The organism is Acetobacterium tundrae, assembly GCF_008086615.1.
Lineage (GTDB): Bacteria > Bacillota > Clostridia > Eubacteriales > Eubacteriaceae > Acetobacterium > Acetobacterium tundrae.
In genome coordinates this window covers 57,672-115,342 of sequence record NZ_RXYB01000003.1, presented here as the reverse complement: position 1 = coordinate 115,342, position 57,671 = coordinate 57,672, and the positions used below count along the sequence as shown (strand labels likewise).

59 protein-coding genes and 1 other annotated feature (2 of these 60 cut by a window edge) are annotated in these 57,671 nt (G+C 39.7%); of the genes, 54 read left to right on the top strand and 5 right to left on the bottom strand.

Annotated features, from left to right (window positions below; genetic code table 11):
* Together FZC40_RS03435 and FZC40_RS03430 are read right to left on the bottom strand one after the other, a co-directional pair.
* On the bottom strand, positions 1 to 1,075 hold the 5' portion of the coding sequence (locus FZC40_RS03435) for a PFL family protein (RefSeq protein WP_148602531.1). 284 nt of this gene lie to the left of the window's left edge; 1,075 of the gene's 1,359 nt are visible here — the first part of the coding sequence; it begins with the start codon at positions 1,073 to 1,075; the stop codon falls past the left edge of the window.
* A gap of 9 nt (positions 1,076 to 1,084) precedes the next feature.
* Positions 1,085 to 1,354 carry an ACT domain-containing protein gene (locus FZC40_RS03430; protein WP_148565556.1) on the bottom strand — a complete coding sequence of 90 codons (270 nt, stop codon included), beginning with the start codon at positions 1,352 to 1,354 and terminating at the stop codon, positions 1,085 to 1,087.
* A gap of 443 nt (positions 1,355 to 1,797) precedes the next feature.
* Between FZC40_RS03430 and mraZ the strand changes: the two genes are divergently transcribed.
* The 48 genes from mraZ (at position 1,798) to FZC40_RS03195 (ending at position 47,338) form a co-directional block, all read left to right on the top strand.
* The gene (gene mraZ, locus FZC40_RS03425) at positions 1,798 to 2,229 is read left to right on the top strand and encodes a division/cell wall cluster transcriptional repressor MraZ (protein ID WP_148602530.1); all 432 of its coding nucleotides are present in this window, start codon (positions 1,798 to 1,800) and stop codon (positions 2,227 to 2,229) included.
* Positions 2,229 to 3,185: a 16S rRNA (cytosine(1402)-N(4))-methyltransferase RsmH gene (gene rsmH, locus FZC40_RS03420; RefSeq protein ID WP_148602529.1), complete on the top strand. Its 957-nt coding sequence runs from the start codon at positions 2,229 to 2,231 to the stop codon at positions 3,183 to 3,185. The genes mraZ and rsmH overlap by 1 nt, the downstream gene beginning before the upstream one ends.
* 20 nt (positions 3,186 to 3,205) lie before the next feature.
* On the top strand, positions 3,206 to 3,655 hold the full coding sequence (locus tag FZC40_RS03415; RefSeq protein ID WP_148565559.1) for a hypothetical protein: 450 nt from the start codon (positions 3,206 to 3,208) through the stop codon (positions 3,653 to 3,655).
* A gap of 68 nt (positions 3,656 to 3,723) precedes the next feature.
* A complete protein-coding gene (locus FZC40_RS03410; RefSeq protein ID WP_148602528.1) occupies positions 3,724 to 6,132 on the top strand; it encodes a peptidoglycan D,D-transpeptidase FtsI family protein in 2,409 nt (802 codons plus the stop codon).
* A 123-nt stretch (positions 6,133 to 6,255) separates the two neighbouring features.
* Positions 6,256 to 7,632 (top strand): UDP-N-acetylmuramoyl-tripeptide--D-alanyl-D-alanine ligase, encoded by a 1,377-nt coding sequence (locus tag FZC40_RS03405; protein WP_148602527.1) that lies wholly within the window; start codon positions 6,256 to 6,258, stop codon positions 7,630 to 7,632.
* A complete protein-coding gene (mraY, locus tag FZC40_RS03400) occupies positions 7,632 to 8,606 on the top strand; it encodes a phospho-N-acetylmuramoyl-pentapeptide-transferase (RefSeq protein WP_148602526.1) in 975 nt (324 codons plus the stop codon). The genes FZC40_RS03405 and mraY overlap by 1 nt, the downstream gene beginning before the upstream one ends.
* A gap of 12 nt (positions 8,607 to 8,618) precedes the next feature.
* On the top strand, positions 8,619 to 9,980 hold the full coding sequence (gene murD / locus FZC40_RS03395) for a UDP-N-acetylmuramoyl-L-alanine--D-glutamate ligase (protein WP_148602525.1): 1,362 nt from the start codon (positions 8,619 to 8,621) through the stop codon (positions 9,978 to 9,980).
* A gap of 18 nt (positions 9,981 to 9,998) precedes the next feature.
* Entirely contained in the window at positions 9,999 to 11,096 is a 1,098-nt protein-coding gene (gene ftsW, locus FZC40_RS03390) for a putative lipid II flippase FtsW (RefSeq protein ID WP_148602524.1), read from the top strand.
* 8 nt (positions 11,097 to 11,104) lie between these two features.
* On the top strand, positions 11,105 to 12,211 hold the full coding sequence (gene murG / locus FZC40_RS03385; protein WP_148602523.1) for an undecaprenyldiphospho-muramoylpentapeptide beta-N-acetylglucosaminyltransferase: 1,107 nt from the start codon (positions 11,105 to 11,107) through the stop codon (positions 12,209 to 12,211).
* Positions 12,208 to 13,041, top strand: a complete 834-nt coding sequence (locus FZC40_RS03380) for a cell division protein FtsQ/DivIB (protein WP_148602522.1) — start codon at positions 12,208 to 12,210, stop codon at positions 13,039 to 13,041. The genes murG and FZC40_RS03380 overlap by 4 nt, the downstream gene beginning before the upstream one ends.
* Positions 13,042 to 13,323: 282 nt before the next feature.
* Positions 13,324 to 14,382, top strand: a complete 1,059-nt coding sequence (ftsZ, locus tag FZC40_RS03375) for a cell division protein FtsZ (RefSeq protein ID WP_148602521.1) — start codon at positions 13,324 to 13,326, stop codon at positions 14,380 to 14,382.
* A gap of 6 nt (positions 14,383 to 14,388) precedes the next feature.
* Positions 14,389 to 14,862, top strand: a complete 474-nt coding sequence (gene nrdR, locus FZC40_RS03370; protein WP_148602520.1) for a transcriptional regulator NrdR — start codon at positions 14,389 to 14,391, stop codon at positions 14,860 to 14,862.
* Positions 14,859 to 15,410, top strand: coding sequence for an NUDIX hydrolase (locus FZC40_RS03365; RefSeq protein WP_148602519.1), 552 nt, complete (start codon positions 14,859 to 14,861; stop codon positions 15,408 to 15,410). The genes nrdR and FZC40_RS03365 overlap by 4 nt, the downstream gene beginning before the upstream one ends.
* A gap of 97 nt (positions 15,411 to 15,507) precedes the next feature.
* A complete protein-coding gene (locus FZC40_RS03360; RefSeq protein ID WP_148602518.1) occupies positions 15,508 to 15,738 on the top strand; it encodes a hypothetical protein in 231 nt (76 codons plus the stop codon).
* On the top strand, positions 15,738 to 16,379 hold the full coding sequence (locus FZC40_RS03355) for a site-2 protease family protein (protein WP_148602517.1): 642 nt from the start codon (positions 15,738 to 15,740) through the stop codon (positions 16,377 to 16,379). The genes FZC40_RS03360 and FZC40_RS03355 overlap by 1 nt, the downstream gene beginning before the upstream one ends.
* A gap of 2 nt (positions 16,380 to 16,381) precedes the next feature.
* Complete coding sequence (locus FZC40_RS03350; protein WP_148602516.1) at positions 16,382 to 17,116, top strand: segregation and condensation protein A; 735 nt, start codon at positions 16,382 to 16,384, stop codon at positions 17,114 to 17,116.
* On the top strand, positions 17,109 to 17,756 hold the full coding sequence (scpB, locus tag FZC40_RS03345; protein ID WP_148602515.1) for an SMC-Scp complex subunit ScpB: 648 nt from the start codon (positions 17,109 to 17,111) through the stop codon (positions 17,754 to 17,756). Before FZC40_RS03350 ends, scpB begins: the two co-directional genes overlap by 8 nt.
* Positions 17,753 to 18,463, top strand: coding sequence for a pseudouridine synthase (locus FZC40_RS03340; protein WP_148602514.1), 711 nt, complete (start codon positions 17,753 to 17,755; stop codon positions 18,461 to 18,463). Before scpB ends, FZC40_RS03340 begins: the two co-directional genes overlap by 4 nt.
* Positions 18,460 to 18,858: a hypothetical protein gene (locus FZC40_RS03335; RefSeq protein WP_148602513.1), complete on the top strand. Its 399-nt coding sequence runs from the start codon at positions 18,460 to 18,462 to the stop codon at positions 18,856 to 18,858. Before FZC40_RS03340 ends, FZC40_RS03335 begins: the two co-directional genes overlap by 4 nt.
* A gap of 56 nt (positions 18,859 to 18,914) precedes the next feature.
* A complete protein-coding gene (locus tag FZC40_RS03330) occupies positions 18,915 to 19,850 on the top strand; it encodes a MurR/RpiR family transcriptional regulator (RefSeq protein WP_148602512.1) in 936 nt (311 codons plus the stop codon).
* Positions 19,843 to 21,078 (top strand): BaiN/RdsA family NAD(P)/FAD-dependent oxidoreductase, encoded by a 1,236-nt coding sequence (locus FZC40_RS03325; RefSeq protein WP_148602511.1) that lies wholly within the window; start codon positions 19,843 to 19,845, stop codon positions 21,076 to 21,078. The genes FZC40_RS03330 and FZC40_RS03325 overlap by 8 nt, the downstream gene beginning before the upstream one ends.
* A gap of 12 nt (positions 21,079 to 21,090) precedes the next feature.
* Complete coding sequence (cmk, locus tag FZC40_RS03320; RefSeq protein ID WP_243135735.1) at positions 21,091 to 21,756, top strand: (d)CMP kinase; 666 nt, start codon at positions 21,091 to 21,093, stop codon at positions 21,754 to 21,756.
* On the top strand, positions 21,753 to 22,328 hold the full coding sequence (locus FZC40_RS03315) for a lysophospholipid acyltransferase family protein (RefSeq protein WP_148565578.1): 576 nt from the start codon (positions 21,753 to 21,755) through the stop codon (positions 22,326 to 22,328). Before cmk ends, FZC40_RS03315 begins: the two co-directional genes overlap by 4 nt.
* A 13-nt stretch (positions 22,329 to 22,341) precedes the next feature.
* Positions 22,342 to 24,633, top strand: coding sequence for a bifunctional 4-hydroxy-3-methylbut-2-enyl diphosphate reductase/30S ribosomal protein S1 (locus FZC40_RS03310; RefSeq protein ID WP_148602510.1), 2,292 nt, complete (start codon positions 22,342 to 22,344; stop codon positions 24,631 to 24,633).
* A gap of 171 nt (positions 24,634 to 24,804) precedes the next feature.
* Positions 24,805 to 25,212 carry an RrF2 family transcriptional regulator gene (locus FZC40_RS03305; RefSeq protein WP_148602509.1) on the top strand — a complete coding sequence of 136 codons (408 nt, stop codon included), beginning with the start codon at positions 24,805 to 24,807 and terminating at the stop codon, positions 25,210 to 25,212.
* A gap of 21 nt (positions 25,213 to 25,233) precedes the next feature.
* A complete protein-coding gene (gene nifS, locus FZC40_RS03300; protein WP_148602508.1) occupies positions 25,234 to 26,442 on the top strand; it encodes a cysteine desulfurase NifS in 1,209 nt (402 codons plus the stop codon).
* A 19-nt stretch (positions 26,443 to 26,461) separates the two neighbouring features.
* On the top strand, positions 26,462 to 26,836 hold the full coding sequence (locus tag FZC40_RS03295) for an iron-sulfur cluster assembly scaffold protein (RefSeq protein ID WP_148602507.1): 375 nt from the start codon (positions 26,462 to 26,464) through the stop codon (positions 26,834 to 26,836).
* 132 nt (positions 26,837 to 26,968) lie between these two features.
* Positions 26,969 to 27,496, top strand: coding sequence for a PRC-barrel domain-containing protein (locus FZC40_RS03290; protein ID WP_148602506.1), 528 nt, complete (start codon positions 26,969 to 26,971; stop codon positions 27,494 to 27,496).
* Positions 27,497 to 28,570, top strand: a complete 1,074-nt coding sequence (locus FZC40_RS03285; RefSeq protein WP_243135734.1) for an AI-2E family transporter — start codon at positions 27,497 to 27,499, stop codon at positions 28,568 to 28,570. It abuts the gene before it with no gap.
* A 44-nt stretch (positions 28,571 to 28,614) separates the two neighbouring features.
* Positions 28,615 to 28,841: a binding site (T-box leader), on the top strand.
* A gap of 74 nt (positions 28,842 to 28,915) precedes the next feature.
* Complete coding sequence (alaS, locus tag FZC40_RS03280) at positions 28,916 to 31,555, top strand: alanine--tRNA ligase (RefSeq protein ID WP_148602505.1); 2,640 nt, start codon at positions 28,916 to 28,918, stop codon at positions 31,553 to 31,555.
* 98 nt (positions 31,556 to 31,653) lie between these two features.
* On the top strand, positions 31,654 to 31,920 hold the full coding sequence (locus tag FZC40_RS03275; protein WP_475638839.1) for an IreB family regulatory phosphoprotein: 267 nt from the start codon (positions 31,654 to 31,656) through the stop codon (positions 31,918 to 31,920).
* A gap of 142 nt (positions 31,921 to 32,062) precedes the next feature.
* Positions 32,063 to 33,007 (top strand): aldo/keto reductase, encoded by a 945-nt coding sequence (locus FZC40_RS03270; protein ID WP_148602504.1) that lies wholly within the window; start codon positions 32,063 to 32,065, stop codon positions 33,005 to 33,007.
* A 30-nt stretch (positions 33,008 to 33,037) separates the two neighbouring features.
* Positions 33,038 to 33,454 carry a Holliday junction resolvase RuvX gene (gene ruvX, locus FZC40_RS03265; protein WP_148565586.1) on the top strand — a complete coding sequence of 139 codons (417 nt, stop codon included), beginning with the start codon at positions 33,038 to 33,040 and terminating at the stop codon, positions 33,452 to 33,454.
* 85 nt (positions 33,455 to 33,539) lie between these two features.
* Positions 33,540 to 34,019: a DUF1292 domain-containing protein gene (locus FZC40_RS03260; RefSeq protein ID WP_148602503.1), complete on the top strand. Its 480-nt coding sequence runs from the start codon at positions 33,540 to 33,542 to the stop codon at positions 34,017 to 34,019.
* A complete protein-coding gene (locus FZC40_RS03255; protein ID WP_243135733.1) occupies positions 34,016 to 34,321 on the top strand; it encodes a DUF1292 domain-containing protein in 306 nt (101 codons plus the stop codon). Before FZC40_RS03260 ends, FZC40_RS03255 begins: the two co-directional genes overlap by 4 nt.
* A gap of 59 nt (positions 34,322 to 34,380) precedes the next feature.
* A complete protein-coding gene (locus tag FZC40_RS03250) occupies positions 34,381 to 34,560 on the top strand; it encodes a PDDEXK family nuclease (protein ID WP_148565587.1) in 180 nt (59 codons plus the stop codon).
* Entirely contained in the window at positions 34,533 to 34,721 is a 189-nt protein-coding gene (locus tag FZC40_RS17020) for a PDDEXK family nuclease (protein ID WP_186843639.1), read from the top strand. The genes FZC40_RS03250 and FZC40_RS17020 overlap by 28 nt, the downstream gene beginning before the upstream one ends.
* Positions 34,722 to 34,726: 5 nt before the next feature.
* Entirely contained in the window at positions 34,727 to 35,185 is a 459-nt protein-coding gene (locus tag FZC40_RS03245) for a Fur family transcriptional regulator (protein ID WP_148565589.1), read from the top strand.
* A gap of 13 nt (positions 35,186 to 35,198) precedes the next feature.
* Complete coding sequence (locus FZC40_RS03240; protein ID WP_279233306.1) at positions 35,199 to 36,917, top strand: ribonuclease J; 1,719 nt, start codon at positions 35,199 to 35,201, stop codon at positions 36,915 to 36,917.
* Positions 36,918 to 36,941: 24 nt separating this feature from the next.
* Complete coding sequence (locus FZC40_RS03235) at positions 36,942 to 37,301, top strand: YlbF/YmcA family competence regulator (protein WP_148602501.1); 360 nt, start codon at positions 36,942 to 36,944, stop codon at positions 37,299 to 37,301.
* A gap of 114 nt (positions 37,302 to 37,415) precedes the next feature.
* On the top strand, positions 37,416 to 38,516 hold the full coding sequence (gene mltG / locus FZC40_RS03230; protein ID WP_148602500.1) for an endolytic transglycosylase MltG: 1,101 nt from the start codon (positions 37,416 to 37,418) through the stop codon (positions 38,514 to 38,516).
* 21 nt (positions 38,517 to 38,537) lie between these two features.
* A complete protein-coding gene (locus tag FZC40_RS03225) occupies positions 38,538 to 39,212 on the top strand; it encodes an O-methyltransferase (RefSeq protein WP_148602499.1) in 675 nt (224 codons plus the stop codon).
* Complete coding sequence (locus FZC40_RS03220) at positions 39,209 to 40,435, top strand: peptidase U32 family protein (RefSeq protein ID WP_148602498.1); 1,227 nt, start codon at positions 39,209 to 39,211, stop codon at positions 40,433 to 40,435. The genes FZC40_RS03225 and FZC40_RS03220 overlap by 4 nt, the downstream gene beginning before the upstream one ends.
* A 145-nt stretch (positions 40,436 to 40,580) precedes the next feature.
* Positions 40,581 to 41,309: a purine-nucleoside phosphorylase gene (gene deoD / locus FZC40_RS03215; protein WP_148602497.1), complete on the top strand. Its 729-nt coding sequence runs from the start codon at positions 40,581 to 40,583 to the stop codon at positions 41,307 to 41,309.
* Positions 41,310 to 41,358: 49 nt separating this feature from the next.
* Positions 41,359 to 41,760 (top strand): TIR domain-containing protein, encoded by a 402-nt coding sequence (locus FZC40_RS03210; RefSeq protein ID WP_148602496.1) that lies wholly within the window; start codon positions 41,359 to 41,361, stop codon positions 41,758 to 41,760.
* Positions 41,761 to 41,898: 138 nt separating this feature from the next.
* A complete protein-coding gene (locus FZC40_RS03205; protein ID WP_148602495.1) occupies positions 41,899 to 43,119 on the top strand; it encodes an exonuclease SbcCD subunit D in 1,221 nt (406 codons plus the stop codon).
* Positions 43,116 to 46,634: an AAA family ATPase gene (locus tag FZC40_RS03200; RefSeq protein ID WP_148602494.1), complete on the top strand. Its 3,519-nt coding sequence runs from the start codon at positions 43,116 to 43,118 to the stop codon at positions 46,632 to 46,634. Before FZC40_RS03205 ends, FZC40_RS03200 begins: the two co-directional genes overlap by 4 nt.
* Positions 46,635 to 46,657: 23 nt before the next feature.
* Entirely contained in the window at positions 46,658 to 47,338 is a 681-nt protein-coding gene (locus FZC40_RS03195; RefSeq protein WP_148602493.1) for a M48 family metallopeptidase, read from the top strand.
* Between the two features lie 67 nt (positions 47,339 to 47,405).
* On the opposite strand, the gene FZC40_RS03190 is transcribed toward FZC40_RS03195, so the two are convergent.
* The 3 genes from FZC40_RS03190 to FZC40_RS03180 all read right to left on the bottom strand — a co-directional run bounded on the left by FZC40_RS03190 (position 47,406) and on the right by FZC40_RS03180 (position 50,952).
* The gene (locus tag FZC40_RS03190) at positions 47,406 to 48,788 is read right to left on the bottom strand and encodes a glutamate-cysteine ligase family protein (RefSeq protein WP_148602492.1); all 1,383 of its coding nucleotides are present in this window, start codon (positions 48,786 to 48,788) and stop codon (positions 47,406 to 47,408) included.
* A gap of 48 nt (positions 48,789 to 48,836) precedes the next feature.
* Positions 48,837 to 50,039, bottom strand: coding sequence for a M20 metallopeptidase family protein (locus FZC40_RS03185; protein WP_148602491.1), 1,203 nt, complete (start codon positions 50,037 to 50,039; stop codon positions 48,837 to 48,839).
* Between the two features lie 133 nt (positions 50,040 to 50,172).
* On the bottom strand, positions 50,173 to 50,952 hold the full coding sequence (locus FZC40_RS03180; protein WP_186843638.1) for a MerR family DNA-binding transcriptional regulator: 780 nt from the start codon (positions 50,950 to 50,952) through the stop codon (positions 50,173 to 50,175).
* A 144-nt stretch (positions 50,953 to 51,096) separates the two neighbouring features.
* Between FZC40_RS03180 and FZC40_RS03175 the strand changes: the two genes are divergently transcribed.
* The 6 genes from FZC40_RS03175 to FZC40_RS03150 all read left to right on the top strand — a co-directional run.
* A complete protein-coding gene (locus tag FZC40_RS03175) occupies positions 51,097 to 52,533 on the top strand; it encodes an MATE family efflux transporter (RefSeq protein WP_148602489.1) in 1,437 nt (478 codons plus the stop codon).
* Between the two features lie 301 nt (positions 52,534 to 52,834).
* A complete protein-coding gene (locus FZC40_RS03170; protein WP_148602675.1) occupies positions 52,835 to 53,215 on the top strand; it encodes a GntR family transcriptional regulator in 381 nt (126 codons plus the stop codon).
* Positions 53,212 to 54,069 (top strand): ABC transporter ATP-binding protein, encoded by an 858-nt coding sequence (locus FZC40_RS03165; protein ID WP_148602488.1) that lies wholly within the window; start codon positions 53,212 to 53,214, stop codon positions 54,067 to 54,069. The genes FZC40_RS03170 and FZC40_RS03165 overlap by 4 nt, the downstream gene beginning before the upstream one ends.
* Entirely contained in the window at positions 54,069 to 54,704 is a 636-nt protein-coding gene (locus FZC40_RS03160; RefSeq protein ID WP_148602487.1) for an ABC-2 transporter permease, read from the top strand. Before FZC40_RS03165 ends, FZC40_RS03160 begins: the two co-directional genes overlap by 1 nt.
* Positions 54,705 to 55,042: 338 nt before the next feature.
* Positions 55,043 to 55,327: an ArsR/SmtB family transcription factor gene (locus FZC40_RS03155; protein ID WP_148602486.1), complete on the top strand. Its 285-nt coding sequence runs from the start codon at positions 55,043 to 55,045 to the stop codon at positions 55,325 to 55,327.
* 103 nt (positions 55,328 to 55,430) lie between these two features.
* A protein-coding gene (locus FZC40_RS03150) for a DsrE/DsrF/DrsH-like family protein (RefSeq protein WP_148602485.1) crosses the window boundary here: on the top strand, positions 55,431 to 57,671 show its 5' portion. Its footprint extends 249 nt past the window's final position; only the first 2,241 of its 2,490 coding nucleotides appear in the window; it begins with the start codon at positions 55,431 to 55,433; its stop codon lies off the right edge, out of view.

The following is a 57,671-nucleotide window of genomic DNA, read 5'->3' as shown; positions in this document are numbered from 1 at the left end:
TCATGGCTTCTAATTTATCAAAGGTGAGGGCACCACATTCTACGGCTTCAATCATACCTTCATCTTCACTGACAGGAATAAAAGCACCGCTGAAACCACCGACTGAAGTTGAGGCCATAATTCCGCCTTTTTTAACCGCGTCATTTAGCATCGCCAATGCGGCGGTAGTACCATGCGTACCACAATGCTCAAGCCCCATTTCTTCTAAAATACGGGCAACACTATCACCGACTTCCGGAGTTGGTGCTAAGGACAAATCCAAAATACCAAAAGGAACATTAAGTCGTTCAGCGACAGTTGTTCCCACCAGGTGTCCGGCACGGGTGATTTTAAAAGCGGCTTTCTTAATGATTTCCGCCATTTCGCCAAACGATGCATCCTGCGATCTTTCAAGAGCCCGTTTGACAACGCCAGGACCGCTGACCCCCACATTAAGAACCGATTCAGCTTCACCGATACCATGGAAAGCACCGGCCATAAAGGGATTATCTTCGACAGCATTGGCGAATGCCACAAATTTTGCACAACCGATGGAATCGGCGTCTCGGGTGAGATAAGCGGTTTCTTTAATGATTTCACCGATGCGTTTCACGGCGTCCATATTAATACCGGATTTTGATGAGCCAAGGTTTACACAGGAACAGACATTATTGGTAGTCGCTAAAGCTTCGGGAATGGAATCAATCAGAATACGGTCGCCCTTAGTAAAGCCTTTAGGCACGAGCGCTGAAAAACCGCCAATAAAGTTTACCCCGACCGTTGCGGCGGCGGCATCAAGAATTTTGGCATACTCTACATAATTGAGGTCGCTGCTGCTGCCGGCAATCAGTGAAATAGGGGTGACTGAGATCCGCTTATGAACAATCGGAATACCCAATTCGGTCTCAATGCGTTCCCCTTCTTTTACCAGATTTTCGGCCAAATGAGTAATCTTATCATAAATTCGCTGTCGGCTTTTTTCTCCGGAGGAATCGATACAGTCAAGCAACGAAATTCCCATCGTAATTGTGCGGATATCCAAGCGTTCTTTTTCAATCATGCTTACCGTCTCTAGGACGTCTTTAAACATTGTCATAATCCTGCCTCAAATGGTGTGCATCGCATTGAAAAGATCTTCATGCTGAATGCGGATGGACATGCCGATGGTTTCGGCTATTTTTTCCAGTTCGTTTTTTAGTACATTAAAATCAATGGACATATTATCTAAGTTGACCAACATGATCATCGTAAAAAAATCATCCATAATTGTTTGACTGATATCTTCAATATTGACATTATTTTCTGCTAATATTTTTGATACATTGTATATTATTCCGGTGCGGTCTTTTCCAATAACCGTTACTACTGCTCTCATATTTCATACTCCTTAAGTTTCATTATTTTAACAGTTTAAACCAAAATAGTTTTAATCACAAGTTATAATGTGGAATTTAAGAGGAAACAAATATAAAATATTTTAAGGAGAACGTGAAAAAGTGCAAAAGTAAGGACTGCAGATAACAGGAATATTAGTTATCTGGATCATAGTGAACAGGCGGTAGCCCGAAAAATCTTTATAATGAAGACAACGATTTATCATGGCCTTATCGGATGAGTTTATGGGAAATTGGCTTTAATAATATTTTTTTAAGCTTTTTAAGTATAATGATATAAAATCGATACAAATGTTGTGAAATTTTAACAAAATTTAACCCTGTTTTTTGCTTAATAAGCGTCTGTGCAACTTGTGAAGGGTGGTGGAGTGTGGTATAATGTGGAACGTAATGGAAGAACAAAGTAAGAAGGAGGGGAACCTGAATGTTTTTTGGAGAGTATGAACATAATATAGACGATAAGGGAAGATTAATCATTCCTTCAAAATTCAGAGAATCTCTTGGCGGTCAATTCGTTTTAACAAAAGGATTGGACTGTTGCTTATTTATTTTTTCCATGGAAGAATGGGAGAATTTTGAAAGTAAATTAAAAACCTTGCCAATATCTGATAAAGACGCAAGGGCGTTTACCCGATTTTTCTTTGCCGGAGCGGCAGACTGTGAATTGGATCGACAAGGTCGCGCCAGCATTCCGATTTCGCTTCGAAAATATGCAAAAATCACTAAAGAGGTAACCATCATCGGCGTTTCAAATCGATTGGAGATATGGGATAGTCAATTATGGTCAAGCTATAATGATAATGAGGATTTAAACTATGAGGACATTGCCAATAATATGGCAATGCTGGGAATTTAATGAAACCAAACACATTTTCTCATACATCTGTTTTATTGCGAGAATCAATAGAAGGCCTTTGCATTCGTTCGGAAGGTGTCTATGTTGATTGCACATTAGGCGGTGGCGGTCATTCCCAATGGATCTGTGAAGCTTTGGGAGAAAGTGGAATTTTAGTAGGCATTGACCAGGACGACTTTGCCTTGGAATATGCCAAAAAACGTTTGGAAGCTTATGTTTGCCAACGTTTTTTTATAAAAAGTAATTTTGCCAGTTTAACCAAGGTTCTAGAGAGCCTCCATCTCTTTGGAATCGATGGTATTCTATATGACCTCGGGGTTTCATCATTTCAACTGGACGATGATACCCGAGGCTTTTCATATCATCACGATGGCCCCTTGGATATGAGAATGAACCAGTCTGCGAATTTAACAGCGGAAATGGTGGTCAATGACTATTCACCAGGAGATTTAAAGAAAATTTTATTTCTTTATGGGGAAGAGAAATTTGCCGGTCAAATTGTAAAATCCATCGTGAAAGCCAGAGAAATAAAACGCATTACAACAACCTTGGAGTTAAGTGAGATCATTAAAAGAGCTTACCCTCCCCAGGACCGTCATAAAGAAAAACATCCTTCCAGAAAAACATTCCAGGCCATTCGCCTGGAGGTTAATGGGGAATTAAAAATATTAGAAGATGCTTTGTCTCAAGGGCTTGAGGCGCTTAAACCGGGAGGACGAATGTGTGTCATTACATTTCATTCTTTGGAAGATCGCGTTGTTAAGCACTTTTTTAAAGGAAGAGCAAATCCATGTACCTGCCCGCCAGATTTTCCCCAGTGTATGTGTGGAAAAAAGCCGGAATTAAAAATAATTTCAAGAAAACCTATTGTACCGGGAATAGACGAACAAGAAGAAAATCGACGTTCCCGAAGTGCAAAACTTCGGATCATTGAAAAGCTAGGAACAGGAAGCTGAGTTAATTAAAGGAGAGTTCCATGGCGACTGCAAGGAAAAGAAAGCAAAGTTCCAATCTGGAAACACAAAATGAAGTCAGACAAGAAGTAGTTACTACTGAAAGACAAAAGCGAAGATCCAAACAAAAGAAAAAAATATTAACGCCTTCTTCGTATATTGCAATGACGGCGCTGGTCGTATTTGCCGTGATGGCAGGACTTTTATTTCAGCATTCTATGATCACAGAGAAAAATACTGAAATCTTAAGTCTTCAAAAGACACTTAATGAAGCCATTCAGGCGAATGACAGTAAAGAGGGACAGTTAGTTACAAATATGAACTTGCAATCCATTGAAGCACAAGCAAGGAGTTACGGTATGACGGAACCAACTCAGGCCCAATATCGGAAAGAAGTGGTTTCAGAACAGAAAAAGACCGCAACTACTTTAGAAACAGAAAAAGTAAAAAGCTGGTTCGAAAATTTGTTTTAGACTATGGTTTACCTTAAGCTGATTGAAGTAAACTGTCGACAAACGTTAAAAGATCTTGGAGAAAAAATGTGAATAGAAGAAAGAAAGCACAACGGGAGATTGGACCATTAAGCAAGCAAAAGAAAATTGTGCTGATTATGGTTATCCTTTCATTGTGCTTAATTGTTGTTATTGTGAGATTATTCTCCCTGCAAATTGTAAATTCGGCAGGAAAATATGAGCGACAGGTTGATCAGCTTGTTGAGGAAGTGCCGATTACGGCTTCTCGCGGCGATATTTATGATCGGAATGGGAATGTTTTAGCTAAAGATTCATCGGCATCAGCTGTCAATGTTGTTCCTTTTGAGGTTAAAGACCCGGAACGTTTAGCAAATACATTGAGCACGAAGCTTGGCTTAAAATATGAAGATGTACTGGCAAAGATTTCGGTATTGGAAGATGATGCTATTGAAGTGGATACAGCGGTCAGTAGTGCAACGGCAGTGACGGTTCTCAGTCACAACTTTCCAGGCGTAAGTGTTGAAGATGATGTGCTTTATTTTAAACCGAAAAGTATCACTGATCCCAATACGGTGGCTAAGACTTTGGCCAGTGAACTGGATTTGAAGTATGACACTCTTTATGAAGAAGCGACCAGAAAAGAGAATACCACGGTATTAATAAAAGGTCAGGTTGATAATGCCCTGGCATTGGATATTAAGAATTCCGAAGCAATAACAGATGCCTCGGGGAACATTCAGAGTTACAATGGAATTGAATTACTGGACGATTATCGAAGATATTATACAAACGGTAATTTTGCTTCCTACATTTTGGGATTTACCGGAGCCGATTACAGTGGACGTTATGGTGTGGAATCAACTTATAATGATGTTCTAAGCGGCGAAAATGGAGTACTGTATTATCAGAAGGACGCTGATGGAAATAAAATCGCTTCGCAAACAAAAATCCTAAAGGCCCCCGTTCAAGGAAAAGACATTACCTTAACAATTGATAGTAATATTCAATTAATGGCGGAAAAAGCGGTGGCAGAAGCGGCAGCAACATGGCAGACAAAAAGTGTTACAGCTATTGTTATGGAAACAAAGACCGGACAGGTTGTTGCCATGGCATCAAACCCGAATTATAATCTTAATGATCCGAATACCCTTGATGCAAATTTCGCATCGACGCATGCAGAAGACCTGACAGGATTGACTGATTCAGAAAAACTGCTGGAAATGTACCAAAATCCGGCAGTGAGTTTTATCTATGAACCGGGTTCAACGTTTAAAGCGCTTACCGGGTCGGCGGCACTGGAAGAAGGGGTGGTAACACCGGATACCCTTGTTTATTGCAGTGGATCTATACAGGTTGGGGATGCAATCATTAATTGCTCAACCGGACCTCATGGCACCGAGACTGTTTCAGATGCTATTGCGTATTCCTGCAATCCTGGTTTGGTTCAAATTATTGAAAAGTTAGACCCTGATGTTTTCTTTCAGTATGTTTATAATTTTGGATTAGGTCAAAGAACCGGGATTGAGCTGGACGGAGAAGAATCCGGAATCATCAACCGTCTTTCTAAGGCAAACGGTGAAATCAATCAAGTTGATTATGCAACTTTTTCTTTTGGACAGGGTTTGGCGGTAACGCCCATTCAGATGGTCAGTGCGCTGAACAGTGTTGTAAACAATGGTTATTATGTAAAGCCCACCATTATTTCAAATGAAACCAAGGGTACCCAAACCGAATCACCGAAGCAGATTATTTCAACGGAAACATCTTTAGCAATGAGAGAAATCATGAGAAAAGTGGTTGGCTATGATTCGAGCATGACCGCCCTTTCTGAAGGTTACAGTATCGGCGGAAAAACCGGAACGGCAGAAAAATTTATCGACGGAGCCTATTCAACGACCAAATATGTTACTTCTTTTTATTGCTTTGCACCGATTGAAGATCCGAAATATTCTGTTTATGTTGTGCTTGATGAACCGAAAGCAGGGGCTTATGGGAGTACTAGTGCAGCTCCGACGGCGATTAGTTTGATGGAACAAACTTTGAATTATAATTCTGCCGATACCAACATCAATGATGTGAGCACAGAAGCAGTTCAAAAGGGCAGCATAACCGTTCCTGATTTGGTTGGACAGAATAAAGATTTTGCAGCAAGTATCCTTAATGAAAAAGGAATCAAATACAGTTTTGATGCAACGACAAGTGGCAGTACAGTTGTTAGTCAAAGCATTCCGACTAATTCCGTGTACGATTCTAGTACAGAAATTGTACTTGGATTGGGAGACTCCACCAGCTCGACCAGCGGAACAGTCGTTGTTCCTGATGTCACAAAACTTTCAATTCAAAGTGCCAATGAGTTACTCACGGGACTGGGACTAAATCTTAAAATTACAGGTAATGGTTTTGCATCAAGTCAGACGCCGGCAGCAACGACTGTTGTTGAAAAAGGCAGTGACGTTAATGTAACATTTACCCCATAGTAAAGGTGAAAGAAAAGCGAGGGGAAAATCCTTGCTTTTCTTTATGTATAAAGTTTGATATAATAGCACAGTCTTTTGGGAAAAAGAAGAAAATTTTGGAGAAAGATTAGGTAAAATTTATCGATGGACAGTATCAGTATTGATGAAATACTTAGGATCACCCAGGGAAAATTACTTCAAGGGGAAAGCAACTTAATAGTAAAAGATGTTAAAATTGACAGTCGAAAGATAGAAAATGGGGATTTATACATTCCTGTTATTGGTGAGACGAATAATGGCCATGCTTTTATCGAATCGGCATTTTTAAATGGTGGAAGAGTGAGTCTGAGTCAAGAAAAAGATCGCTTTTTTCCGGAAAACATGACCATTATTCTTGTGCCTTCGACGTTGGAAGCAATGAAAGCACTGGCAAGCTTCAACAGGCATCGATATGCACTGTCGGTAGTTGCCATTACCGGAAGCAGCGGAAAAACGACAACAAAAGATTTGGTGGCTTCGGTACTTGCTCAGAAATACAACGTCCTTAAAACCAAAGGAAATTTCAACAATGAATATGGTATCCCCCAAACGCTTTTTAATTTAGGCCCTGAACATGAAATAGCAGTGATTGAAATGGGAATGGATCATCGGGGAGATATTTCAAAATCAATCCAGAGTGTTGATCCGGATATCAGTGTCATTACCAACATTGGTCTGAGTCATATTGAACGTTTAAAAACCCAGAAAAATATTTTTCTGGCAAAAAAAGAAATATTACAAACGTTAAAGAATGATGGGATCGCATTGGTTAATGGGGATGATTGTTTCCTGAAAAAGTTAAAAGAAGAAAAAAATAATTTTAGGGTTAAAAGTTTTGGAATTCACGGGCAGCAAGATATTAAGGTTTCAGAATATACTTCCCATAGTCGCGGTCTTAAAATGACGGTGGAATGGGAAGGGCGGAAAGAAAGATATATATTCAATTTTCCCGGGGAACATAATGTTTATAATTGTCTAACGGCTATTTGGCTGGGGTATTTTTACAACATGAAGCAACCGGAGATACAAAAAGGTTTGGATGCTTTTGTGCCAAGCGGTAACCGTATGAATATTTTTTCAATCGGAAAAATAAAAGTGATCAATGATACCTATAATGCAAATCCTGATGCAATGAAAGCATCATTGGATGTGCTTAAAACCATTGGATGTGATTATAAGCGTAAAATCGCAATTCTTGGAGATATGCTTGAAATGGGGGATTACGGCCCGGTTGCCCATTATGAAATTGGTGAGTATGCAAAAGACAAAGCAGATATTCTCATCGGCGTCGGAAATTTAGGAAAAGAAATTTGCCGGGGTTATGGTGATAAACAAGATTGTGTTTATCCTGTTTTGGATGCTCAGGCGGCAGGAAAATGTCTCCGGGCGATCATGGCTCCGGAAGATGTTATTTTAATTAAAGCTTCCCGCGGAATGGGACTGGAAAAAGTAATTGATTATATTGAAGGAGGTCATGAATAATGGAATTGACAGCTTTAAAAGCAGGGTTGATTGGTTTACTTATTTCCTTTGCTGTTGTTTATTTGGTGACACCTCACTTTATTCCGGTACTCAGGCGGTTAAAATTCGGGCAGGCTATTCGGGAAGAAGGCCCGCAAAGTCATCTGGCAAAATCGGGAACGCCAACCATGGGTGGGCTGGTTATTCAATTAGGTGTTGTTGTTGTCTTTATTCTATTATCGGCAGTGACCGGTTTTTGGGATTTTTTTCCCGTGATTGTCATGCTGTATTTTGGTTGTGTCGGCTTTATCGATGATTACATAAAGGTTGCAAAGAAACACAATCTTGGTTTGCGGGCATGGCAGAAACTCGTTCTTCAATGTGTTGGAGCCCTGGCTATTTCATTATATGCCTACAATTGTTCGACGATTGGATCGGAACTCATTGTTCCTTTTATGCATCAACCGGTAGATTTTGGAATTTGGTATATTCCCTTGACGTTCGTTGCGATTGTTTCGATCGTCAATGCGGTTAACTTAACCGATGGATTGGATGGACTGGCATCTGGGGTGACCCTGATTGTATCACTTTTCTTTTTTGTCGGATCATTGATTTTGCCGGAGTCCGCGACTGCTATTTTTATCGGCAGCGTCATTGGCGGATGTTTAGGCTTTTTAAGACATAATTCAAATCCTGCGGCTATTTTTATGGGAGATACCGGGTCCATGGCATTAGGCGGTGCGGTTGTGGTAATGGCAATTGTTACACAACTGCAACTATTTTTGCTTATCGCTGGTGGATTGTTTGTGATTGAAGCTTTATCAGTAGTTATTCAGGTCGGCTATTTTAAGGCCACTAAAGGGAAACGTTTTTTTCGAATGGCTCCGATTCACCACCATTTTGAATTAGCCGGCTGGAGTGAAACACGGGTTGTGACAGTCTTTTGGGTTGTGACAGCAATTTTTGTTGCCATAGCATTTATTTGTTTAGTTTAGGAGAGGATCAATATGAGAAAAACAACGTTAGTTATTGGAGCGGCCCGAAGCGGAGTGGCTGTGACGGAATTGTTACTAGATCAGGGAGAAGGTGTGGTATTAACAGATACCCGGACATCTAGTATTGTTTTGAAAGAGTTCCCGCAAATTTCGGACTATGAAAAAAGGCCCTTTTTTGAATCAATATTTGGTATGCAACCCAGTCTGGAGATTTTAAATATAATTGATGAAGTCGTGGTAAGTCCAGGTGTGCCACTGATTATTCCCATCATCAAAGCGGCCGATGAACAGGGTATCCCTGTGATTGGAGAGGTTGAAGCAGCCTATCGATTGACAAAAACGCCTTTTATTGCGATTACAGGAACGAACGGAAAAACAACCACAACCACTTTATTAGGGGAAATATTTAAAGCGTCAGGACGCGGAACCTATGTGGTCGGTAATATTGGCGACCCAATCACAAAGTATATCGAAAGATCAAAAGAAGCGGACGTTTTTGTGACGGAAATCAGCAGTTTTCAATTAGAAACCATTCAAACATTTCATCCCAAAGCAGCGACGATTTTAAACTTAACGCCGGATCATCTTGATCGGCATTTGACAATGAAAAACTATGTGAAAGCCAAAGGCCGGATTTTTGAAAATCAAACCCCGGAAGATCTATTGGTTTTAAACGCAGATGACGATCTGGTGTGCCGGTTAGGAGAATCGGCGATTTCAAAAAAAGCGTATTTCAGCTATTTAAAGCCTTTGGATTACGGGGCCTGGTGCCTGGATGGAAAACTGTACATTAATAACGGCAAAGAAATTGTTTTTGTGTGCCGTGAAGATGAACTGGGGATTATTGGGCCCCACAATACCATGAATGCACTGGCGGCTTTGACTTTGGCATACTTTTCAGGCGTAACGGTAGATGTGATTGTAAAGGTGCTGAAGTCCTTTAAAGGTGTGGAACACCGGTTGGAATGGGTTGGATGTTTTTCCGGAGTTACCTATATCAATGACTCAAAAGGGACCAATACCAATGCCACCATTACGGCATTAAACGCGGTGGAAACACCGATTATTCTGTTGGCCGGCGGTTATGATAAAAAGGAAGATTATTCTGATTTAATGGAATTAGTCGCAAAACGCGTAAAACGACTCATTGTATTGGGTGTAACAGCCAATGATTTAATAAAAGCGGCCCATGAAAAAGAATTTGAAAACATCATAAAAGTTGAAAATTATGAAGAGGCAGTTGCTGTTGCAAAAGCAGAAGCAGTCGTCGGAGATACAGTATTGTTATCTCCAGCCTGTGCAAGTTGGGATATGTTTGATAATTATGAAATCCGAGGCAAAATTTTCAAGGAACTGGTGATAGAGAATCAATAAGAAATTGAGGAGCAAACCATGAAGACAGGTAAAATAGATCGTCCCTTTTTGATTGCCTTGATGATATTGGCGGGAATTGGGGTAATAATGGTTTTTAGCGCCAGTATGTACTCATCAACGATTAGCGGTGAAAAAGGGTATACTCTTTTTTTAAAACAATTATTATTTGATGCTTTGGGTGTGATTGTCATGGTAATAATGAGTAAAATTGATTATCGAACCTATAAAAAATATTATATAATAGCGATGGTAATAGCGGCTTTTCTTTTGCTGATTGTTTTAATTCCAGGTATTGGAGTGAAAGTCAATGATGCAAGACGATGGATTGATTTGAAATTTACAACATTTCAGCCATCAGAATTTGCAAAAGTAGCCGGAATTCTTTATTACAGTACGCTTATCGCCAAAAAGCCTAACGTCATCCGGAAACCGGGCCCCTTTTTTCGATACTGTATGCTGCCATTGCTCTTTATTTGTGGGATAACAGTCATCGAACCTTCTTTAAGTGCCACAATGGCCATCGTGGTTGGTGTGTGCGGTGTTTTGTATTTTGCGGGAGTTCGTTTTAAAATATTTTTACCCTATATTGGGTTCGGCCTTTTGGCATTTATCGGTCTGATGATTGCTGAACCGTGGCGTCTTGACCGGTTTAATGTTTTCTTAGGAAAAAGCGGCTATGATTATCAGATAACCCAATCACTTTTGGCGATTGGTACCGGTGGTATTTTTGGCAAGGGATTGGGAAATGGCAAACAGAAATATTCATTTCTGCCAGAATTGCAAAATGATTTTATTTTTTCAAATATTGCCGAAGAATTTGGTTTTATCGGGTGCTTGGTGGTTTTGGGCTTATTTGCATTTGTTATTTGGCGGGGCTTCCAGATCGCTCAAAAATCCCCAGATACTTTTGGATATTTATATACCAGTAGTGTTATGCTGTTATTGGCATTTCAGGTTTTAGTAAACATTGGCGTGGCTTCCGCAATTATTCCGGTAACGGGGATGGCGCTTCCTTTTATGAGTGCCGGAGGATCATCGGTAATTATTCTTTTTGCAATGATGGGGCCGATATTAAATATTTCCCGGGGCGTTGATCTTAGCAAAAAAAGATTGTGAGGTAGACTATGAAAGTACTCATTGCAGCGGGAGGGACTGGAGGTCATATTTATCCGGGACTTGCGATTGCTGAAAAAATAAAAAAAGAAAACCCGAATGCCGAGATCATCTTCATCGGTTCGAAAGTTGGAATGGAGAAAAATATTATCCCTCAATTAGGGTATCCAATTGAGTATATCAGAGTAAGAGGGTTTGAACGGCAGCTTTCATTGGAAACACTGGCAGCGGTTAAAGGGATTTTTGATGGAATGAGTGATGCAAAAAAAGTATTGGCTCGCCACCAACCTGATTTAGTCATTGGCACCGGAGGGTTTACGGCTGGTCCGCTGCTCTTATTAGCCAGTCGGCTAAAAATTCCCACAATGATTCATGAACAAAATGCTTTTCCTGGAAAAACAAACCGTATGTTAGGGAAAAAAGTGGACCGTATTGCGATCAGCTTTAAAGAAGCAAAACAGTATTTTCCAGCTGGAAAAACATTTTTAGCAGGAAATCCGGTCCGTTCCGAATACCAATCGATAAATAAACAGAAATCACGAAAAAGTCTTAATCTTCTGGATTCACAGAAAATGATATTGATTATGGGTGGGAGCCAGGGCGCAGGATCCATTAATCAAGGGGCTTTAGCGCTGATGGCGGATTACAAAAATCGCAATGATCGGGTGATTTATCATTTAACGGGAAAAGGACAATATAACAAGATTAAAGAAGCGATGTGCAAACAAGGTTTGGAAGCATCCGAAAATATTTTTGCAGAGGCCTATAGCAATGAAGTCTATCAGCTTTTAGGGGCGGCGGATCTGGTCATCAGCCGTTCTGGAGCCATGTCTGTGGCTGAAATTGAAGCGGTGGGAGTACCATCAATTTTAGTTCCCTATCCGATGGCGGCGGGAAATCATCAAGATTTTAATGCTCGAGTTATTACGGATCGGGGCGGTGGAATTTTAATTGAAGATAAAGCTTTGACCGGAGAATATTTAGCAGAAATTACGGAGTTACTCTTAAATGATGAACCGCGGCTAAAGAGGATGTCGGAAATTACCAAAGAATTAAGCATTCTTGATGCTGGAGATCGGATTTATAGTGAAATAAATAAGCTCATGGAGAATTTATGAAACGATCTAAAAAAGAAAAAGTCAAAGAAAAACCGCAACTTTATGAGTTGTCAAAAGAAGAGTTGCGAGAGCAGCGACGACAACAACGTAAAATAAAAAAGCGCAAGAGAATCATAAAAAGCCTAATTGTGATTCTTGTTATCCTTGGCATCATTGGCGGGTTAAGTTTTGCATCTTATGAAGCTGTGAAACAAGGCTTTTTTAACGTTTCAGAAATAGAAGTGGTTGGAAATGAAATCGTGGATGATCAGACGGTCATTGATGCATCGGGAATTCAAATTGGGGAAAGTATATTTTTGGTCGATATCAATAAAGCGAATTATAGTATAAGTTCATTACTGAACCTGGATGATTTAGTCATTTCGAAAGTGATGCCTAATAAAATTTTGATCAGCCTGAAAGAATCAACGCCAATTTGTGCGGTCAACGATGGTAATAACGTTTTTTATCTTACCCGAGATAAAAAACTAATCGAAAACAGTGGATATCTAAGAAAAACGGATATTCCGCTGGTCTTTGGGTGCGAGAGCGTTAATGCGCCGGGAATCGGGCAAGAAGTTGTAATTGAACCCTATTGGCGTTTTGATACGGTTATGAATGTATTAATCGACTTAAAGGATAGCGGCTATTTAGAAAAAATTTCAGAAGTCCGGATGACGGATAATAATACCTACGAGATCGTGACAAAGAATGGGACTATTTTCAGTTTTTGGGATTATAATAATTATTCGGAAAATGAAAACTATATTTTAAATAATCTGGCTGAAAACACAAGCAATATGCTTATTAATTTGACTGTCGGAACGAAGCCGGTGATAAAAGCAAGGTAGAATTCTGCTTGTCATCCGGTGTAATGTGACCGGACCGTCAGTGTGTAAATAAAAAATATTGAACGATATTTTGCTTAATTTATGATTCAATAGTTGAAAAATTTGGGAATTCAGGTTAATATAAAGAAGTGAAGATTTTTTTACTTGAATTTCAAGGAAAGATCAATTTTATATTATGAAAAAACAACCAAAGCTTTCAAGAGAGTTTTGGGAAAAAGAAATACAAAATTTTTGAAATAAAAAGTGTTATGAGAAAGCTGTTTAGTCAGAGGAGGAAAAAAAGTGTTTGAATTAGATGGGAATTACGATAATTTCGCAAAAATCCGTGTTGTCGGTGTTGGTGGTGGTGGAAACAACGCCATTAATCGCATGATTGAAGCAGGTATGAAGGGTGTTGATTTTATTGCAATCAATACAGACAAACAGGCTCTTGCTTTAGCTTTATCTGAAAAAAAACTTCAGATAGGAGAAAAACTGACTCAGGGACTTGGTTCAGGCGGAAATCCTGAGATTGGCCAAAAAGCTGCCGAAGAAAGCAAGGATGCAATTGCAGATATGATAAAGGACACCGATCTTTTGTTTCTGACAGCAGGCATGGGCGGAGGAACAGGCTCGGGAGCAGCACCGATTATTGCAAAAATTGCCAAAGATATGGATATTTTAACAATTGGGGTTGTCACAAAACCTTTTTCTTTTGAAGGCCGTGTGCGTATGCGTAATGCTCAAATTGCCAGTGAGTTTCTGCAGGAAAACGTCGACTCATTAGTGACAATTCCGAATGATCGACTTTTAAGAATGGCAGATAAATCCACATCGCTTAAAGATGCTTTTAAATTGGCTGATGATGTGCTCCTGCAAGGGGTTAAAAGCATCTCAGACCTCATCTCAATGCCAGGCCTTATCAGTTTAGACTTTGCAGATGTAAAAACGATTATGAAGGACACCGGACTTGCACACATGGGTGTAGGTCGTGCATCAGGCGATAATCGTGCCGAGGAAGCCGCTAAACAGGCGATTCTCAGTCCTTTGCTGGAAACACAAATTGATGGCGCAACCGGCGTGCTGCTTAATATTACAGCAGGTGAAGACTTGTCCTTATTTGAAGTTGATCGTGCCGCAAGCATTGCCAGAGAAGCATCTGATCCAGATGCCAACGTTATTTTTGGGGCAACCATTGATGAATCATTAGGTGATGAAATTCAAATTACTGTCATTGCAACTGGTTTCCTTTCCGGAGAAGAAAAAGATAAAAAAGCTGCGATTAAAAAGGTTGTTAAGAGTGCGAACACGAACAATGCAGGCGAATTTTCAATTCCAGATTTTTTAACACATGAAGACTAATTAAAGATGAAGTGTCCTTATTGTGCATTTGATGAAAGTCGGGTTGTTGACTCTCGTCCCTGTGAAGAAGGTACCATGATCCGGAGACGCCGGGAGTGTACCAAATGTAATAAGCGTTTTACAACTTACGAACGGGTTGAAAACATCCCGCTTATTGTAGTAAAAAAGGGCGGTCAGCGAACCCCATTTGACAAAAATAAAATATTCAACGGAATGATTAAAGCTTGCGAAAAACGTCCAGTTTCCATTGATGCGATTAAAGAAGTTGTGGATGATCTTGAACGAAGCTTCTATCAAAGCGAAATGAAGGAAATCCCATCATCACTGATTGGTGAACAGGTAATGGCAGCATTGAAAACTCTGGATGAGGTGGCTTATGTTCGTTTTGCCTCAGTTTATCGCCAATTTAAAGATGTGACTTCGTTTCGTGATGAATTAGAACGGTTGATTTCAGAAAAACAAACCGAGGGAAATTCATGAAACAATATGAAAAAACGATAAAAACAGAAGAGATATACAATGGAAAAATCGTAAAACTTCGTGTTGATGATGTTGAACTTCCAGATGGCACTTTTTCAAAGCGGGAGATCGTCACCCATCAAGGGGCGGTTGCTGTTTTAGCGGTAAAAAATGGGCAGATGATTTTTGTGAAGCAATATCGGATTGCCAGTCAACGACTACTTACAGAGATTCCGGCCGGACTTTTAGAGTCGGGAGAAACCCCTGAGGAAGCGGCCATACGGGAATGCCGTGAAGAAATTGGATATCGACCGATTGACTTATTTAAGCTGGGAGAGTTTATCCCGACTCCGGGATACTGTTCGGAGAAGATTACTCTTTTTTGTGCGACAGATTTTTCCTGGGATCCCTTGGAAGAAGATAACGACGAATTTATCAGTGTGATTAAAATTCCTTTGCGGACGGCAAGAGCTCTTTTTATTAACGGAAAATTTATTGATGGAAAAACGGTGGCAGCTTTAGGTTATTATTTTACTATCACTACCAGAGATTTTTGTAAGAATAAATAATGTTCAATGAGAATAGATGGTTTATTTCGATGCAGGGCATTAGAATAAATCATCTATTTTATATTACAATGTGAAAGTTTTAATAAAGGAGATCGTAATGGAAAAGAATGATATAGCTTTTGGGCATGATACGGTAAAGTATGTGAATTCCATTGGAGCAGAAGGTTTGCAAACCGGCGCCTATAATGATTTAATAGTCAGAAAAAGCAATCGTCTGCTTCGATCAACAGCAGGAATATCAAAGGGAAAGGCTTCGGAAGTTTCGGATGAATGTGAAAGCTTACAAAGTTTAAATGAAACAAAGCCGAATTCCGGGGTGGCTAGATAATGTTTAATTTTTCTGCTGATTATTTTTACAGCTTATTGCTGAGCCTGCCCGGAATTCTGATTGCCATCAGTTTTCATGAAATGGCACATGCTTATGCTGCGGACGCAATGGGAGATCCAACCCCCAAAAATGCCGGGCGTTTGACGATCAATCCGTTAAAACATATTGATCCATTAGGCTTTATATCGATGTTGTTGTTTCGGTTCGGTTGGGCAAAAGCGGTTCCGGTGAATCCCAATAATTTTAAAGATCGAAAAAAGGGAATGATCGCCGTTGCATTATCCGGAGTGCTCACCAATTTACTCCTTGCTTTTTTAGGAATGGCAGCTTATTTAGCAGTCATTCCTCTGAACAATGAGATATTAATGACCATTTTGCAGTATATTTATATTTATAATATTGTTTTTGCCGTATTTAATATTATTCCTATTCCGCCACTGGATGGGTCGCAAATACTGGTATTGTTTTTGCCGCCTAAAGCATTGATGACCTATTATAAATATCAGCGTTATGGGATGATCGTGATTTTTGCTTTGGCGATAACCGGCTTGCTGGGAATCATCATCAATCCGGCTATTAATGGTATTGTGAGTCTGTTTTCAGCAATACTGCTGCCGATTTTCAATCTGTTCTGGTCTTAAACATGGGATATGCTGTTAGTTTAGAGGGCTTTGAAGGTCCTCTGGATTTATTAATCCATTTGATTCAAAAAAATAAAATTGATATCTATGATATTCCCATCGCGGCGATTACGAATCAGTATCTAGAACAAATTAAAACCTGGCAGGATATGGATATGGATGTAGCCAGTGACTTTATTGTTATGGCGGCCCGTCTTTTGGAGATCAAAGCCAGAGCACTGTTGCCTAAAAGAGCGGATCAAACAGAAGATGAAGAGGATATTCAGGCCAAGCTGGTCCGTCAGTTGATCGAATACAAAATCTTCAAAGAGATCAGTGCTTATTTTCAGACCCGTGAAAAACAAGAACTGGGTGCTATTTACCGAGATCCGGAGTACATTCCTCAGAACGAAGAAGAAGCGCCTTTAGAGATTGATCCGGTTGCTTTGGAACAATGTTTTAAACGCCTGCTATTTCAACAGGAAGAAGAACTTGAAGCCATAGCACCGCCACAAAAGATTATCAGGGAACTTTTTAGTATTGAAGAAAAAATTGCCGAAATAACGGGTGCTCTCATTCGCGCCGGCGAGGCCGGGGTTAGTTTTTCTGAATTGCTGCATCCGGATATTTCAAGGGAAGAGGTTGTTGTGACTTTGCTTTCGCTATTGGAAATGGTTAAAACCAGTGGTTTACGTCTTGTTCAAAATCGGGTATTTATCGATTTTCATATTGAAAAGGAGGTGGAAAATCATGGATAGTGATATGCTTGCAGGTGTGATTGAAGGGGTCCTTTTTGGAGCAGGAGAAAAGATTTCGTTAAGTGAATTATGTCAGTCTTTGGATAAAGCCGCAGCCGAAGTCCGCTTTGCAATTGAAATTCTAAAACAGGATTATCAGTCGAAGGCAAGGGGAATAAGAATTGTTCAAGTCAAAGATACCTATCAGCTTTCCACTAAACCAGAATATTATGGCTATATCAAAGAAATCACAAAGCATCAGGAAAAAACAGGTTTATCTCGAGCGGCATTGGAAACTTTGGCCATTATTGCCTACCGGCAACCGGTTACCCGGGTTGCCATTGATGACTTGCGTGGCGTGAGTTCAAGCAGTGCAATTCAACGGTTGCTGGATCGGGGACTTATCTGTGATGGTGGACGTCTTGAAGCTCCAGGACGGCCAATTCTTTATAAAACCACGAATGAGTTTTTAAAATCCATGGGATTTACAAATCTTAAAGAAATGCCCGAGTATGAAGTGTTTTCGCAGGGGAAACAAGAATCATTTAATTTGGAAATGATAAAAAACGAGTCTGAAAAAGAAATCTCACATGAAGAAATGCTGTCAGGATTATTAGAAAAATCCATTGCAGAAGATCGGCCAGTAGAGGCGGCACAATGAGAATTCAGAAATTTATGGCACAGTGCGGCGTTGCATCCCGAAGAAAATCAGAGGAATTAATTCAGCAGGGATTGGTACAGGTCAACGGAAAAGTGATTAAAGAACCAGGATTTCCAGTTGATCCGGAGCAGGATGAAATTATTGTTAAAGGAAATAAATTAACGGTAGCTTCTAAAATATATGTTATGGTCAATAAACCAAAAGGGGTTTTATCAACATCCGAAGATACCCATGGGCGTCAGCGGGTATTGGATTTGGTGCCAATTAAAGAGCGGCTTTACACGGTGGGTAGATTGGATATGGACACGGAAGGTTTGCTATTACTGACGAATGACGGCGATTTGACATTCTATTTAACCCATCCCAAGCATGAGTTTGCTAAAACTTATGTTGGTCTGGTCAGGGGATGCCCACAAAAAACGAGGCTGGCAGAATTCAGGCAGGGAATGGACATTGAAGATTATCATACCGCGCCGGCGTCGATAAAGATTCTAAAGCAGAATAAAGATACAACATTATTGGAAATGAAGATACATGAAGGTAAAAAACGCCAGATCAGAAAAATGTGTGCAGCAATGGGGCATCCAATTATTGATCTTAAACGTGTTGCAATGGGTAAAATAACATTGGGTGATTTAAAACCCGGTGATTGGCGTTTTTTAAAAAAAGACGAAATTACTTATTTAAAAGGAGATATAAAAATATGATAAAAATAGGATTCCCAAGAGATTTCAGTCAATTAAAAGTGCTTTTTCCGGAAAAAGAAAAAGAGCGAGATTTGTATATTGCTGCTGAGGATACGGAAACAGCTAAAATACTTGGAGCTATTCGCTTTTTCTACAAAGGAAACCAGGTGGACATTTTTGAAATGAAGATGCTTTATCAAGATGAACAATACATGGCGGTATTTGATGGTATGGTCAGAACACTGCTGGCTAAAATGGCTGAAGAGGGATGCACAACCGTCGTCATTCATGAGCTAAAAGGACAAACTGAAAAATATTTTATGGATCACGGATTTATTATAGAATCTGGTACCTATATTCACAAAAATTATCCAGCTGAATTTTTCAAACCCTGCCCCGGCTGCAGTGGAAAATAGATTCCTAAGGATGACATCAAAAAAACAATACTTAAAGCATTAAAACGAGGTAAGAAATGAAAGAAATTCCATGTGTAAAAGAAAGCAAAGATATATTTTCAACGATCAAACAGCTTTATCCGAATTTGAGTAAAAGCCATAAGCTGATCGCCGATTTTATGTTTAGTCATTATGAACGGGTTTCTGAAATGTCAGCTAGTAAGGTGGCAAAAGGTGTTGAGGTGAGTGAAGCAACAGTGGTTCGCTTTTCTATAGCTCTTGGATTTGAAGGATATCCAGAATTTCGAAGAGCATTAAAAAATGAATTAAACAGTAAACTTACAACCATTGAACGGATTAATATGACCCTTAGAAATGAAGAGAAGGATAAGGCTCTTCAGGAAACTGTTCATAATGTATTAAAAGCAGACATTGAAAATATTAATTCGACTTTTGAAGAATTTGATTATGGAAACTTTAAGTCATGCATCGATTTAATTTTGGAAGCACGAAAAGTTATTATAATCGGTTTTAGAACGACATCGCTTTTAACTGAACATCTGGGGTATTATCTCAACCTTATTTTAGATAATGTAAAGGTAGTGAACTACGGAGTTTCCGATATATATGAAGATTTAATCCGTCTGAATGAAAAAGATGTGGTCATTGCCATCAGTTTTCCAAGATACGCTCAGAAGACCTATGAAGCGGTCGAATTCCTTAAGGACAAGGGCATTAAAATCATTGCGATTTCAGATAATGAAAATGCGCCGATTAATGAATTCACGGAGTATCGGCTGATTGCTAAAAGTAATGTTTATTCTTTTGTGGATTCTCTGGTTGCACCGCTGTCTTTAATTAATGCATTGGTTATTTCGGTAGGGTTAAGAAATATTGGAAAAACAAAAGAGACATTCAATGCCCTTGAAGAAATATGGAGAGATCATTACATCTACACAGGAGATGAAGTGGAAAAAGAGTTCATGAAAGGACACGAAGACAACGATGAGTAAGATAGCAATAATTGGAGGCGGCCCGGGAGGGATGATGGCGGCAGTAGCTGCCGGAGACAAGGGACACCGTGTAGATTTATATGAAAGCAACGAAAAGCTAGGAAAAAAGCTCTATATCACAGGAAAAGGCCGGTGCAATCTGACCAATGCCATCGATATTGGTGATTATTTTGACAGCATTGTTCATAATCATCGCTTTTTATACAGTGCGCTTTATTCTTTCACCAATGAAGATTTTATGGCATTCATGGAAAAAAATAGCGTTCCTTTAAAAATTGAGCGCGGCGACCGAGTATTCCCGGTTTCGGATAAATCAAGTGATGTCATTTCTGGTTTCAAAACAGCTTTAAACAAAAATAAATGCAACGTATGTTTAAATAAAAAAGTAACCAATCTTTTAATTGAAGACGGTGTCTTAAAGGGGCTTGTTTTGGATGAAGGTAAAATAGGCTATTATGACGCGGTGATATTAGCCACAGGAGGAAAAAGCTATCCTTCCACTGGATCTGATGGCAATTTTTTTAAAGTTTTAAAAGCATGCGGACATCAGATCCGTTCACTGGCACCGGCCCTGGTTCCTGTCAATACGAAAGAAAACTGGCCTCGGGAGCTTCAAGGTCTATCACTGAAAAATGTGGTATTAACACTATCTAAAAAGACACCCAAAGGACAAAAAAAAATAAAATCCATCCTCGGAGAAATGTTGTTTACTCATTTTGGAATTTCCGGTCCTTTGGTGCTGTCGTTAAGCTCGTATATATCAGGAGACCCAAAAGACTATGTCCTGACCCTGGATTTAAAACCAGGGCTTAGCATTGAACAGATGGAAAATCGTATCCAGAGAGATTTTATAAAATATCAAAACAAAGATTTTGGGAATGCTTTAGGGGATTTGCTTCCTTCTAAAATGATTCCGGTTATGGTTGATCTTTCGGGAATTGATACAAGTCTTAAGGTTAATCAGATTACCAAAGAGCAACGGAAAAACCTGGTTCAGTGCTTTAAACAACTTAACATTTCGATTGCCGATCTTCGCGATTTCACGGAAGCGATTATTACTTCTGGCGGGGTTGATGTGAAAGAAGTGGATCCGGGAACGATGGAATCAAAAATAATTAAGAATCTTTATTTTGCCGGAGAAATGCTGGATGTAGATGCCTTAACCGGTGGATATAATATACAGATTGCTGTTTCCACAGGGTGGTTGGCCGGAAACTCGGTTGTCTAAAGAAGGGTTTGAATGAGGGAGAATAAAATGCAAATAGCTATTGATGGTCCGGCAGGAGCAGGAAAAAGCACGATCGCCAAAAAATTGGCGGCGGTCTACGGAATGACTTATCTCGATACCGGTGCGATGTATCGCTGTATTGCCCATTGTGTTTTAAATCAAGGCGATAATTTTGATAATACCGATGATATTATTCGGCTTGCAAAAGAGGCTGAGATCAGTTTCGATGGCGATCGGGTTTTCTGTAACAATAAAGAAGTAACTAAAGAAATACGGACACCATTGGTTTCCCGACATACTTCAGATGTTGCCCGCATTAAGGAAGTGCGGGAATTGTTGGTGATTCAACAGAGAAAATTTGCCAAAGACCATTCAGTTGTCATGGATGGCCGGGATATTGGATCGGTTGTCTTACCGGAAGCTGATTTCAAATTTTTTTTGGATGCTGATGTTCTGGAACGTGCCAGACGACGAAAAAAAGAGTTGGATGAAAGAGGCATCGTCAAGAATCTGGAAAATTTAAAAAATGAAATTCAGCAACGGGATGATAATGATCGGAACCGAACAGAGGGTCCATTGGTAAAAGTAAAAGATGCCATTGTGATTGATACTACCGGCAAAAGCATCAAAGAGGTGTGCGATATTATGAGAAGTTACATTGATGGAGTCAAAGCATGATTTATAAAATTAGCCGGGGTTTTGCGTATTTTCTTAGTGTGATTTTGTATCGAATCAACATTATCGGCAAAGAGAACATTCCTAAAACCGGAGGCGCATTGATTTGTCCCAATCATATCAGTAATATTGATCCGGTTGTGATTGCATTTGCTACGTCAAGGGCGGTTCATTATATGGCTAAGGTGGAACTTTTCAAGAATCGTATTCTAAATTGGTTCTTTCGTAAGGTGAATGCTTTTCCTGTGAATCGAGAAAAAGTGGGGATTGACACCATTAAAACTTCGCTAAAAATATTAAAAGACCAGGAGATCCTAGGAATATTTCCGGAAGGAACACGGGTGAAAGAGGGCGCGCGGATAAAGCCTGCGGCGGGATTTGTGGTATTTGCCATTAAGACGAAAACCCCCATCATTCCAGTAAGAATCCGAGGAGAATACGGCTTTCGCAAAAAGGTTGATGTTATTATCGGAGAACCTATTTATCTTGAGGAATATTATGGGAAAAAATTATCGGAAGAAGAAAATGAGAAATTGGCAGAAGAAGTTATGGATAAGATCTATAGTTTAGAATAATTCAGAGGACGATATGGAAATTATTGTTGCAGAAAAAGCAGGTTATTGTTTTGGAATCGAGAATGCCATGAAAATGGCAAAAGATACAATGCATTCTGGTCAGGACAAGATTTACTCGTTAGGACCAATCAGTCATAATCCCCAGGAAACACAGAGACTGACGGATCAGGGGATTATGATTATAAATGACGAAGATGTTGAAAAAATTAATTCTGGTTGTGTTATTTTACGTTCTCATGGGGTAGGAAAGAAAATAATCAAAGCTCTTGAAGAAAAAGAAATCCCGATCATCAATGCCACCTGCCCTTATGTCAGAGCGGTACAAAAAAAAGTTGAAACCTATTATGACGCTGGCTATAAAATTGTGATTGTTGGAAATAGTGATCATCCCGAGGTGATCGGTGCAAATGGTTGGTGCAATGATGAAGCATTAATAATTAATGATATAAAACATTTGGAAAATATTGAAGTTTATGATAGAATATGTATCGTGGCTCAGACCACCATTATTGAGTCCAGATTTAATAAAATCTGTGATGAAATTAGGTCAAGAGTCAATGAAGTCGTTATATTTAATACTATTTGCAGCGCCACAGCTGAAAGACAAGCGGCAGCGGCAAAAACTGCAAAAGAAGTAGAATATATGGTCGTAGTTGGAGGATATCACAGTTCTAATACGCAGAAACTTGTTGATATTTGTAAATCCTGCTGCGAAAATACTTGTCACATAGAAACCATCCGGGACTTAGATTTCGCTGAAGTAATGAAGTACCAGAAAATCGGTATTACGGCAGGAGCATCGACACCGGATTGGATCGTTAAGGAGGTACTGGAAGGTATGGAAGAGCAAAACAAAATTGCTGAGGAAAACGTGGTCGAAGTAGTGACGACCGAAGAACAGCCAACTGTTGCTGTTGAGGAAGTGGTTGAAGAAAAGGCCGCAGAAACCATTGAAAAGGACGAATATGATGATGCGAATTTTGATTTCGCAGCTGAAATTGAAGAATCATTAAAAACAATTCGTCGAGGCGCTGAAATCGAAGGCGAAGTTATTCATGTTGACGATGATGAGGTGATCTTAAATATTGGTTACAAAGCAGATGGTATTATCAAAAAGAATGATTTCACATGGAAAAGCGATGAGGTATTATCTGATCTTGCACAAATGGGAGATAAGATTTGGTGTATCGTTACTGATTTAAATGAAGGTTCAGGAAATGTGAAACTTTCAAAAATCAAATATGATAATCGACTGGTGCAAAAACAGTTAAGTGATGCCTTTGATAATAAAACTATTTTAGAAGGAACAGTAAAAGATATTTCTGGAAATGGATTAATTATTGATATTGGATTTACTGATATTTATATGCCGGCTTCTCAATATCATGTTCGTTACGTTAAGGATTTAAACACCCTTATTGGCGAAAAAGTAAAGGGTATTATCATTGACTATAACCCCAAACGTCGTCGTGCGATTCTTTCACAAAAAATTATTCTTGAAAAAGATATGAAAGATCGAAGAGAACAACTTAAAGAAACGAAGGAAAAACGTTTTGCCGAATTAAACGTTGATGATATCGTAAAAGGTGTGGTTAAAACGATCACTAATTTTGGAATTTTTGTTGATCTTGAAGGTATCGACGGTTTTGTACATCGTTCTGACTTGACTTGGGAAAAAATAAATGAACCTAAAGATATTATTGAAAAAGGTCAGGAAATTGAAGCCAAAGTCATTGCTAAAAATGAAGAAGACAAAAAAATAAAATTGAGTGTAAAAGCTTTATTGGATCGTCCTTGGGATGATTTTATTGCTAAATATCATGTCGATGATGAAGTCGAAGTTACGATTACCAATATTTTAGATTTCGGTGCATTTGCTGAAGTTATTCCTGGTGTGGAAGGATTAATTCATGTTTCCGAAATCAGCTATAACCGAGTAGAATCCGTTGCTTCAGTCTTAGCAACTGGAGATGTTTTAACCGTTAAAATCATCGGAATTAATGCTGAAAAAGAAAAAATCAGCTTAAGTAAAAAAGCAATGGAAGAAGCACCAGCTCGTCCAGCAGCTTCACAAAGAAGCAGCAGCACTAGTACAAGCAGTACTAGCAGCAACACAGGCAGCAGAGAAAGAAGCAACAGCAGTTACGGCGGCAGCGGTGGCGGAAATCGCCGACCACAAAGTCATAACAGCAATAACAATCGAAATAAAACTGTTTATGAAGAAACTGCAAATGTTACCCTTGGGGATGCTTTTGGCGATATGTTCAGCGGCCTTTTCGACGATGACGAAAAAACAGAAGAATAAAAAACTGTAATTTGAAAAGGTTCGTCTTTGGCGTTTGTCCAAAGACGGACCTTTTTTAAGTTCTTAAGAAAAAAATATTTTCAAAAAGCTATTGAAAAATATTTTTAAAGTGCTATAATAGTCATTAAATCCAGGTGGAATACTCGGAAATAATCGAGAGGGGTTGATCACTTGAGACTTTCAACAAAAGGAAGATATGGTGTGCTTGCTATGGTTGAGTTGGCACTTCAATATGGAAAGGGGCCGCTTTCCATTAAGGAAATTGCTGAAAGACAAAATTTTTCAGATTCCTATATGGAACAACTTTTTTCGGCATTGAAAATGGCTGGACTTGTTAAAAGTTTAAGAGGTGCTCATGGTGGGTATATACTTGCTAGAGATCCTAATGATATTATCGTCGGTGAAATCATTAGAGCACTTGAAGGCCCAATTGAATTGGCAGATTGTGTTAACGGAGATGAAGGCTTTACTTGTATAAAATCACCGGAATGCGTGACAAAAAGCCTTTGGAAAGACATTAATGACAGCATCAGCAATATAATTGATAATCGATCATTACAGGATTTATTGACTAAATAAATCATATGAAAGAGGTGTAGAATGAAACGAATATATTTGGATCATGCAGCAACAACACCGGTTGATCCGGAAGTTGTAGAAGTAATGATCCCCTATTTAACAGAAACTTTTGGAAATCCTTCATCGATATACGCTGAAGGACGAGCAGCAAAAAAAAGCATTGAAAAAGCACGCCAGCAAATTGCGACGGCCATTAATGCCGATTCACGGGAAATTTATTTCACTGCCAGTGGGTCGGAAGCCGATAATTGGGCTATAAAAGGCATAGCGATGAAGAACAAGGCAAAAGGGAAGCACATTATCACCTCGCAGATTGAGCATCATGCGGTTCTTCATAGCTGCGAATATCTGGAAAAACAGGGATTTGAAGTAACCTACCTGCCAGTTGACGAAGTTGGCCTGGTTTCCCTGGAAGATTTAAAGAATGCTATTCGTGATGATACGATTTTAGTATCCATCATGTTTGCGAACAACGAAATTGGAACCATTGAACCGATTAAAGAAATTGGAAAAATTGTTAAAGAAAAGGGAATTGTTTTTCATACCGATGCGGTTCAGGCCTTGGGAAATATTCCGGTTGATGTAAAGGATTTAAATGTTGATTTGCTCTCGCTCTCGGCTCATAAAATATATGGACCAAAAGGAATTGGCGTCCTTTATATTAAAAAAGGACTGCCCATTGATAATTTAATCCATGGCGGTGCGCAAGAGCGAAAAAAACGAGCAGGAACAGAAAATACTGCTGAAATTATGGCTTTTGGAAAAGCAGCAGAGCTCGCAAGTGAACATCTTGAAGAAAACATGACACATATGAAAACCCTGAGAGATCAGCTGATCGAAGGCGTGTTAGGAAAAATTCCGCTGGCTCGTCTAAATGGACATCCGGAAAAACGACTTCCCGGGAATGCGAATTTCTGTTTTGCTTATATTGAAGGTGAATCTATTTTATTGAGTCTTGATGTTATTGGAATTGCCGGATCCAGTGGCTCAGCTTGTACGTCAGGTTCATTAGATCCATCACATGTGCTTTTGGCGATTGGATTACCAGCAGGCGTTGCCCATGGGTCGCTAAGACTCACCATTGGGAAAAGTACAACCGCTGAGGATATCGATTACGTAGTGAACAATCTTGTTGAGATTATTCAACGATTAAGGGACATGTCCCCCATTGATGCGGATCATCCCATTGATGCTGCTGTTTTTGATAAAGTAGATCATCACCATCATTAATTCTAAAGGAGAATAAAAAATGGAATATACAGATGTAGTAATGGAAAACTTCACTTGCCCCAAAAATGTAGGTGAAATTGAAGATGCAAACGGCGTTGGCCAGGTTGGCAGCCCTGCCTGTGGGGACATTATGAAGATATTTCTTAAAATCAATGATGATGATATCATTGAAAATGCTTCATTTAAAACATTTGGCTGCGGCGCAGCGGTTGCCAGCAGCAGTATGGCAACCGAAATGATTATTGGAAAAAGCATCGAGGAAGCTGGAAAGTTGAAAAACTCAGATGTTGTTGATGCATTAGGGGGACTGCCGGATGTGAAAATTCACTGTTCAGTGTTGGCAGCTGAAGCGATACAGGCCGCCATCCAGGATTATAAAAATAAAAAAGCATAAGCTCGGGTAAATAAGACGTTGTTTCTATATAATGGAAACTGCGTCTTTGTTTTTTTTGAAAAAAGCGCATTGCCATTAAAAAAATAATAGTGTAAGATAAGAGGCATGACAGAAAAATGAAAGGAGCAAGGAATGAAGGCAAACATCTTACTGAATGTTGAGGTAGTTTCAAAAAAAAATGGGCGACGCCATGGTTTGGTAAAAAGCTTGGTGGTGGTGAACCACGTGGTAAAATACTTGGTGATTAATCCGGGCGGAATTTTAACAAAAGCTCAATTTTTCAAGCCGGAGAGTATCGTGGATGTTAATTATAAAAGACTGATCATAGAAAGCGATAAAGATATTATAAAAGTTAAAGGACAAAAGGTGAAAAACTATTTAGAAGAGGCTTTCCCTCTTATGGATTATCCAGTGGTCGATAAAAATGGCGAAGCTTTTGGGCGAATAGCAAATGCAACGATTGAAAAAGATTCATATAAAATCACAGAATATGAAGTCTCCCGAAGCTTATTTGATGATTTAGATCATGGGTTTGGAATAATCAACGCGTCTGAACTTATATATAAAGATCAAGTGCTCTGCTATGAAAAGGAAATGTTTGATCTGGGATTTAAAAACCAGGGAACTGGGATTGCAAATAAACTGCTGGGGGTAGAATAGATGCAGGATTTATCAGGTAGAAAGCGGTTATTAATTCTTAACTTAATCGTGCTGTTTATAATCGGCGCTATTATTTATTTTGTATGGCCTACTTTGGCAGGAATGTTTATGCCATTTCTGATTGCTATTATTCTCGCCTATTTATTAAATCCTTTAGTTAGATTCTTTGAACGAAAAGGGCTAAATCGAATTGTATCGGTTATCGTTGTTTTCTTGCTGGTATTAGCCATTGTGGTTGGAACATTATTGAGTTTTGTACCAACTCTTATTACCAGTATTACGGGAATGATCAGCAATATTCCAGATTTCATCAGTCAGATACAACAATATAACTCAGACATTTCAAATTATATTACGAAAATAAGCAACTCTGACATAGCAAAATATATAAATATTCAAGATGCATTGGGAAATGTAGTACAAGGATTTGGAACCGCACTTCAGCAGGTCAGTAATGCCCTTATTCAAAATAGCGGGCAGTTAATGAATATTATTATAGTGCCGCTGGTTACCATTTTTTTGCTGGTCGATAAAGAATTCTTTATTAAGGGTGTTATGTATTTGGTGCCCCTGCAATTTAGAAATAGTATTCTGAAAATGTGCTGTGATATTGATCTTGTTATTGGTGGCTTTATTAAAGGCCAGGGGCTCATATCCCTCTTAGTTGGTATTGTAACAGGTATTTGTGCGTTTGCATTAAACATTCCCTATGCCAGCATTATTGGTGTGGTCGCTGGTGTCACAACTATGGTTCCCTATTTTGGACCGGTTGTAGGAACCATTGTAATTATGCTGATGGTGTTGTTCACTGAACCGGCGATGATCATTCCCATGTTGATTGCCATTGGGGCTGTTCAAGTGGTGTGCGGTAATTTACTGGCGCCAGCGATTATGGCAGGAAATGTCGGCTTGCATCCGGTATTTATTATGTTTTCAATCTTTTTCTTTGGTGCTATGTTTGGAGGACTAGGAATGATTATGGCTGTTCCGATAGCGGGAACAATTAAGGTCGTTGGAGGATATGTTGTTTCAGTATTTGCATCCAGAGATGAAGCGGAATTAAAAAAGGATTGACATTTTTATATGAAATTAATATAATTAAATTTACAGGTTAATACTAAAATGCATGGAAAACGAATGCTCTAAAAAGATTATTTCAGAGAGAAGGACATTGCTGCAAGTCTTTTATAATGGATTTAAGGGTGCCGCGTTAGAGCAGCTGTTAAGAAATTTGAGATCATATTTCATTGAGTATTTTCAGTCGGGAAACCGTTATTTAATAAAGTGAGTTATGAGATTATCGTAGCTAATTTGGGTGGTACCGCGGATTATAACCGTCCCTTGCATGATTGCAGGGGATTTTTTGTTTGTCGATAAAATCGTCAGAGTACTTGGGGAGATATTAGAAAAGGAGAATAAATGAAACCACTGGGATTAAATGAAATTAGAGAAAAATATTTAAAATATTTTGAGGGAAAAGACCATTTGCGTTTAAAGAGCTTCCCTTTAGTACCAATTAATGATAAAAGTTTGCTGTTGATCAACTCGGGAATGGCGCCCATGAAACCATATTTCACCGGGGATGAAGTTCCACCCAGAAAAAGAGTGACAACTTGTCAGAAGTGTATTCGGACACCGGATATTGAGAACGTTGGAAAAACAGCGCGACATGGCACATTCTTTGAAATGCTGGGGAATTTTTCATTTGGCGATTATTTTAAGAAAGAAGCGATTCCCTGGGCTTGGGAATTCTGTACCGAAGTGATGGAAATCCCGGAAGATAAGATTTGGGTATCAATTTTCTTGGATGATGACGAAACTTATAATATTTGGACCCAGGTTGTGGGTGTTTCCAAAGATAGAATTGTAAGACTAGGTAAAGAAGATAATTTTTGGGAACATGGCTTAGGACCCTGCGGCCCCTGTTCGGAGCTTTACTTTGACCGAGGCGAAGAATATGGCTGTGACAGTCCCACTTGCGGTGTCGGTTGTGACTGCGATCGTTATGTTGAGTTCTGGAATTTAGTGTTTACTCAATTTGACAAAGACGAAGCGGGAAATTATAATTCTTTGGCAAAACCCAATATTGATACCGGAATGGGCTTGGAGCGATTGGCTGTTATTATGCAAAGCGTCGACAATATTTTTGAAGTTGACACAGTAGGTCATATTCTAAACTATATTTGTAAAATCGCCGGGGTAAAATACGGAGAAAATCCGGATGATGATGTATCCATTCGAGTCATCACCGACCATGTCAGAAGTGTAACCTTTATGATCGCCGATGGAGTGATGCCCGGGAATGAAGGACGCGGTTATGTGCTCAGACGATTACTGCGTCGGGCGATTCGTCATGGCAAGCTTTTGGGAATTAAAGATTTGTTTTTATTCGATGTCGCTAAAGAAGCGATACGAGTTTCTGAAGGGGCTTATCCTGAACTTAAAGAAAAACAGGATTTTATTCAAAAATTGATAAAAATTGAAGAAGAACGATTCAAGGAAACGATTGATCAGGGATTGTCGCTGCTAAATAAAGAAATTGACAAAGTCATTGAAACGGAAGAAAGTGTTTTCCCCGGTTTCGGAGCATTTAAACTCTATGACACCTATGGTTTTCCTTATGAGTTAACAAAGGAAATTGTTGAAGAACGAGGGCTTACGATTGTCGCAGAAGATTTTGAGAAAGAAATGCAGGCGCAACGGGAACGGGCCCGACAAGATCGAAAGAACAGTGATTTGGCCGTTTGGGCGGATGATCCATTTAACGAATTGGGATCCGAAGCCGTTGACACTTTTGTTGGATACAATAATTTGGTAACAGAGGGAACCATTCTTGGTTTATATGTAAATGGTGCATTGGTAGAAGCAGCCAATGAAGGAGATAAAGTTTTAATTCTTTTGGATCAAACTTCTTTCTATAGTGAAAGTGGTGGACAAACTGGGGATCAGGGAACCATCCAAAATGGAGATGGAATCATTGAAGTGATTGATTGTAAAAAGGGAAGTCTAAGCCGACATATTCACTCTGGAATTGTAAAATCAGGAAGCTTCAAAGTTGGGGAAACAGTTATCATGGAAGTTGATAAAAAATTAAGAGACGCTGTTCAGAGAAATCATACATCGACTCATTTGCTGCAAAAAGCCTTAAGAATGGTTTTGGGAGATCACGTCGAGCAAGCTGGTTCCTTTGTATCTCCAGATCGTTTGAGATTTGACTTCAATCATTTTCAGGCGATGACGAGGGAAGAAAAACGACAGGTTGAAGAAATTGTCAATACGGCTATTTTAGAAGCCTACGATGTTACAATTTTCGAAACGAATATTGATAAAGCCAAAGACTTCGGAGCGACAGCACTTTTTGGTGAAAAATACGGAGAAATTGTTCGGGTTGTTAAGGTTGGAGACTTCAGCACGGAACTCTGCGGAGGATGTCATATTACCAATTCTGCAAAGATTGGATCATTTAAGTTTCTTAGTGAGAGCGGAGTTGCTGCCGGCGTGCGTCGTATTGAAGGAGCAACCGGTTTTAATGCCCTGGAAGTGGTCGAGAAAATGGACGATACACTAACGGATGTTGCAAATCTCATGAAAACAAATCCCGATCAGCTGCTGGAAAAGGTGAGTGAGTTAGCTGAACTCAACAAACAAAAAGAACGAACCATTAATGAATTAAAACAAAAATTTGCCGGAAATATGATTATGGATATTCATCAGAAAATGATCGTCATCAACGGTGTTCAAGTAACCATTGCAGAAGTTGAACAAATGCCAATGGAAGAACTGCGAACCATCGGTGATTTGCTAAAAGACCGCATGGGTTCAGGTGTTGTCCTCCTTGGGAGTGTGCTGGATGGAAAAGTTAACTTTATTGCAACTGCGACAAACGATATTGTTAAACGGGGCTTCCATGCTGGCAAAGTCATCAAAGAGGTGGCGACAGTTGCCGGCGGTGGTGGCGGCGGGAGGCCTGATATGGCGCAAGCTGGGGGGAAACTTCCAGAAAAGCTGACAGAATCTCTTTCAAAGGGAGAGACGTGTATTCGGGGGCAGTTGAATTAATTTGTTAAGAATATCAAAAATTATGTCATTTAACTTGTAATTTATTTAGCTTTGGGTTAAAATGATAGCAAGTTGATTGTGAAGGAGGTCAGATGACAATGGGAGAAAATACGGTGATTGATCGGGGAACCATTATGTTTGAGGTCGATAACGAAAAGTCTCAAACGATCGATGATGTGATGAGAAATGTGCATAAAGCTTTAGTTGAAAAGGGGTATAACCCCGTCAATCAAATTGTAGGCTATGTCATGTCAGGAGATCCGACCTATATCACAAGTCATAGAGAAGCACGTAATGCCATACAGAAAATTGAACGGGACGAGTTGCTTGAAGAACTTGTGCGTCGTTATTTAAACAGTATTTAGTAGGCTAGTAAACAGGGCTGTCTCAATAAGTGAGGCAGTCCTGTTTTGATTTCGGCGAAGTCAGTCGCCAAATAATGCGGGCTTGCGAAGCGCCGAGAAACTTGGGGAAAGAGTTCCTCGGAATTATGAAACAAGGTAGAACATGAAAAAAAATACATTGGGCAATACCGGAATCAGGGTATCTCGGATGTGCTTTGGCAGTTTGACCATTGGACCCACTCAAAAGAACAAATCATTGACAGAAAGTAAAGAAATTATCGCGGCTGCTTTGGATCATGGCGTTGATTTTTTTGATACCGCAGATTTATATAATAACTATGATCATCTGAGACAGGCAATTGATATAAAAAGAGATGTCGTCATCAGTACAAAATCTTATGATTATACCGCTGAAGGTGTAAAAAAAAGTCTGCATCGGGCATTGACAGAATTAGGCCGTGACTATGTGGATCTTTATTTGCTTCATGAACAGGAAAGTCGCCTAACCATTGAAGGTCATTGGGAGGCAATTGAACAGTTAATCAAGTTTAAAGAGGCTGGAGTTGTCAGAGCCATTGGCATTTCCACTCATCGAATAGAAGGGGTTATCGGGGCCACGCTTTTTCCGGAGTTAGATGTGATTCATCCCCTGATTAATTTAACTGGGATTGGAATTGAAGACGGAACTCCTCAGGAGATGGTAGCAGCTATTCATGAAGCCAAAATGATGGGCAAAGGCATTTATGCCATGAAGCCGTTGGGCGGCGGTAATTTGCTTGCTCAAAAACAGGCTTGCTTCGATTTTATTTTTGGTTTGGATGATTTGGATGCGATTGCCATTGGTGTTCAGTCTGTTGATGAAGTTTTATATGATGTAAAGAAATTCAATAGAGAAACAATTCCTGAAGAATTGGAATTGGCAGTTGCCGGATCTTCAAAGGCCATTCATATCAGTGATTGGTGTGAAGGATGCGGAGAATGTGCTAAGCATTGCGGTCCCAAGGCGATAACAATTGTTGATGGCAAAGCTGCGATTGATAATGAAAAGTGTATTCTTTGTTGTTATTGCAGTACCTACTGCAAGCTTTTTTGCATAAAGGTGATTTAACAATCATACATAAAATAGATAGGATAATATATGGAGCGAATTTTAGGATTAGATGTTGGGGATAAGCGGATCGGAGTTGCGGTGACGGATCCTTTGCAAATTACGGCACAAGGTGTCGCTACGGTAAAGAGAAAGACACGAGATGACGATTTGGAAGCTTTTCGACAGCTTATTGAAAAATATGAAATAAAAAAAGTAGTCGCTGGTTTGCCACTGAATATGGATGGATCAGAATCTGCTCAAACAAGAAAAACAGTGAATTTTTGTCAGTTTATTAAAAAAAGACTGGATATCGAAATCATTTATATTGATGAACGTTTGACATCTTCATGGTCGGAAAAAATATTGATTGAGGGAAATGTATCGCGGGAAAACCGAAAAGAGTATATCGATATGTTGGCAGCCCAAATGATTTTACAATCCTATATGGATCGGCCCGTCAAATAAAAAATAATCAAAATAATGGATTTTTTAAGGTTGAAACGGTATAATCATAAGATTATGAGCGAAAAAACTTGAAAGAGAAACGAATATGGAAGAAAAAGTAATAATAGTAGATGAAACGGGTGTTGAAAAAGAATTTGAGTTAGTTGTCAGTTTTGACATTGAGGATAAAACCTATGTATTGGTATCTGAAAATGAAGAAAGCGACGATGTTTACGCCTTTATTAAAGCAGATCGTTTAATACCGGTGGAAGACGACGCAGAATTAGCGTTAATAGAAGCAAAATATGACGAGATCATGGAAATAGATGATCATGACGACGAGGCAAATGTTATATCATTGGCGGATGATACCGGCGTTGTAAAGGATTTTGATATTATTGCGAGCCTTGATGTTCAGGAAAAAAAATATCTGTTGCTTGCAGAAAATGAAGATGTGTGTCCGTTTTTTGTAACGGAAGATGGAGAAGGGCTGATGCCTGTGGAAGATGAGGCGGAATTTGCCTTGGTTCTAGAAGCTTATGAAGAATTAATAGAAATAAATAAATTAAAAGAGGTGCAGAAATGAAGGAAAAAGTAACATTAGTAGACATGGAAGAAGAAACAATCAGTTTAATTGATGATGAGGGTAATGAAAAAGATTACGAAGTTGTTATCCGGTTTGACATTGAAGACAAAGAATATGTATTGTTATCTGAAGATGAAGAAAGCGACGATGTTTATGCCTTTTTAATCACTGAAGATGAAGAGGGCCAAGTATTGATGCAAGTGGAAGATGAAGCGGAATTTGCTTTAGTTGCAGAAGCTTACGATGAGCTGATGGATGAGATGGACGAAGAAGATGACGAAGACGAAGGTAAAACTGAGTAAATTTCCAATTAGTTAATGGAGTATCTCTCAGCCGCCCCAATCGTTTTGTTGCGGGAGTAATGATTAATCAAGAAGCGATCATCGCTCATGTGCCAAATACTGGCCGCATGAGCGAGCTTCTTAACCCAGGTGTTCGGGTTGTGCTGGCATGGAATCCGGCACCTCATCGAAAGACGAATTATACCCTTATTCTTGTCGAAAAGAATGGACGATGGGTAGGCATTCAGTCGATCCTGTAAATAAAATAATGGATCCAAAATTTGCGAGTTTATTGGGTCAATGTCATAGTCTGGGAATGGACATCCGTGCGCTTTCCTGTGATATTGATGGAGTAAACATAGAAATAATCGGAGAATTGCCTGCAAATATTTTATCAGAAGAAAAGGTAAAAGAGGTGTGAATACCATGAATGATTTAACTCAAATTGTGGATGCACTCAGAAAAAGAGGAAATAAAGTAACCCCTCAACGTCTTACGACTATTGAGGTTCTTCTGTCCATGGGACAACAGCACTTTAGTGTTGAAGAATTGTTCCAAGGTGTTAAACAGCGCAATCTGGATGTAGGAATGTCGACCATTTATCGAACGGTGCAAATATTAGAAGAAATGGGATTCATTACTAAAAGAAATTTTGATGATGGCTTTGCTCGCTATGAATTATGCGAGTTGGATGAAAAACACTGGCATCATCACATAATTTGTTTGAAATGTGGAAAGGTTATTGAAATGCAAGACGATTTCCTGGAAACTCTCGAAAAAGAAATAGAAGAAAAGAAAGAATTTATTATAATTAATCATGAACTTAAGGTGTACGGATACTGTTCAGATTGTTATAAAATTATGAAAGGAGAAAAATTTGACTGAAAACAACAACATAATAACAACGGAGACCCAACGAGTTGAAAGTCGTTCGAAACAGAAAAGAAGGCCTCAGGCTAAAAAGAACAAAGATAAGCTGAGGTTGATACCATTAGGAGGTCTCGGCGAAATCGGGAAAAACCTCACGGTATTCGAATATAAGGATGACATCATTCTGGTAGACTGTGGCTTGAAGTTCCCGGATGATTCAATGTTTGGCATCGATATTGTCTTACCAGATTTTACTTATATTTTGGAGAATAAAGATAAAGTAAGAGGGGTTTTCATCACCCATGGTCATGAAGATCATATTGGGGGACTTGTTTATCTTTTGAAAAAAATAAACATTCCCATTTACGCAACCAAATTCACCATGGGACTGATTGATAAAAAACTCAAGGAACATGGATTGTTAACAAAAACGGAAAGAATTATTGTCAAACCAAAAGAACGTATTGACGTTGGCGAATTTAACGTTGAGTTTATTCGGGTTAATCATAGTATTGCAGATGCAGTTGGACTTTGTATCAAATGTCCGGCCGCAACGGTTGTTCATACGGGAGACTTTAAAATTGACTATCATCCAATCGGAGGCGAAGTAATCGACTTGCAGCGATTTGCTAAAATTGGATCTCAAGGAGTCGATCTGCTTATGTCGGATAGTACAAACGTCGAAGGGGCAGGATTTACGCCGTCGGAAAGTACCGTCGGACCAACCCTATACAACCTTTTTAGAGGAGCACCCGGAAGAATCATTGTCACTTCATTTGCTTCAAATGTTCATCGAATCCAGCAAATCATCGATGCCGCAGTGGAATATAACCGTAAGGTTATTATTTGCGGAAGAAGTATGGAAAATGTGACTGAAGTAGCGATGGATCTTGGCTATTTAAATGTTCCACCAAATGTACTGATTGAACTTAAAGATATCAAAAAATACAAAGAAAAAGAATTGGCTATTATCACCACAGGAAGTCAGGGTGAACCCATGGCGGCGCTTGGTCGAATGGCATTAGGTGAACATCGTCACTTAAAGATCCAAAAAGGAGATATGGTTATTATTTCTGCTTCTCCGGTACCAGGAAATGAAAAAATGGTTTCAGAAGTTATCAATAAATTGGTCGAGTTAGGATCAGATGTTGTCTATGGACGCTTTGCCGAAATTCATGTTTCCGGACATGCAAAACAGGAAGAATTAAAACTGATGATTACATTAGTTAAACCAAAGCATTTTCTGCCTATTCATGGGGAAAGTCGGATGCTGATGAAACATGCGGAATTAGCTCATAATGTGGGGATGAAAAAAGACAATACGTTTATCGGAGAAAATGGCAATATTTTTGAAATTGACAAACGAAGTGTTCAGGTAGTGGGAAAAACCCAGGCAGAAGCTATTCTAGTTGATGGTCTTGGGGTTGGAGACATCGGTAATATTGTCCTTAACGACCGAAAGCGTTTATCAGAAGATGGTCTCTTTATTGTGGTTTGTACCATGCACAAGGGAAAAGCTATTTCAGGACCGGATATTATTTCCCGGGGATTTGTTTATGTAAGAGAATCGGAAGACCTCATTAATGACGCCCGAGAAGAAGTAAAAAAAGCCTTGTTGTCTTGTGAAAATAAGGGGATTGTCGATTGGAATTCAATAAAAAATGTAATACGAGAAGCCCTATTTAAATTTCTTTATGAAAAGACACAAAGAAAACCAATGATACTACCCATTCTAATGGAAGTATAGATTTTAAAAAATTAGGAGAGAAGCATGAATGTATATGATGAAGCTAATAATTTAGCAAAAGCACTTAAAGAATCGACTGAATATAAAAATTTCTTAGCGGCTAAAGAGAAACTGGAAAAAGAACCTGAAAAATTTGAAATGACCAAGGATTATATTCGCAAGCAAATGGAAGTTCAGTCCATGCAGATGATGGGCCAAGAAATTCCAGAGGAACAAATCAGCTCTTATAATACACTTGCAAACACGATTATGGGAATGCCTGAAATCGCCGAATTTTTCCAAACGCAAATGTATTTTTCCGTTATTTTCCAGGATATCACGGACATTATTGCCAAAGCTGTTGACTTGGACATGGGACTTTTCGAGTCTGAAGAGGGTTGCTAGGCTTAGATATTTATTTAAATAGAAGTATTTCAAGAGAATATAGGTACCCACTTTTATCAGAGGTCCTATATTCTTTTTTATAGTTTTTCAAATTAAATGAAAGGATGGTGAATTATGAGAAGGAAAGAGCAAGCCGAATCAAAATTGCCAGGCCAGCCACCCTCCCCCAAAAGAGGAAAATTATTTGCTGTTATTCTTTTATTATTGGTTGTTTTTGGCTCTACCGCAGTGTTTAGCTTCAATTATTTTATGAATGAAATATTAAAACCGGTTGGAGCTGGGGATTTTGTCTATGTTCGAATTGAAGAAGGCGCCGTGGTTAGTGAGGTCGCAGATCTTTTAAAAAAAGACCATTTAATTAAGGATGCCCTGGCATTTGAGGTTTTAGCCAAAAACAAAAATCTGACGGACCAGATTCAGTCAGGCTATTATGCATTCAGTCCCAGTGAATCCGCTGAGCAAATACTGGAAAGATTGGTTGCGGGAGACGTTTATGATTCGGCAGTGACGATTCCCGAAGGGGAAAACATTGAAGAAATCGCGACAATTTTAGAAGAGAACCATGTTTGTGATAGGGATGCATTTATAGCGGAAACAAAAAAAGTGGCTGAGTACCAAAAAAAATATCCGATTTTGAGCAGCATTCCTTTAGAAACCAGGGATGGTGTAAGTCGAACGCTGGAAGGCTATCTTTTCCCTGATACCTACAGCTTTACACCTGACTCCGATCCATCAGCTGTGGTTGACGCAATGCTCGATCGTTTCGTAGAGGTCTATGATCAAGATTATTTAAACCGAACGACAGAAATGGGAAAAACTGTAGATCAGATCGTCATCATGTCATCGATTGTAGAATTGGAAACAAAGTACGTTGAAGATAAGGCTAACGTAGCCAGTGTCTTTTATAATCGCATCGCGGCCAATATGCCGCTGCAATCAGATATTACCGTCGATTACGCCCGCGGCGAAAAGACGGCGGTGTTGACGTCTGCGGAAACGCAGTTTCCATCGCCATACAATACTTATACTAATTTGGGATTGCCGTTTGGACCGATCTGTTCTTTCGGAAAAACCTCTCTGGAAGCGGCATTATATCCTGCGACGACAAAGTATTTATATTTTGTAGCCGATATGACATCTGGTAAAATTTATTTTAATGAAACCTATGAAGAACATTTAGTCGATGTGGAAACATATCTAGGTGGAACAAACTAAAAAAAGAATGAAGGCATTAAATTGAGTGAAATTGTTCAAGATTACATTGAAGACTACATCAGAGGTTTGATCCCTCTCGGCAGTCCAGAAATAGAAGAGTTTAGAATACGGGCCGAAAATGAAGAAGTCCCCATTATTCATAAAGAAGTGCAAAAACATATTGAAATGTTGATTCATGCCAATAAGATACAATCAGTTTTGGAAGTTGGCACAGCGGTCGGTTACTCATCCTCCATTTTTGCTCTGGCGATGGGACCTCATGGGCATGTAGACACCATTGAACGCAGTCTAAAAATGATCGTTCAGGCGGATGAAAACATCAGCGCATTGGGGCTAAAAAAGCAGATTAATATTTTGATTGGCGATGCCCAGGAAAAAGTGGAAGAATTAACAAAAACTTATGATATGATTTTTTTAGATGGTGCAAAAGGTCATTATATTCATCTCCTCGACCATTGCCTGCGATGCTTAAAACCAGGAGGAATGTTGGTTTCAGATAATGTATTGTTTAAGGGAATGATTGCTTCAGATGATCTGGTGGTGCGTCGAAAAATAACCATCGTCAAACGGATGCGAAAATATTTAGAAGTTATATCCAATCATCCGCAGCTGATCACCAGTGTTTTACCTCTTGGGGATGGACTGGCTGTTAGCTGGAAGAAAGATGAGCTTGACTTGAACGGAGAAAACCCATGAAAAAACCGGAACTTTTAGCACCAGCAGGAAATTTTGAAAAGCTGAAATATGCTCTTCATTATGGTGCGGATGCGGTGTATTGTGCAGGAAAAAAATTTGGCTTGCGGGCTAAGGCCGATAATTTCGATGATCTTGCCCTAAAGGAATCCGTTGAGTACGTCCATAGCCGGGGGAAAAAAATATTTATAACCCTCAACATCATTCCTCAGAATGAAGATCTTGAGGGACTGCCGGAATATGCCAGAGAGCTCTCAGCACTGTCAATAGACGAAGTGATTGTTGCCGATCCCGGCGTATTTTCAATTATTCAAGAGGTCGCGCCGGAGCTGAAAATATCAATGAGCACCCAGGCGAACAACACGAACTGGCGAAGTGTGGCATTCTGGCAGGCCCAGGGTGCCAAGCGAGTGGTTTTAGCCAGGGAGCTGGGAATAAATGAAATAAAGGAAATTCGGGAAAAAGTCGATCCGGATATGGAAATAGAAACATTTGTCCATGGCGCCATGTGTATATCGTATTCCGGTCGCTGTCTGCTCAGCCATTACATGACAGGCCGGAACTCAAACAAAGGGGATTGCGCTCAACCTTGCCGATGGAAATATAAATTGATTGAAGAAACAAGGCCTAATGAAGAGTTTGGCATAGAAGAAGATGAAAGTGGCTCTTTTATTTTCAATTCAAAAGATTTATGTTTAATCAATGAGATACCGCAATTAATGGCGGCAGGAGTGGATTGCTTTAAAATAGAGGGGCGAATGAAAAGCCTTTATTATGTGGCGACGGTGGTATCCGCCTATCGCAGTGCGATTGATTTTTATTATGATCACCCGGAAGCAACGAAACCGGATAAAGACTATTATGAAGAGCTGACAAAAGTGAGCCATCGCAATTATACAACCGGATTTTTTTACGGAAAAACAACTGCTGAGGATCAGAACTACGGTACCAGCAGTTATACCAGAAATTACGATTTCGTCGGCCTGGTATTGGAATATGATGAAAAAACAAAAATGGCTCTGATTGAACAGCGCAACAAGATTTCTCAGGGAGATGAGATTGAAGTCATGATTCCGGGAAAAGGATATTTCATACAAAAAGCCAATCTGATAGTGGATCAGTCTGGCGAAGCCATTGATTCAACGCCACATCCTAAAATGGTTTATCGCCTGAAAATGGATAAACCGGTAAGCCCGATGGATATCTTAAGAAAAAAAGAACTTTGATTCTGACAAATTTTAAACCGCTGCATGTTCTTCTTGAAGATATGGGCGGTTTTTAATTTTGAAAGCTATTTAATATGATTGAGATTGACGACTGACAAAGCTCGTCTTATACTGAAACAATTAAAAAAGTTACCGGAGGAGAATCATGTCAACAACACATAATGAAGCAAATATTGGCGAAATTGCAAAAACGGTTTTAATGCCTGGCGATCCCTTAAGGGCAAAATATATCGCAGAAACGTTTTTAGATCATTCGTTTCAGTTTAACACGGTGCGAAATATGTTTGGGTATACGGGATTTTATCAGGGACAGAAGATCAGTGTGATGGGCTCCGGCATGGGGATGCCATCCATCGGTATTTATTCCTATGAGCTGTTTCACTGCTATGATGTTGACCAGATTATTCGCATTGGAAGCGCCGGTTCCTATATTAAAGATCTAAACGTCTATGATTTGGTGCTGGCAGAAAGTGCCTGGAGCGAATCCACCTATGCAAAGGTACAAAACGGATGCGAGGCAGGGGTCTTATATTCGGATAAAGAGCTGAATGCAGTGGTTGTTGAGGCGGCAGAAAGCCGGGGATATCCTCTGAATAAAGGTCGAATTCATTCTTCAGATGTTTTTTATTGTGCACCGGAAATGGAGGTTCCCCAAACACTTTATGCTGAACGGGCCTGTATTTGTGTGGAAATGGAAAGCTTTGCGCTTTTCCATAACGCCAATTTCACCGGGAAAAAGGCCACGAGTCTGTTAACCATCAGTGACAATCTTATTACCCATGAGGAAACCAGTCCAAAGGAGCGGGAAAAATCTTTTGTGCGAATGATGGAGATTGGTTTAGACGCCGCAAGTGCTTGTGAAGTTGAAAACTGAAGCGTATAATTGAATTATTATTAGAAAAATTTATTAAATTGGAGGAAGTATGAGAATATATATAGCCGCTTCATGGAAACATCAGCATGCTGTTGAAATGTTAACTGACCTTTTAGAAAGTCGGGGACACACGATTTTATCCTGGATCCGGGAAGGACGGCCGGAAGAAGCTTTCTTATCCCAAAAGGAGCTTGCTCACTTTATTGAGTCTGCTGAGGGAGAACGCGTTTTTGAGTTCTGTATTTCTTCAGTGACCAGTGCGGACTTAATCATTTATCTGGGAGCATCGGGATGTGATGCCTGGGCCGAAGTCGGAACAGCTTACGGAAGCAAAATTCCGATTCTGGGACTCATGGCAAAATCAGAACAGGTTGGTATTATGCGTCACATGATTAAAAATTGGTACGGTTCGATTTCTGACTTATTAGAAGCTGTTGATGTCATCAAATAAAAAATCGATAATAGTGTGTTATCAATCGTAAAAGATATTCTAAAGCTTCGGCATTTGCCGGAGCTTTTTCAGATCTATACAAGCTAATTATTCTGTGGGATAATGATAAAAAACGGAACAATAAATAGGGAGCAGCTTATGAAAATATTGCATACCGCCGATTGGCATCTGGGAAAAAATATCGAAGGGCATAGTCGTATGGATGAGCAGCAATGCTTTCTTAATGACTTCGTGGAAATTGTCGAAAAAGAAAACATTGATTTGATCATCCTGGCCGGAGATGTATATGACAGCTATAACCCGCCGGCACGGGCTGAGCAGATGTTTTACGAGACACTTAAGCGCCTGTCAAAAAATGGCGAAAGAATGACGGTTGTCATTGCCGGGAATCATGATAATCCCCAACGGCTTGAAGCGCCTGGCCCGCTGGCCAGAGATCACGGGATCCTGATGGCAGGGCTCCCCAAAACCATCATTGAAAAAGGTGCCTATGGAAAACACCAGGTGGTGGATTCAGGAGAAGGCTTTGTTGAAATTGAAATAAACGGGGAAAAAGCGGTTATTTTATTGTTGCCCTATCCCAGTGAAAAACGGCTTAACGAAGTGCTCTATGATGTGGCTTCCGATGATGAAGAGAATAAAAAGTCATATGGCGATCGGATTTTTTCATATTTCAATCAGCTTCAAACCCATTTTAGAAAAGATACGATCAATTTGGTTGTTTCGCATATTTTTGCAATGAACAGCGTGGAAAGCGGCTCGGAACGAAGCATTCAGCTGGGGGGCACTTATATCGTGGATGGAAATTGCTTCCCTGAAAAGACCCATTATATCGCATTGGGACATATCCATAAACCACAGGTCGTTTCTGGCACTGGAAAACGCGGGTACTACGCCGGTTCGCCTCTCCACTTCAATCGCCGGGAGATTGCCTATGGGAAAAAATGCATGGTGGTAGAGCTTGAAGTTGAAAATGAAATCACCATCAAGAATGAGATTAGGGAGATCGAATTAAAAGTATATAAACCCATTGAAGTATGGCAATGCCAAAACATTGAAGCAGCGATAAAAAAATGCTGTGAAAATGGGGAGCGATCCTGTTGGGTCTATTTGGAAATTGAAACCGACCGATACATTCGCGAGGATGAGATAAAAAAGATGAAAGAATACAAGGCTGATATTCTGGAAGTCATTCCAAAGCTGACTACCATTTTTACCGAAGCGCGATTGGAAAAATTAACGGATCAGTCCTTCGGTGATGTGTTTAAAGAATTCTACCGCAGGGAGCGGGGCGCTGAAGCTGATGAAGAGGTCTTGGACCTGGTTCTGTCACTATTTGAAGAGGAGGAAAACCGATGAGACCGGTTTCGCTAAAAATAAAAGGCATCAACAGCTTTGTGGAAGAACAGACCATTGATTTTGAAACCCTGACTCAGGGCGGTTTGTTTGGCATCTTTGGACCTACCGGCAGTGGTAAATCAACGATACTGGATGGAATTACCCTGGCACTCTATGGAAAAATATCCCGAAATAGCAGCAATTACATTAATGTGAATGAAGAAAAAGCAAGTGTCGTGTTTGAGTTCACTATCTCTGGACAGAAACTTAAAAACTACTGCGTCAGCCGGGAATTTGTACGAAGCAAAGAAGGGGGCATCAATCAGGGGAAATGTCAGCTGGTGGAGCTGCTTCTGGAAGCACCCGAAATTCTGGCAGACAAGCCCACAGAGGTGACAAAACAATGTGAAGAGATCATCGGACTGAATCTCACGGATTTCACGAGAACCGTGGTATTGCCCCAGGGAAAATTCAGTGATTTTCTGAAACTGGAAGGAAGACCGCGACGGGAAATGCTGGAACGGCTATTTAATTTGTCGAAATACGGAGATAATCTGACCGATCGGTTAAAGGCTGAAAAGAGTCAAGAAAGCGAGAATCTTCATCAGGTGGAAGGACGAATCAGTGTCTATGAAGGCATTTCTGGGGAAGTGCGAAATCAAAAAAAGGCTGAGTATGATACAAATCGTCAGGCGTTGGAAAAAGAACTTGAGATATTTAAAACAATAGAGAAAGAACGGGATGAAGCAGAAAGACTGTGGGCATTTCAACAGGAATTGAATGCTGCGCTGGAAGCCGAAAAGGGATTGCAGGACAGCAAGACAGAAATTGAAGAAAAAGAAAGAAAACTGGATCAGGGAAAAAAGGCAGAGTCCATCCGGATGACCATATCGGATATGGAAATCCTGATGAATCAAATCACTGAAGTGGATGCACAGTTAAAAGTCAACGAAGCAGAACGGATGAAACTCTTTTGTGAAAAAGAGACGGTTGAAAAAGACTGGGAAGCCATCGATGAAGAAAAAAACAACAAACTTTTCCAATACCAGAATCAGCTTTCAAAAGTGGAAGATGCCATTCTTTTAGAACAACAGCAAAAGTTACTGGATGAGCAAATAAAACAAATTAAGAACACCAACAACCAATGTTTCCGCCAATACGAAGATTACAAAAAAGAGATTAGTGAGATCCAGGAAAGTTTAGTTGAAAAGAAAAAAATACTTTCTGAAAATGAGACGGAAGAAATATCTCTTCGTGTCGATGCATCATATCGAGATAGCATTAACAAAGGGGTAAAAGACGCCGAAAGAGCAGAAAAACTAAAAGATGAATTTAACCAAAAGGATGAACGGATAAACAACAACAGAAGCCTGATCCAAAAACTTGTCGGTGCGGGCGACGTGCTGAAAGTAAAAAAAGAAGCACTTGAAATGACTGTAAAAGAACAACAGCATAAGCTGAAAAATCTGATCAAAGATCAACCCACCACTAGTGGCGAACTGCAGAAATTGGGAGAACAAACCCGGGAAATTGAAAACTTGTGGACAAGGAATCAAACATTGTCTGAGAACATCCAGATGCTGCAATCGGAAATAAAATGTCTGGAAGTCGAAATTGACGGCAAAAACAAAGTGAAGGATGAGTTGTCAAAAATCTGTGAGACGACAAGAAAAAGCTTGCGGCAACTTGAAAATGAAAACATCGGCCGGGAGCTTCGAAATCAATTGGCTTCAGGCGAACCCTGTCCGGTTTGTGGATCTAAAAACCATCCCTTGAAGTTTTCGGATGAGCAGGGAAAAGATTTAAGCGAGAAAATCCAAAAGCTGGAAGAAGAACTGGCTCATAAGGAAAAAGAATTGAGCCAATTTACAGAAGAAATATCCCAGTCAAGAGGAAGACTTTCTGCAGAAACCAACAACCTTCACACAAAAGAAATCCAGAAAGAAGAACTCAATACCATTGTAAAAGAAAAGAAGATAATGCTTCAGAATCCGGAAGAATTAACAGAGCAACTAAAAAAATTGACGATGGAGCTGGAAACCTGGGAATTATTAAAAACGGAAGCTGAAAATCAGAAGAATCTACAGAACCAGGAATTACTGGTAATTATCGGAGATCTGAAAGAGAAAACAGCGGAAATAAAATCGCTGGAGGGTCAGACCGAAGAATATGCAGCAGAGAGCAGACAGAAAAAAGAGGAATGGAAAGCGCTAAAAGCTGATTTGAAAAAACTAAGCACCAAAACAGCGGTCACCGATTTTTTCAGTGAAAATATGAGACTGACTAAGATGACGATGCGTCAGAATGAAATTCTTATCAAACTGAAGAATCAGCGGAAAGCGCTGGAGACAGATCAGAACAAAAAAGACGGCCTGAATGAAAAATGCAGTGCTCTGGAAATTCAAATGCGGGAGTCGATGGCCGCTTGTGATGAAAAGAAAAAACAGCGAGAAGAAAAGCGAATAGCGATCATCGATAAAGTCGGTGCGGATGCAGTCCCGGAACTTCTCAGCGGGCAGAAAAAATACAAAGATGAAATCAACCGGATCAATACTGCCTGGAGCGAACTGAAGGAAAAATCAGGGAAAATTCAAAAGTCTTATGAAATCGTTAAAGAAAGCGTTAGCGCCCTGACCGTTAAACTGGAAACCCTGGAAAAACAAAATGAAACCGTTAAGAAATCGATGGATAAGCAATTGACCATTTTAGGGTTTAAGGATGTGGCAGAGGTAATTAATGCCTATCTGATGCCGGAAACCATGAAAAACGAACAGGAGCTTATCAAAAAATATCGTGAAGATTGTGTGAAAGTGAAAGGGACCATTGAGGGATTAAATAAAAAAATCAATGGAAACCTCATTGACGCTGAGGCATACGAGACGACTAACAATAATTATAAACGGGTTAAAAATCAATTAGAGATCCTGAAAAAAAGAGAAACCCAACTTCAGGCCGAGCTTGAAAGTCTGGATAGCCGTTTAAAGGAACTTCAGGGATTTCTGGAAGGCAAGAAAAAAATTGATCATCAGCTGGCTCTGATCACTGATTTGGAAAAGCTTTTCTCAGGTAAGAAATTTGTTGAATTCGTGGCAGTGGCCCGGCTTCAGTACATATCTATTGAGGCATCCAAACGGCTTTTGGAAATCAGCAATGGCAATTACGGGCTGGAGGCGGATGATAATGGAAGGTTCATCATTAGAGACAATAAAAACGGCGGGGCGCCAAGAGATCCGTCAACACTCTCAGGGGGGGAAACATTTTTGGCATCGTTGGCACTGGCGCTGGCTTTGTCTGCAGAAATCCAGCTAAAAGGACGGGCCCCCCTGGAATTTTTCTTTCTGGATGAAGGATTCGGCTCGCTGCATGAAGATGCCCTTGAGGTGGTTATGAATTCCATTGAAATGCTCCATAATGAAAATTTGAAGGTGGGAATCATCAGCCATGTGGAATCGATCAAGAATCGGATGCCGGTGAAGCTTCTGGTTACGCCGGGAGAAGCCGGCGTTGGCGGAAGCCATGTGCGAATCGAACGATAAAATATTGCGAGAAAGGTTAAGACATGACAACAGACTATATCATTAAATATTCCAGGCGAAAAACACTGGCATTGATGATTACCAAAACAGCTGCCATCGAAGTAAGGGCTCCTATTGGAACCTCGAAAAAAATCATTGAAAGTTTTGTGCAAGAACATCAAGACTGGGTTGATGAGCATTACGGTGCGGTACGGGAAAAGGTTGAAAAGCGGGAAACTTTTCAATTGAATTTTGAGAATGACCTGCTATTCCTGGGAAAAGCATATCCCCTCATGCCGGTTGAAGCGGCAAGATCAGGCTTTGACGGACAACGCTTTTATGCATACGCACATTTAATGCCGGAAGAATTAAAAAGCGATATGGTTAAAATTTATCGTGGGCTTGCAAAAAAGGTGCTTGATCACCAGGTGAACAAATTCAGCACCCAGATGGGATTAAAACCGCAGGCGGTTAAAATTAACGGGGCGAAAACGCGATGGGGCTCCTGCTCAAGCAAAGGGAGTTTGAATTTCTCCTGGTATTTGGTCATGGCAGAGGAAGACACGGTTCGTTATGTAGTGGTCCATGAGCTGGCTCATCTGATTGAAATGAATCACTCTCGAAATTTTTGGAAGATTGTGAAACAAGTTCTGCCGGATTACCAACAGGAAAAAGAAAAATTGAAAAAGCTTCAGAAAACGTTAAGTGTGCAGAACTGGGAATAGAAATTCAAGCCTCTTATTTATGATGACAATAATCATTAAATAAGAGGCTTTGTATTATCATGTTTTTTTATATTGCTGCATACTGCAAAACAAGTTCTTGAACCGGTACATGGTTGGCAAGTGCGTTTAAATAATCAATCGCGGGATTGCTTCTTCGTCGGGCACGATCATAAAGTGGCTCTAAAAAGTGTGATTCTTTAAGACCACGTTTTTCGAGACCTTCATGAGCAAGGTCCAGTATCGACAAAACGAGGGATTGTAAGTCGTCTTCATTGATAAACGCAGGAACTTCACCACGGCAGAATGCCTGTCGCAATTCGGTTGTTGCCAAACCGTGGCCGTATAAAACATGGTCGCTGTCAAGCAGTGCCTTCAACTGATCAAGCATAGCAATCAGTCCGATGTGAAATGCTCCAACCGTCATACTGTCAGCGATCGGCTGGCAGCAGCAGCTGCGGAATTCAATTGTTCCCCGAAAAGTCAGGTCTTCAAACTTAAAAGTTCGGTGATACTGGAGGTCTTCAATCTGAGGCTGAAATGTGATTTTTTCGTAAGTCTCACCATTCCAGAATTCTCCTGTAATCTGTGCTCTGTTAAAGTACTCCAACAAAGGAATTGGCGTAAAATTGATGTATTTTCCTTCCCGCATAATACAATACAAACTCGTTTCCTTGATATAGTCGAACAAATCTTCTTCGCTAGTGAGTTCCCGATCAAACATTCCAATGTTTTTGGGATTCACTCCGTGCATGCTTTTTTCCCAAAACATATCCCGAACACAAAGGGTTTTATTTTCATCTTCTGGCATCACCGAATTGGAAAACAGGAGGGCTTTAATCGGCTCCAATTTTGAAAAGGCATTGATGGTATCCAGTAAATCAGCATGATCCACATCGATTTGCACCTGAGATGCACTGGAAAACATGCCGTAATCAGGATAGCTGTGGAAAAAATGGGGATGGATATAATCTTTGTACGATTCTAGGTGGTGAAACAGCATCCGATAGCGTTCATTGGGGATGGGAACGTTGAAATTTGTTTTTCGATAGGGATTAATGCCCATCCCGGTAAGGGTATAATTATAGGGATTCATAAAATCATTAATAAATAGATAATAGGTTTTAAAACGTTCATAGAGAAGATTTAAGTTTTGTTCTTTCCCCATTGAAAGTTCTAGATTATTGTAGGAACAGTCATAAGAAAAATTGTCTCCATTATGATGGTTTTGAAGAGAGTAGACATAACCATCATCATCAACACCGATTGGCTCCATTCCAAACTGAAATGCAAATGCATCAGTTAACCGATGCACCACCGAAAAGTCAACCGGTTCACCATCTAAATTAACTATTGGGATTTCGATTTCAATACCGATATATTTGTCTCGCTTTTTCTTTGTGGGACTGATATATTTTTCATACAGTGTTTCCAGGACAATATTCTCGTTCATGATTTTTCTCCTAAAATCGTGATAACTTTATTGTCATCAATTATTTTACTAAATGCTATAGATCCAGGGATTTTTCCTTTTCAAAAATGATAAAGCGTATTCAGTGTGAAGGCTTGCGGCAATAAGCAAAGCTTCTTCATCAATGTCAAATTTACTGCTATGAAGGGATTGTTGGGTATCCGGGTTTGTGTCATTAGAAGTACCAACATGGATGTAAACACCTTTTATATCTTTTAAATACTCGGCAAAATCATCAGAGCCAAATCCGGTAATAAGATTCGAATCCGTCACAATGTTTTCTTTGCCTACAATTGCGTCGGCAATTTGCAAAACCTCGTCAAAAGCGGTGTCGTCGTTGATCAGCGGAGCGGTGAAAGTTTCAAATGCTGTTGTTGCTTTGCCCCCGTGCTCGACAGCAATATGGTTAGCCAATTCGGTGATTTTTTGTTGCAGTAAAGCTTGAGTTTCGTAGGAGAAGGTGCGGGTGGTTCCTTCCAGAACGGCATCCTCGGCAATAATATTATAAGAAGTACCAGATGAAATTTTTCCAACACCAATGAGTGCTACTTCCAATGGATCAAGCAACCATTTTACCAAGATTTTAAGTTCAGTGACGATAAGGCTGGCAATATGCAAAGCATCAATTCCTTTATGTGTTTTAGAAATATGGGCACCTTTTCCCTTAACCGTAATTTTGAAATAATCACAGCTGGCTGCATCGGCACCTTGCGTCATGGCAATCGTTCCGACGGGGTATTCAGGAGAAACATGAATACCGAATGCCCGATCCACGCCTTGGGTAACATTCGCTGCTAAAAAAAACTGTGAACCATGGCCAAATTCTTCAGCAGCTTGGAAGACCAGTAAAACCTGACCGGCAAATGTATCGCTTTGTGACTGTAATACTTTTGCGGCACCAAGTAATGCTGCAGTATGGACATCATGGCCACAGGCATGCATGATGTTTGGTGTTTGAGAACGATAAGGAGAGGTGGTTTTCTCATGAATAGGAAGGGCATCGATATCAGCTCGCAGTAATATTTTTTTACCGCGTCCGAGGTTGCCGGTAATAATACCCAGAACACCGGTTTCTCCAACTCGATGGTGAGCGATTCCGAATGAATCTAATTGTTCTTCAATATAGGTGGCAGTTGCAAATTCTTTTAAACTAAGTTCAGGATTTTTATGCAGATGTCTTCTAACAGATAAAAGATAAGCCTTTTCTTTTGATATATCAGACAGAATATTCATATTACTTTGTACCTCACCGAAAAAAATAATTCATATAAAACAAATATGTTTTATATGAATATACAATAATAAATCAAATTTGTCAAGAAAGTTTTAAAAAGTTGATGCAGAATATGTGAAAAAAGGATTGTGATTATATCAGGGTTTGAAATTCCATAAACATCCGATCATAGCTGAATGTCGTAACGGATACGCTGCTGATAATGATGGTTACTTCCTCCCGAGTTTGAAAAATGTTTTTGAAAATGTCTTGTGTATCAGGATACGTCGCTACTAATTGCTGAAAACAAAGATAATCTCCTTCCGGAATGATGCGGATAAGATCTGTTTCAAATTCAGGCTTTACGGTCTCAAGAAAAGTATAGTTAGTGACTTGGCGATCTTTATAATCTTCAATGGTACCGTGAGGAAAAGTGGCGTAGATGTCTTTTTCCTGAGCCAAAGAAAAGAGCTCCGACAATTTAGATTGGTATTCGATCGGAGATAATTTCGGTTTAGAGGGCGTTCGAAGCATGTATCGTTGCAGGACGTGTTTGGTATAAAGCCCCTTTTTATCCTGATAGGCGGCACTTTTATTGATGTGACTCAAGTTTAATTCGATTTTCGAAAGACTCTGCTCAAGGCTCTTGATTTTTTTGGAAGCGATTTTTTTTCCATCCTCGAGGAGAAGCTTAATTTGAAACTGGTCATCAGCATTGGTATAGTTATTCATTTTTTTAAGGGGGATCTCCAGATCAATACAGAGAAGAATCGTGTCAAGAACCAGCAGTTGATCAAGGGTGTAATAACGATAGTTTGTGTCCGGGTTTGTATACGCCGGAATTAAAACACCGATTTTTTCATAGTATCGCAAAGACTTTATACCAACTTTTTTTATTTTGGCCACCTGACCGATGGTTAAATATTTTTTCATTTTCATCACCTTTTCTATTGACTCTCCCATAATGGGATAGTTTATAGTATATCAAAGCAGGTATTAAACATCCAGCGAAAATTTGGTATCGATAAAGCGGTACCAAATGAGACAAATAACATTAGAAAATATTTAGGAGAGAATATGAACGAAACATTAACGATTAAAAACAAAGAAAATCCACTTGGCTATGAGCCAATTGGAAAATTGCTGATCAAGTTTTCGGTACCGAGTATCATTGCGCTTGTAGTGAATGCTCTTTATAATATCGTTGACCAGATATTTATAGGAAGAGGCGTCGGTTTTCTAGGAAATGGCGCAACAAATGTCATTTTACCTCTTACGATGGTGGTCATTGCATTAGGACTTCTTGTTGGTGATGGGTGTGCGGCATACTTGAGCCTTCACCTTGGAAAAGGGGAAAAAGAAGCGGCAGCAAAAGGGGTTGGTAATGCCATTACGCTTTCGATAATTTTAGGAATCGTTCTGGCTGTCTTTTCAATCGTTTTTCTTGAACCACTCTGTCACTTGTTTGGCGCAACGGAAAACATTCTACCTTATGCACTGGATTATGGAAAGATCATAATCATCGGCTTTCCATTTTCAGTTATTAACTGTGCATTAAGTGGTATTATCCGTGCCGATGGAAGCCCCCGGTATTCCATGATGGGAATGATCATGGGGTGCATCGTCAATATCATTCTTAATCCTATTTTCATTTTTGGATTGCACTGGGGAGTGGCTGGTTCAGCGCTGGCAACGATTATTGGGCAGATTTTAAACAGTGGCTATTATTTGCTGTATTTAAAAAAATTTAAAAGTGTTAATGTTCAAAAAGCATATTTCAAGTTAAAAAGCGGGATTATCACAAAAGTATGCAGTCTTGGCATTTCCAGTTTTATTACTCAGATTGCTGTCGTAGCGATGATTGCAGTCAGTAATAATGTGATGGTTAAGTACGGTGCCATGTCAGTATATGGTGCGGATATTCCGATCACCACCATGGGAATTACGATGAAGGTCAATCAGATGATTATGGCAATTATTCTTGGTATTGCCACCGGGGCGCAACCGATTCTTGGTTATAATTATGGTGCTGGAAACATGGAACGAACGAAGAAAACATTTAAGATTATTGTGGTTGCGGCTACAATCTGTATGGGACTAGCATTTATTGGCTTCCAGTGTTTTCCAAATGCAATTCTCAGCATATTTGGTACAGAATCTGAACTGTATACCGAATTTGCTGTTAAGTGTTTGCGTATTTTCCTGCTGTTTTGTATTTTAAATGGATTCCAGATGTGTACCGGAATATTCTTCCAGGCAATTGGAAAGCCGGTGCAGGCAACCCTAGTGTCGGTATCCCGACAAATGGTATTCATTATTCCAGCAACCCTGATTCTGCCGGTTTTCATAGGAGTAGATGGGGCGTTATGGGCAGGACCAGTTGCTGACGGATTGGCGTTTGTCCTCGCCGCTGTTATTCTTAAGATGCAGTGGAAAAAAATATTTGCGGTAGCTCCCAAAGCAGAAACACAGGAAATTTTCAATAGAAAAGAACCGGTTTTAACACCAGAATAAATGCTGCTGATAACTTCTCATCACGCTTTAACAGCGTGATGAGGTTGTTGATAAAAAGAAGTCCTGGAGACAATGATATTACTATTGTCTTCAGGACTTCTTTTTTGAACTGTTTACAGTTTGGATCACCGTGATAATCGGTGATCTTTTTTTTGTGAAGGCAGCGAGCTGAACGAATATCAGGAATTGCTAAGTGGAGAGAATATGAAAAAAAACTTGACATTTATAATTAAATAGTGCATAGTGTATATATAGTATATATACACTATGCACTATGCACGAAAAATTAAGAGGTGATCCTTTGAATATTATCATCAGCAATTCAAGTGACAAACCCATCTATGAACAAATTGCCACTCAGATAAAAAAAATAATTATCAGCGGAGAGGTGTCCCCGGGCGACGCTTTGCCAAGCATGCGTTTTTTAGCAAAGGAACTTAGAATCAGCGTCATTACCACTAAACGGGCCTACTCTGATTTGGAACGCGATGGTTTTATTGAAACCGTCGCCGGAAAAGGCAGTTTTGTGGCGAATCAGAATTTATCGTTTATTCGGGAAGAACAGTTGCGATTGGCCGAAGAATTTTTGCAGAAAGCAGTGGATACAGCAAAGAACAGTGATATTACCTGCAAAGAGCTTAAAGACATGCTGGAAATATTGTATGGAGGAGAGGAAGCATGATGAATGCAATAGAAATTAAAAATTTAAATAAAAACTATCATGATTTTCAATTAAAAAATGTCAGTTTTAATGTCCCAAAGGGAAGCATCGTGGGTTTCATCGGAGAAAATGGAGCAGGAAAAACCACGACTCTAAAAGCCATTCTTAATTTAATCAATCGTGACAATGGAATCATTGAAATATTGGGAATGGATAACACAAAAGAAGAAAAAAAAACAAAAGAAGATATTGGCGTTGTATTGGATGGCTGCAACTTTCATGATAGTTTAAAAACCGGAGATATTTCGAAGATGATGGCGAGTATTTACAAGAATTGGAATTTATCTGCTTTTCAGCGATATTTGAAAAAGTTCGAGCTTCCGGAAAATAAAACGGTAAAAGAATATTCCCGGGGGATGAAAATGAAACTGCAGATCGCAGTTGCCTTATCCCATGATCCTAAAGTCTTGATTTTAGACGAAGCCACCAGCGGTTTGGACCCTATTGTGAGGGAAGAAATGCTGGATGTATTTATGGAGTTTATTCAGGATGAAGAACATGCGATACTTATTTCTTCCCATATTACCAGTGACCTGGATAAAATCGCTGATTATATTGTTTTTATTCACCAGGGGGAGATTCTGCTAAATGAAGAAAAGGAGACCTTGCTGGAAGGCATGGGGATCTTAAAATGCAGTGAGGATGATTTTAGAAAACTTGATAAAGAAGAATATATTCGCTATCGAAAAAATCAGTTTGGGTTTGAAGTTCTTATCAACGACAAGTTGGCCTTGAAAAAGAAATACAAAGAGGCTATCGTGGACGGGGTCACCATTGAAGAAATTATGCTGTTTTATGTGAGAGGTGAAAGATAATGAAGGGATTGATCCTGAAGGACTTAATCAATTTGAAAAAGAGCATGAAAACGCTGGGAATCATGTTAATTGCATTCGCAGTTTTATATATTCCGATGGGAAATGAAAGCTTTTTAAGCGGTATGGTTGTGCTTATGTTTGCGATGATGGTTATCACGACGATGTCCTATGATGACATGGCAAAATGGGATACCTATGCTTTAACTATGCCTATATCCCGCAAAGAAGTTGTTCTCAGCAAATACCTGCTGTTATTGATGCTGGATCTCACGGGTGTCGTACTGGCACTGGTTTTGGCTTTCGTCGGTTCGTTTTTTACAGGCACAGGCATTACGGTGGAAACACTAATGAGCATATTTATCGTTCTGATGATTGCTGTCATTTTTGGAAGCGTTTTAATCCCAATGATTTATAAATTTGGAACCGAAAAAGCTCGGCTGATGATTATTCTCTGTGCCGCGGTTCCAACAGCTGTTGTACTGGGACTGGCTCAGCTGAATATTCCGTTCCCAGCCATTGATAATGAAGAGACAGTCTTTGGAATAATCATGATTGCCATGGCGCTGATTTCATTGGTGATTTTTTTTGCTTCTTATTTTATTTCGGTGAAGATCTATCAAAAAAAAGAATTTTAGATATTTGTACATAGATTTGTAGGGTGTAGCAAAGTGATAAGCATTTTGCTGCACTTTCTTTTTAAAAATTAGTTAATATAGCGGACTTTTTGCTGACAAAAACTTATCTCTATTGTACATCCTTTGGTGTTAAAGCAGAGATGAATAAATCATTGAAAGTTAGGGAGGTTGGCGTTGGTTTAAAATTAAACTAGTAAAGAGTGATTTGAAAATATTAAACGCAATAAAGATAGAAAACTAAAGTTTTAATAAAAAAGGGTTGACAAATTAATTGATATATCGTAATATACAGATACAAAGATTAATAGGACATATAAGAAAAACGGAGGGAGAAATACATGGATAAAGATTTTGACAAATATAATGAAATAGCTGAAATTTTAAAAGTATTGGCTCATCCTGTAAGACTTTGCATTGTGAAAGGCTTGATCGAAAATGGAGAATGTAATGTTACCCATATGCAATCCTGCTTGGATACGCCTCAATCAACAACTTCTCAACATTTGCAAAAATTGAGAGCGGCTGGTATTGTAGAAGGCAAAAGAAATGGTCTTGAGATAAATTATCGAGTTTGTAACGATAGAGTAATTGACATAATTAAAACAATATTTAAAGATAATTAATAAGATGGTCTCAGTGTCATACTAAAAGGTGATACTATAATAAATACATCGTATCATCTTAATATACAGAATAAACAATTAAAATTTTATAGGAGGTATTGTTATGGGTAAAAAAGTATTAATCGTTGGTGGCGTTGCTGGAGGTGCATCTGCCGCCGCAAGACTCAGAAGATTGGATGAAACGGCTGAGATTATTCTGTTTGAAAGAGATGAATACATCTCTTTTGCAAACTGCGGCCTTCCGTATTATATCGGAGAAACCATTAAAGATCGGAACAAATTACTTGTTCAGACACCCGAGGCAATGAAAGCCAGATTCAATATAGATGTTCGCAACAATAGTGAAGTAATAAGCGTTGATGCGAAAAACAAGAAAGTTGTGGTCAAGAGCAAAACGAAAGGAACCTATGAAGAAAGCTATGACTATTTAATTCTATCCCCAGGGGGAAAGGCCATCCGGCCGAATATTCCCGGCATCAACAGTGAAAAGATTTTTACCTTGCGGAATATTCCAGACACGGATATCATAAAAGCCTATGTGGACAAAAAAGGCATCAATCATGCCGTTGTCATCGGTGGCGGTTTCATTGGTGTCGAAATGGCGGAGAATCTTAGAGATCGCGGACTGAACGTGACACTTGTGGAGGCGGCTCCCCATATACTTGCACCTTTTGATCCCGATATGGTGGTGATAGCTGAAAAAGAACTGGCTGAAAACGGCGTTGGACTGATCCTGGGTGACGGCGTCAAATCCTTTGAAGAAATTGGAAATCAGGTTCAGATTACTCTCGGCAGCAATACGAAAATTAATGCGGACATCATCATCCTGGCCATTGGTGTTTCACCGGATACCGCATTCCTGAAAGAAAGCGGACTGGCATTCGGGCCCAAAGGACACATCATCGTCAATGAGAAAATGGAAACCAATCTGGAAGGTGTTTATGCAGTTGGGGATGCCATTGAAGTGGTTGATTTCATTACCAAACAGAAAACCGCCATTGCTCTTGCCGGCCCAGCCAACAAACAGGGACGGATCGCCGCAGACAATGTAGCAGGACTGAATGCCACGTATAAAGGGACCCAGGGATCATCGATTCTTAAAATATTTGGATTAACCGCGGCCAGCACCGGGGCCAATGAAAGAACCCTACAACGGGCCAGCATGCCATACCAGGTGATTTATGTTCATCCGGTATCGCACGCTTCCTATTATCCCGGAGCCATTCCGATGTCGCTTAAACTAATCTTCAATGAAGAAGGAAGGGTACTGGGAGCCCAGGGAATCGGATACGACGGCGTCGATAAACGAATTGATGTTATTGCTACAGCCATCCGTTTTAACGGCACGGTTGATGATCTGGCAGAGTTGGAGCTTTCTTATGCACCGCCATTCTCATCCGCAAAGGATCCGGTTAATATGGCTGGCTTTGTGGCCCAGAATGTACTGGCAGACAGAATGAACACAGTTGCCTGGAAAGATATTGAAAAGGACGGCAATGAAGATACGATGCTTTTGGATGTTCGTACGGAACTGGAATTTAGTAATGGCCATCTGGATGGAGCAATAAACATTCCGGTGGATAGCTTAAGAGAACGTATGAACGAATTGGACAAGAACAAAACCATTATTGAATACTGCCAGGTAGGGCTCCGAGGCTATATTGCCGCCAGAATATTAAGCCAGAACGGCTTTAAGGTTGCCAATGTAACAGGCGGATACAAGACATCATCGATGCTTCATTATGCCCCTGAAAAACCCGACACCAAGGATTCAAACTCAAACAGCAGTGGGTCTTCAAATATGAGCATTGATCCGGATACACAGGCTATCCGAATCGACGAAAATAAAACGGAAAATTATGACAAACAGTTGGATACCTGTGGACTATGCTGCCCAGGGCCGTTGATGCAGGTCAAGGCATCCATGGATGAGCTGAAAGACGGTCAGATTCTGAAAGTGACAGCGTCCGATCCCGGTTTTTATGAAGACATCAAAGCCTGGTGCAAGCGAACCAACAATGAACTGTTGGATCTGAAAAAAATACCGGGAAATATTACCGCCTTTATAAAAAAAAACGCCAGTAGTGCAGTAGTCAATCAGAATTCATTTGATGTCCCGGCAAAAGATAACAAGACCATTGTCGTCTTCAGCGGCGATCTGGACAAGGCCATGGCAGCCTTTATCATTGCCAATGGAGCCGCCTCCATGGGGAAAAAAGTCACCATGTTTTTCACCTTCTGGGGACTTAACATTCTGAGAAAACCTGAAAAGGTCGAGGTGAAAAAAGGTTTGATTGATTCCATGTTCGGAGCAATGATGCCGCGTGGAACCAATAAACTTAAG

What these genes read in the sequence shown, in the direction of transcription:
- FZC40_RS03430 (WP_148565556.1), bottom strand. Translation starts at nt 1,354, where the DNA reads ATGAGAGCAGTAGTAACGGTTATTGGAAAAGACCGCACCGGAATAATA.
- mraZ (WP_148602530.1), top strand. Translation starts at nt 1,798, where the DNA reads ATGTTTTTTGGAGAGTATGAACATAATATAGACGATAAGGGAAGATTA.
- rsmH (WP_148602529.1), top strand. Translation starts at nt 2,229, where the DNA reads ATGAAACCAAACACATTTTCTCATACATCTGTTTTATTGCGAGAATCA.
- FZC40_RS03415 (WP_148565559.1), top strand. Translation starts at nt 3,206, where the DNA reads ATGGCGACTGCAAGGAAAAGAAAGCAAAGTTCCAATCTGGAAACACAA.
- FZC40_RS03405 (WP_148602527.1), top strand. Translation starts at nt 6,256, where the DNA reads ATGGACAGTATCAGTATTGATGAAATACTTAGGATCACCCAGGGAAAA.
- mraY (WP_148602526.1), top strand. Translation starts at nt 7,632, where the DNA reads ATGGAATTGACAGCTTTAAAAGCAGGGTTGATTGGTTTACTTATTTCC.
- murD (WP_148602525.1), top strand. Translation starts at nt 8,619, where the DNA reads ATGAGAAAAACAACGTTAGTTATTGGAGCGGCCCGAAGCGGAGTGGCT.
- ftsW (WP_148602524.1), top strand. Translation starts at nt 9,999, where the DNA reads ATGAAGACAGGTAAAATAGATCGTCCCTTTTTGATTGCCTTGATGATA.
- murG (WP_148602523.1), top strand. Translation starts at nt 11,105, where the DNA reads ATGAAAGTACTCATTGCAGCGGGAGGGACTGGAGGTCATATTTATCCG.
- FZC40_RS03380 (WP_148602522.1), top strand. Translation starts at nt 12,208, where the DNA reads ATGAAACGATCTAAAAAAGAAAAAGTCAAAGAAAAACCGCAACTTTAT.
- nrdR (WP_148602520.1), top strand. Translation starts at nt 14,389, where the DNA reads ATGAAGTGTCCTTATTGTGCATTTGATGAAAGTCGGGTTGTTGACTCT.
- FZC40_RS03365 (WP_148602519.1), top strand. Translation starts at nt 14,859, where the DNA reads ATGAAACAATATGAAAAAACGATAAAAACAGAAGAGATATACAATGGA.
- FZC40_RS03360 (WP_148602518.1), top strand. Translation starts at nt 15,508, where the DNA reads ATGGAAAAGAATGATATAGCTTTTGGGCATGATACGGTAAAGTATGTG.
- FZC40_RS03355 (WP_148602517.1), top strand. Translation starts at nt 15,738, where the DNA reads ATGTTTAATTTTTCTGCTGATTATTTTTACAGCTTATTGCTGAGCCTG.
- FZC40_RS03350 (WP_148602516.1), top strand. Translation starts at nt 16,382, where the DNA reads ATGGGATATGCTGTTAGTTTAGAGGGCTTTGAAGGTCCTCTGGATTTA.
- scpB (WP_148602515.1), top strand. Translation starts at nt 17,109, where the DNA reads ATGGATAGTGATATGCTTGCAGGTGTGATTGAAGGGGTCCTTTTTGGA.
- FZC40_RS03340 (WP_148602514.1), top strand. Translation starts at nt 17,753, where the DNA reads ATGAGAATTCAGAAATTTATGGCACAGTGCGGCGTTGCATCCCGAAGA.
- FZC40_RS03335 (WP_148602513.1), top strand. Translation starts at nt 18,460, where the DNA reads ATGATAAAAATAGGATTCCCAAGAGATTTCAGTCAATTAAAAGTGCTT.
- FZC40_RS03330 (WP_148602512.1), top strand. Translation starts at nt 18,915, where the DNA reads ATGAAAGAAATTCCATGTGTAAAAGAAAGCAAAGATATATTTTCAACG.
- FZC40_RS03325 (WP_148602511.1), top strand. Translation starts at nt 19,843, where the DNA reads ATGAGTAAGATAGCAATAATTGGAGGCGGCCCGGGAGGGATGATGGCG.
- cmk (WP_243135735.1), top strand. Translation starts at nt 21,091, where the DNA reads ATGAGGGAGAATAAAATGCAAATAGCTATTGATGGTCCGGCAGGAGCA.
- FZC40_RS03315 (WP_148565578.1), top strand. Translation starts at nt 21,753, where the DNA reads ATGATTTATAAAATTAGCCGGGGTTTTGCGTATTTTCTTAGTGTGATT.
- FZC40_RS03310 (WP_148602510.1), top strand. Translation starts at nt 22,342, where the DNA reads ATGGAAATTATTGTTGCAGAAAAAGCAGGTTATTGTTTTGGAATCGAG.
- nifS (WP_148602508.1), top strand. Translation starts at nt 25,234, where the DNA reads ATGAAACGAATATATTTGGATCATGCAGCAACAACACCGGTTGATCCG.
- FZC40_RS03295 (WP_148602507.1), top strand. Translation starts at nt 26,462, where the DNA reads ATGGAATATACAGATGTAGTAATGGAAAACTTCACTTGCCCCAAAAAT.
- FZC40_RS03290 (WP_148602506.1), top strand. Translation starts at nt 26,969, where the DNA reads ATGAAGGCAAACATCTTACTGAATGTTGAGGTAGTTTCAAAAAAAAAT.
- FZC40_RS03285 (WP_243135734.1), top strand. Translation starts at nt 27,497, where the DNA reads ATGCAGGATTTATCAGGTAGAAAGCGGTTATTAATTCTTAACTTAATC.
- alaS (WP_148602505.1), top strand. Translation starts at nt 28,916, where the DNA reads ATGAAACCACTGGGATTAAATGAAATTAGAGAAAAATATTTAAAATAT.
- FZC40_RS03275 (WP_475638839.1), top strand. Translation starts at nt 31,654, where the DNA reads ATGGGAGAAAATACGGTGATTGATCGGGGAACCATTATGTTTGAGGTC.
- FZC40_RS03270 (WP_148602504.1), top strand. Translation starts at nt 32,063, where the DNA reads ATGAAAAAAAATACATTGGGCAATACCGGAATCAGGGTATCTCGGATG.
- ruvX (WP_148565586.1), top strand. Translation starts at nt 33,038, where the DNA reads ATGGAGCGAATTTTAGGATTAGATGTTGGGGATAAGCGGATCGGAGTT.
- FZC40_RS03260 (WP_148602503.1), top strand. Translation starts at nt 33,540, where the DNA reads ATGGAAGAAAAAGTAATAATAGTAGATGAAACGGGTGTTGAAAAAGAA.
- FZC40_RS03255 (WP_243135733.1), top strand. Translation starts at nt 34,016, where the DNA reads ATGAAGGAAAAAGTAACATTAGTAGACATGGAAGAAGAAACAATCAGT.
- FZC40_RS03250 (WP_148565587.1), top strand. Translation starts at nt 34,381, where the DNA reads ATGATTAATCAAGAAGCGATCATCGCTCATGTGCCAAATACTGGCCGC.
- FZC40_RS17020 (WP_186843639.1), top strand. Translation starts at nt 34,533, where the DNA reads ATGGGTAGGCATTCAGTCGATCCTGTAAATAAAATAATGGATCCAAAA.
- FZC40_RS03245 (WP_148565589.1), top strand. Translation starts at nt 34,727, where the DNA reads ATGAATGATTTAACTCAAATTGTGGATGCACTCAGAAAAAGAGGAAAT.
- FZC40_RS03235 (WP_148602501.1), top strand. Translation starts at nt 36,942, where the DNA reads ATGAATGTATATGATGAAGCTAATAATTTAGCAAAAGCACTTAAAGAA.
- mltG (WP_148602500.1), top strand. Translation starts at nt 37,416, where the DNA reads ATGAGAAGGAAAGAGCAAGCCGAATCAAAATTGCCAGGCCAGCCACCC.
- FZC40_RS03220 (WP_148602498.1), top strand. Translation starts at nt 39,209, where the DNA reads ATGAAAAAACCGGAACTTTTAGCACCAGCAGGAAATTTTGAAAAGCTG.
- deoD (WP_148602497.1), top strand. Translation starts at nt 40,581, where the DNA reads ATGTCAACAACACATAATGAAGCAAATATTGGCGAAATTGCAAAAACG.
- FZC40_RS03210 (WP_148602496.1), top strand. Translation starts at nt 41,359, where the DNA reads ATGAGAATATATATAGCCGCTTCATGGAAACATCAGCATGCTGTTGAA.
- FZC40_RS03205 (WP_148602495.1), top strand. Translation starts at nt 41,899, where the DNA reads ATGAAAATATTGCATACCGCCGATTGGCATCTGGGAAAAAATATCGAA.
- FZC40_RS03200 (WP_148602494.1), top strand. Translation starts at nt 43,116, where the DNA reads ATGAGACCGGTTTCGCTAAAAATAAAAGGCATCAACAGCTTTGTGGAA.
- FZC40_RS03195 (WP_148602493.1), top strand. Translation starts at nt 46,658, where the DNA reads ATGACAACAGACTATATCATTAAATATTCCAGGCGAAAAACACTGGCA.
- FZC40_RS03190 (WP_148602492.1), bottom strand. Translation starts at nt 48,788, where the DNA reads ATGAACGAGAATATTGTCCTGGAAACACTGTATGAAAAATATATCAGT.
- FZC40_RS03185 (WP_148602491.1), bottom strand. Translation starts at nt 50,039, where the DNA reads ATGAATATTCTGTCTGATATATCAAAAGAAAAGGCTTATCTTTTATCT.
- FZC40_RS03180 (WP_186843638.1), bottom strand. Translation starts at nt 50,952, where the DNA reads ATGAAAAAATATTTAACCATCGGTCAGGTGGCCAAAATAAAAAAAGTT.
- FZC40_RS03175 (WP_148602489.1), top strand. Translation starts at nt 51,097, where the DNA reads ATGAACGAAACATTAACGATTAAAAACAAAGAAAATCCACTTGGCTAT.
- FZC40_RS03165 (WP_148602488.1), top strand. Translation starts at nt 53,212, where the DNA reads ATGATGAATGCAATAGAAATTAAAAATTTAAATAAAAACTATCATGAT.
- FZC40_RS03160 (WP_148602487.1), top strand. Translation starts at nt 54,069, where the DNA reads ATGAAGGGATTGATCCTGAAGGACTTAATCAATTTGAAAAAGAGCATG.
- FZC40_RS03155 (WP_148602486.1), top strand. Translation starts at nt 55,043, where the DNA reads ATGGATAAAGATTTTGACAAATATAATGAAATAGCTGAAATTTTAAAA.